Raw genomic sequence first — 56,571 nt, forward strand, 5'->3', positions numbered from 1 at the left:
GCGCCGAGGTGTTCCTGCTGGATCGCGCCGATCACGTAGGCGAGCAGGGCGCGCAGGGCGACGATCCGCTCCTCCGGGCCGAGTCCGGCCTCGCCCAGCACCCCCAGGACGGTCTCCCCCCAGCGCAGCACGCCCGGGGAGCGGTGCCGGTGGGTGAAGGTGAGCGGCAGTACGCCGGGGTGCGCGCCGACGGTCGTGCGCAGCCGGTCGACCAGCAGGGTGACCCGCGCCTGCCAGGTGCCGGCGTCCGGTGGCGGCGGGGTGCTGTCCACGGCGCTGAGGACCAGTTCGACGACGAGGGCTTCGAGCTCCCCGCGGTCCTGCACGTACCGGTACAGGGCCATGGTGCTGATGCCGAGTTCGACGGCTACGGCGCGCATCGACAGCCCGGGCAGTCCCTCACGGTCGATCACGGCGAGGGCGGCGGCGGACAGTTGGTCCTGGGTGAGCGAACGGGGGCGCGGCATGACGGTTGACAGCGTACGGCATACGCCTACGCTGTTAGGTGTACGGCATACGCCTACCGAGGAGGTCCCTGTGCGGCTCGATCCCGGCTCCACCGTCCGACCCCGCTCCCTGACCGCCGTCAGCGACGGCGCACCCGTCGCCGTCCCCGACCCCGAACGCCTGGTCCATCTGCAGTTCCGCCGGTTCGCCGGCTGCCCCGTCTGCCACCTGCACCTGCGGTCGGTCGTGCGCCGGCACGCCGAGATCGAGGCCGCCGGCATCCGGGAGGTCGTCGTCTTCCACTCCGCCGCCGGCGAACTGCGCCCGCACGTGGCCGACCTGCCCTTCGCGGTCGTCGCCGACCCGGGCAAGCGGCTGTACGCGGAGTTCGGCGTCGGGTCCTCCCCCCGCGCGCTGCTCAGCCCCCGCGCCTGGTGGCCCGTACTGCGCGCGGTCGCCGTCGGCACGGTCGAGCTGCTGCGCGGACGGCAGAAGGCACCTGCCCGGACCCAGGACAACGGCCGTCTCGGCCTGCCCGCCGACTTCCTGATCGCCCCCGACGGGACCGTCCTGGCCCGGTCGTACGGGGAGCACGTCGACGACCAGTGGCCGGTGGAGAAGCTGCTGACGCTCGCGGAGGGGGCGCGTACGGTCCGGGCATGACCGATGATCAGCAGAGCTTCGGCGCGCGAACGCCAGCAGTGAGCCGCGAGCATGGCAACAGGGCCTCCCGGGACAGTTCGGCGTGTCTCATCCCGAACCACCAGGAGGCCCTGTCTTTGTGCGCGTGCCGCCAGAAGATCGCTTTCACACAGTCTCACCGGTGTGAACCGAGGCGTGGCCCCCGGAGGCGTCGGCGAGCCGACGCCTCCGGGGGACCGTGAGGTCAAGAACTGGCAGCGTGATTGCGCCGTTGCAGGATCCACCGGTGGATCGGCGGTGTCAGGACGGCTCCCACGATGAACCCGACCACGACGCTGTGACTCGCGACCGCAATTATCCCGAGGACTGCGCACAGAACCATGCCGGTCACAATCAGGCCCGCTATCTTGACTCCCCGGGACAGCTGATTGAGCCATTTCACAGTCGATAACGCAACGAGATACACGGTAGAGCCGAAAGCGGCCGACGCCAGAGCGGTCAGAGTATCCATTCCGGAACCTTTCAGAATCGGAAGCCGAGATGTTTCTCTTCGGCCGCCAGAGTCAGCCGCGCTCCCCGTGAGGGGAGAGTGTGGCTGCCGGTCTTTTACCTGCAGTATCCGTCGCCAGCGCTTCCACCGTAAGTTCCGCTTCCGGCCACGGCCGCCGCCGGCGAAAGGGGAAGCAGCGAGGGGTTGACCTTGAACTTGATGCACTGGTCGGTCGCGACTGCGTACCCGGCGATCCCTGCGAGAGACCGGCCTCCGGCGACCGCGGCCGGGTGCGGCAGCCAGGACACAACGGTTCCGCCGAGAGCGATGACCTTGGTCTCGTTCTTGTTGAAGTACACGGTGCCGCTGATGATGCCCCAGGTGTAGTGGGGGTCGGCCACCACGGGGAAGGCGGTGTCGGAGCTGGTCTCGATCTTCTGGACCAGGGTGTTTCCGTCGAGGCTGTAGCTCGTGGGAACAGCCTTGCCGTTCGCGTCCTTCGCCCACGGAGCGTCGATGTGACCGCGGGCGACGACGCCGGCACCACCCGCGGAAGTGACGATGTCGTAGCCGCCGGCTCCATCGGCCACCAGAGAGGCACCCTCAGGAAGGCCGAGGTCGAAGCGCTGAGTGGTCGGCGCGTCGGCGTTCTTGAGGGTCACCAGCGCCCGGGCCCCGCCGGCGACGGTGGCCTGGGCGGCGAGGTCGGTGTTCGCGGCCGCGTTGGGGTAAACGGTTGTGCCGGCCGCCGAGGTGGCGCCCGCCGCATCGACCGCTGCGGGTAAGGTCATCGTGACTGCGGACCCGTCGGAGGCCGCCACACTCAGCTGCCCCTCAGCGCTGGCCGGAGTGGTCACGGTGACGAGACCACGGTCCGTCGCCATGACCGCACCCGCGTTGGCGCCGGTGGCGATGCCAGCGGTGCCAGTGGCCTTCTGGACCGCAGCCACGGCCTGTTCCGGAGTACTGACAGCGGAACCGCCATCAGCGAAGGCCGGGACGGCAGTTCCTGCTATCAGCGCTGTGGTCAGCAGCGCCGCGCGAACCGAATTCTTGAGCTTCATCTAATGTTCCCCGATTTGCAGATGGTCGTATTCGGTGGAGCGGGGTCAACACTAGTGATCTTCGCGGGATGATCAAGAGGCTTGAGGAACTGCTGATGTTTCCCTCGCGGCGACACTCTCCGAGAGAGCGCGAGAATGTAGGCGCTTCCAAGCCGTTTTGGCTGAACAGCTGCGGCGGGCTTTCCTGAATTCAGTGGATGCTGGCCTGATCGATATCGCCAGCGGCCCGACCGTCATCCACCCGCATTTCAGCCACCCCTGGTGCTGTTTCAGCCGCAAGGGCGTACCCGGACGGTGGTGGCTGAGCATCAATGCATCCGACTGCCCATCACCTGATCCAATCCGACCCCGCCCCGATGAGCTAACGGCCATGCCGGGTGCCGGATCATGGACCTGGAGCGTCACCGCGATCGGGGGGTGACATTCTGGTGGCAAGCCGCATACAGCTGAAGCGGCAGGCCCGCCCGGCCGAAGCCCCCCAAGCAGCCGAGGCGGCGTAGCCGCTATGCGGGAACCCCTTCTGCCCCTGCCGCCGGCACTGTCCTCATGGGTGCGGGCCGACCGCGCACACCTGGACGCCCCGCTGCGCGACGCCGTACTGACCTGGCTGCACGCCGTGTGGCCCTTCGACGGGACGCGGATCGACTACGCGCCCAGGTGAGCCGGGCACCGGCCGCCGGGCCCGGGGTGGCACCGGGGCCGAACGGGTCGAGGACGGGAGCCGACGACGTTGCGGCCGGGTGATCGCGGACCGGCGTCATAGGGTGGCCGTCGCTCACAGGCGACGCAGGGGGGACCGTACGCTCCTGACGAACGGACGCTCACGCTCATGACGCAATCACGCTTCGACCGCTCGCTCCTCCACGACTCCACCGCACCCGCAGGCACCACCGTCCACGACATCGGGCTGCTCGTGCTCCGGCTCGTCGTCGGCCTCTCGATGGCCGGGCACGGCACGATGAAGCTCTTCGGCTGGTTCGGCGGCCCGGGCCTCACCGCGACCGGCAAGGGCTTCTCCATGGCCGGCTACCCCGCCGGGGACGCCATGGCCGTCATCGCCGGCCTCTCCGAGACCCTCGGCGGCCTCGGCCTCGCCCTCGGCCTGCTCACCCCGCTCGCCGGTGCGGCACTGACCGGCGTCTTCATCAACATCCTCGCCGTCCGGGGCTTCGACGCCTACTTCCCGCCCAAGGGCATCGAGCTCGAAGTGGTGCTGTTCGCCTCGGTCATCGCCCTCACGCTCACCGGCCCCGGCCGCTACGCCGTCGACCACTACCTGCCGGTGCTGCGTGAATCACGGCCCCGCTACTGCGTGATCGCCCTGCTCGTGGGTGCCGTCGTCGGTTTCGTCGTGCTGCTCGTCCGGGACTGACGGGGCGGGGCGCACTCATGCGCCGAGGTGCTCCAGCGGCCCCGCCGGGTACGGGGTCTCCACCGGCAGCAGTGCGCGCGCCGCGTCCTCGGCGCCCGGCGCGCCCGACCGGAGCAGACCGTGGACCTCACGGGCCAGCGGGGTCACATCGCGGATGGAGACCGTCCACTCGTCGGCGTACGCGCGCGAGGCCGGCCCCGACAGGCCCAGCTGCAGCGAGCGGTACGGCAGCGGGTTCAGGTGCAGGTCACGCTCCGGATCCCACTGCACGCGGGCGGGCGCGCCGCGCAGCGACTCCTGCCAGGCGGCCCGGTCCGCGTGCACGCCCGCCTCGTAGTGCGACAGGCAGGCGTCGCGCAGCGCCCGGTCGAAGCCCTCGCGGGTGATCTCGACCGCCAGCACCGTCTCCTGGTCGGCCTTGGTGGCCCAGCCGCAGCGGTACATCATCCACAGGAACGACGGCTTGATCCACGTCATCCGCTCCCGCTTCCAGGCGGGCGGGAAACGGTTGTCGCGGGCCGCCGGGACCCCGAGGTGCGGGGCGTAGGCCTGGTAGACGGTGATCGTGGTGTCGGTGTGGGCGGCGCGGATCCGGCGGTACGGGGCGTTGTGCATGGGGTCAGGGTGTACGGCGGCGGGGGCGGGCCGCCAGCCGATTTCCCTGCGGGTGCCGCGCCGTTGCCGGGGGCGCCGCCCCCGGACCCCCGCGCCTCAAACGCCGGCGAGGCTGGAAGACCGGGGCTCCGCCCCCGGACCCCGCGCCTCAAACGCCGGCGAGGCTGGATGGTGCGGCGGGGCTGGAAGGTCGGGGCGCCGCCCCCGGACCCCGCGCCTCAAACGCCGGCGAGGCTGGAAGATCCACGCCGGCGAGGCTGAAATCGGGTCAGAGATGTTCGTCGGCGAGTTCGGCTACGCCCGTGACGCGGTGGAGGGCGTAGGTGCGGACCTCGTCCGCCGTGTGGTCGTAGCCCGTGACGAAGCCGCCCTCGACCCGGACCGGGGCGATGACCCGCTGGCTTGCCGCGCCGTCCGCGTTCACGTAGCCGATCCACACCGCCGACCCGGTCAGGGCCGCCGCCTGCACCGTCGCCAGCGTCTCCGCCGCGCTCGTGCGCGGGAGCTCGCCCGGTACGCCCGCCGTCGGCCCCGGCCCCGGCTCCTTGCGGACCGCCGTCGCCGCCAGGTCGCCCGCACGGATCGCCCGTACGGCCGCCCCCAGCAGCGTCGCGTCCGGCACCGGCGGGCCGTCCGGCACCGGTACGGGCGCCGAACGGGGCGGCGTGCGGTGGGCGTCGGCCCGGGCCACCAGCACGTCGCCGGTGCCCGACTCCGCGGCCGGCGCGTACCCCATCGCCCGCAGCCCCTCCAGCAGCGCGGTCGGTTCGGCCCGCGCGGCCAGCACCGTAGGCGCCAGCCTGCGCAGACCCAGCCCCGCCGACCGCTTGTCCGCGAGGATCTCGCCGAGCATCGCGTCGTCGTCGCAGCGCACGTACGAGGAGGCCGCGCCGACCCGCAGGTGCCCGTGCCGCCGCGCCACGTCGTCGATCAGGTACGCCAGCGGCTGCGGCACCGGCGTACGGCTGTGCTCCTTGAGGAAGGCGTGCAGATCGGCGGCCGCATGGCCCGCGTCCAGCGCCCGCCGCACCGAGCCCGGCGTGAACCGGTACACCGTCGCCCCGCCCTTGGACTCCACGTCCGCGAGCACCGCCAGGGTGTCCCCGAGCGGGCGGCGCAGCGGTCCCGGCGCCACCGCCGTCAGGTCGGCCTGGAGCAGCACGTGGTCCACCGGCTCCGGCAGCAGCGGCGCCAGCAGCGGCGCCGGGTCCCGGTGCTCCAGCAGGGCCCGGCCCGGCCCCGACAGGGCGCCCCGGCCGGTCACGCCGAGGACCTCCGCCTCGGTCAGCGCCCAGTGCGCCAGCCGGGCCCGCAGGTCGCTCGCCGTGCGCACGGGACGCTCCCACGCGAGCCGCGCCAGCACCGCGTCCGTGTCGGCCGAGGCGCCCTCCGGCAGGTCCGCCAGGAGTTCCAGGACCCGCCGGCGCACCTCGGGCGCGGCGGACCGGTCCAGTTCGGGGCCGAGCGCCGACAGCGTGCGCCCCTTCGCGTCCTGCTCGCCGACCAGACCGGCCGTACGGGTCGCCGGCAGCCACGCGGTCGCCAGCGCCGACCACCGCTCGGCGGGCGGCAGTTCGCGCCAGCCGTCGAAGGCCGGAGTGGGCGCGTACCGCTCGTCCGCCTCCCCGTCGCCGGCCAGCAGCCCGGCCGCGTAGGCCAGTTCGATCCAGAACGCGGCCGACGCCTCGGTGGTGTCCAGGCCGGACGCGACCCGCTTCAGGTCCCGTACGGACAGCCCGCCCGCCCGCAGCACCGGCGGACCGGTGTGCTCCCAGGACTTCACCAGTTCCTCGACGGTGGCCAGCGCGGCCAGCGCCTGTCCGGCGGCGTTCGCGTCCACAAGCTGTGGACGGTGCTCGCGGTGCGCCGTCACCGGCGGGGCCACCGGCGCCGTGTCCTTGTGCGCGAGCCCGCCGCGCAGGTGCAGCGCCACCTCCCGCGGCAGGACCACGGTCCGCGCCGTCGCGGGCAGCAGCAGCCCCCGGTCGCGCAGCCAGCGCACCGGCGGCGCCGGATTCGGGGTCACCTCCCCGTACGGCGGCCCCCACACCAGCCGCCCCAGCACCTGGTGCGCCTCGGCCGGGGCCTCGTCCAGCAGCGCCGACATCCGCTCCGGATCGGTGAACAGCGCGGTCAGCGCCGTAACCGCGGAGACCGGGTCGTGCGTGGCGGGCAGCCCGGCCGCCGCCACGATCTCCTGCACCCGGGTCGGCGACATCCCCGCCGTGGCCTCGGCGACGGTGGGCCCGAGCCCCGTCGGCGAGGGCCGCTGCGCGGACGGCGCGAGCACCTCGCGGGCGGTGCGCACCAGCCGCAGCCGGTCCTCGTCCCCCCACACCAGGGCCTGGTCGCGCAGCACGCCCAGGGCCCGGGGCAGCGCGGTACGGGCCCGCTCGTCCTCGCCGCCGGTCAGCAGCCCCTCCAGCACCGGGTACGGGCACGGGTCCGGGGCCACGGCCAGGGCCTCGGCGGTCTGCAGCGTGAACCGGTCCAGGCGCTCCAGCGCCCGCACCACCGAGGCCCGGGTCCCGGCGCGCGTGGCGAGCTGGGTGACATCGCCCGGTACCGGGTTCAGCAGGTCAGGACGGGAGTGCAGCAGCGCGGAGAGCGCCGCGTCGTCCCGGGCGCGCAGCGCCTCGGCGAGCGAGCGCGGGGAGTTCGCCCCGGTCCCGCTCTCCGGAGCTCCCGCAGCAGTGCTTGGCTCGGGCACAGTCGCCTCCCGGTCGCGTCGGCCGGTCGTATCGGCCGGTCCCCATCCGGCCAACGGTATCCGCTGTGCCCGGGGCGGCTCCACGGGCGCACGCGCTACCTTCGGGAGAGGCGGTACGGGAGGAGCCTGGGCGTGGGGATCGAAAGCGACCACCTGGTCTACGAATATCTGAGCGCCGTCGGGGACTTGGCGCAACGCCGGCACCTCTCCTCCGGCGACCGGATGCGGCTCGTGGCCGGCCTGCGGGACGAGATCGACCGTCGGCGCGCCAAGTACGACCCGGAGACCCCGGCGGCCGTACGCCGCATCCTGGAGCGCATCGGCACACCCGAGGAGGTCCTGGACACCGTCGGCTCGCGGCCGGGCGCGGCCCCCGCCGCCGGCCCCGCCGAGCCTGCCACGTCGGTGCCCGCGCAGCGGATCCCCCGGCCCGCGGGCCGCCTGCGGCTGCCCGGGGTGCCCACGCCGCGGCCGGCGCCGGAGCGGGAGCCCGAGCCGGAGAACGTACCGCCGCACCTGGCCGGGCTGGACGAGCTCGGCCCGTCCGGCGGCGCCGAGCCCGACTGGTGGCGGATGACCTCCGGCAGCCACGGGGGCGGCCCGCAGGTCGAGGGCTTCGCGGGCGGCATCGAGATCCCGGACCTGTTCAGAGGCGGGCCGGAGGAGGACGCCGAGGAGGAGAAGACGGCCCCGCCGACCGGGCCGCCGGACTCGGGTGCCCGCAGCCTCGTACGGTTCCTGCGCGAGCGGCGGCGCGCGAAGGCCGAGGCGAAGGCCGAGGCCGCGAAGGCGGCGGCCGGCGCGGAGCCGGAGGCGGCCGCCGCCCCGGCCCGTCCGCGGCCCAACGCCTTCCTGCTGCTGGCCGCGGCCGTCCTCGTCGTCGGTGTCGTCAGCGGCCACTGGCTGCTGCTCGTCATCGGCTGGCTCCTGCCGTACGCCTCACAGGTGCTGCGCCCGGCCGAACGCAAGTGGGCCGTCTTCGGGCCGCCCGGCGTGGTCCTCGCGGGCGCCGCGGTGTGGCTGTGGGGCCGCACCAACGGCACGTGGGGCGAGACCCTGGCCGACGACCAGGTCGGCGGCGCGGTCCAGGGGATGTGGCCCTGGCTGCTGCGCGGCGCCGCCCTGGCCTCCGTGCTGTACCTGGTGTGGCGGGCCCGCCGGCGCTGAGGCGCCCACGGGCCGCCACCGCTCAGCCGCCGGGGATGCTGCGCTGCTCCTTCTCCATCGGCTGCGCCTCGGCGGCCCTGACCAGGTCGAGGAAGGCGGGCGCCCTGGCCACGTCCAGCAGTTGGGCGGGGGTGACGGGAGCGGACGCGTTCGCCGCCTCGTCGGGGAAGACCGTCAGCCGGACGTTGCACGTCCCGTAGCGGAAGGAGACCTCCGTCTCGGTGACGGTGCCGGTCGGGATCGTCGAGGCGTGGGCCTCGATACCGCCGGGCAGCGTGGCCTTCGCGCAGACGCGGCCCCGGATCTCCTGGCAGGGCGAGGGCTTCTCGCCCGACGGCCGCACCGAGAAGATCAGCGGGAACGCCTTGCCGTCCTTGGTGGCCCGGTAGAAGTTCACCTTCAGGTCGGTGCGCTGCACGGTGCCGACCGTCGGCGGCAGCAGGCTCTGGAGCACGCCGACGGCCCGGTCCTGGAAGTTCTCCTGCCGGGCCCGCTCGGCGGGCGGCAGGCCGGCCATCGACGATTCGCCGGGCGTCGGTTCGATGTGGACCGGCTGCGGCGGAGCCGTCGGCGACGGCGACGGCGGTGCGGCGATCACGACCTCGACGGGGCCGCGCCCGGCGCTGTCGCCCGGCAGCAGCGAGGCGGTGGCCGCGCCGAGCGTGGCGACGGCCAGCACCCCGGCGCCGATCGCGACCCGGACGCGCGCCCTGCGGCGGCTGCCCTCGGCACGGGCCGGGCCCGACAGGTCCATCAGCGCGGGCAGTTCCTCGGTCGCCCGGTCCATCGCCTCGCGCACCAGCAGAGCGGTACGGGCGTCGGCAGTGTCCTCGTTGGTACCCATGACGTCTCCTCAGCTCTCGGTGGCGTGGTCGGTCGCGTAGTCGGTGGCGTAGACGTGGGCGTCGCCCAGCCGCACGCGCAGCTTCGCCAGCGCGCGCGAGCACTGGCTTTTGACCGTTCCCTCGCTGCAGCGCAGCAGTTCCGCGACCGTCTCGACGCTCAGGTCCTCCCAGTAGCGCAGCACGACCATGGCGCGGGCCCGCGGTGGCAGCTCGGCGAGCGCGGCGAGCAGGGTGACGCGCAGGTCGGCGTGGTGCGGGGCCGGCGGCGGGTCGGCCCGCCGGTGGGCCAGCAGGTCCCGCAGCCGCCGGCGCCGCTCGGCGAGGAAGGTGCGGGTCAGCACGGTCCTGGCGTACGCCTGCGGGTTGTCGGCGGCGGCCACGCGCCGCCAGTGCTGGAACAGCTTGGCGAGCGTCGTCTGGGTCAGGTCGCGTGCGCCCTCGGCGTTCCCGCACAGCAGGTACGCCGTCCGGTACAGCCCCCGCTGGGCGGCCCGGGCGAACGTCTCGAAGTCGAGGACGCCGGTCGCCGCGTCCCGCTCGGCCGCGTCCTGCCCGTACGCGTGGCCGCTCCCGGGCCCGTACGTGCTCCCGTACGTGTTCCCGTACGCGGGCCCGAGGTCCCGTACCGCGTGGTGTTCGGCGCCTGGTGGCATCCGCCCTCCCCTTCATCGTGTCCGTCATCCCTGTCCTGAGCGCCGCCGCGCCGAAAAGGTTGAACACGAGTTCCGGGGAGGTTCGTCACACCGTTCACCGCCGTCCGCCCGCCTCGGCACAATGGGCCCCATGAACCTCACCGTCGGCTTCGACCTCGACATGACGCTCATCGACTCCCGCCCGGGCATCCGGGCCGCCTACCGGGCGCTGTCGGCCGAGACGGGTACGTACATCGACGCCGACGCCGCGGTCACGCGTCTGGGGCCCCCGCTGGAGGAGGAGCTCGCGCGCTGGTTCCCGGAGGCCGAGATCACGGCCATGGCGGACCGCTACCGGGCGATCTACCCCGACCACGCCATCGGGCCGACGCCCGCGATGCCGGGCGCCCGCGAGGCCGTGGCCGCCGTGCAGGCGATGGGAGGCCGCGCGATCGTCGTCACCGCCAAGCACGAGCCCAACGCCCGCCTGCACCTGGCGCACCTCGGCATCGAGCCGGACGCCGTCATCGGCTGGCTGTGGGCGGAGGCCAAGGCGGGCGCGCTGCGCGAGCACGGGGCACAGGTGTACGTCGGCGACCACATCGGCGACGTACGCGGCGCCCGCACCGCGGGCGCGCTGTCCGTCGCGGTCCCTACCGGGCCCTGCCCCGAGCCGGAACTGCGCGAGGCGGGCGCGGACGTGGTCCTGCCGGACCTCACCGCGCTGCCCGAGTGGCTCGCGCAGTACGCCGCGGCACAGCCCGTCGCCGCGGAGGCCCGGGAAGTGTCCGCCTAAACCCCCTGGGAGGCGCGGGCCGCCCTGCGCTGGGCCGCCGCCGAGCGCAGCACGCCCGCGGCGGAGATCGCGAAGCCGACGCCCATCAGCATGCACACCGCCCACGCGTACGACGGGAACGGGTCGATGTCGAGGAACAGCGGGGCCATCGTGGCCAGTGTGGCCACGGCCCCGGCGATGAACACGATGCCGCCGGCCTTGACCAGTCCGTCGCCGGGCCGCGCTTCGTCGGAGTGAGGAGTAACAGTCACCTCACCAGGGTAGTTCCCTGGCCGAAGCAGCCGACCGTGAAGGACCGGGGAACGTCTTGTCACCCGGCCCCCGACCATTAGCCTTGAGGTGGCGGGTCACACATGGCCCGCTGCGCTGTTGTCCGGAGCCGTTCGCGGCCCTTCGGACCCCCGACGAGCACAAGGACAGAGGACGGACGTGCCTACCGGCAAGGTCAAGTGGTTCAACAGTGAGAAAGGCTTCGGCTTTCTCTCCCGCGACGACGGCGGCGACGTCTTCGTCCACTCGTCGGTACTCCCTGCCGGGGTCGATGCCCTCAAGCCCGGTCAGCGAGTCGAGTTCGGCGTCGTCGCCGGACAGCGCGGTGACCAGGCACTTTCGGTGACCGTCCTGGACCCGGCGCCGTCCGTCGCGGCCGCCCAGCGCCGCAAGCCCGACGAGCTCGCCTCGATCGTGCAGGACCTCACCACCCTGCTGGAGAACATCACCCCGATGCTGGAGCGCGGCCGCTACCCCGACAAGGTCCACGGCACGAAGATCGCCGGCCTGCTGCGTGCGGTGGCCGACCAGCTCGACGTCTGACCCGCGTACGCACAGCCGCGCCCCGTCCCTCCTGCGAGGGGCGGGGCGCGGCCGTGCACGGCCCGCGGCGCCGCGGGGCGGCGTTACGGGAAGGCGAGCGCGCCCGGCGCGATGGCCGGTACCAGCCCCTCGGCCGCGGCCCGCGTCAGCAGCCCGCGCACCGCCGCGTAGCCGGAGTCGCCCAGGTCCGCCGTGAACTCGTTGACGTACAGCCCGATGTGCTGGTCGGCGACGGCCGGGTCCAGCTCCTGCGCGTGCGCGCGGACGTACGGGCGGGAGGCCTGCGGGTCGTCCCAGGCCATCCGGACCGAGGTGCGCGCCGACTCGGCCAGCTCGCGCAGCCGCTCCGCACCCAGCGAGCGCTTCGCGATGATCGCGCCGAGGGGGATCGGCAGGCCCGTCGTGGACTCCCAGTGCTCGCCCATGTCGGCCAGGCAGTGCAGCCCGTAGTCCTGATAGGTGAACCGGGCCTCGTGGATGACCAGTCCGGCGTCCACCCGGCCGTCGCGGACCGCCGGCATGATCTCGTGGAACGGCAGCACGACCACCTTGCCGACGCCGTCCGGCAGCACGTCCGCCGCCCACAGCCGGAACAGCAGGTAGGCGGTGGACCGTTCGCCCGGCACCGCGACCGTCTTCCCCGCCAGGTCCAGGCCCGGCTCCGCCGTCAGCACCAGCGGGCCGCAGCCGCGCCCCAGGGCCCCGCCGCACGGCAGCAGCGCGTACTCCTCCAGCACCCACGGCAGCACCGCGTACGACACCTTCAGCACGTCCAGCTCGCCGCGCTCGGCCATGCCGTTGGTGATGTCGATGTCCGCGAAGGTGACGTCCAGGGCGGGCGCGCCGGGCACCCGGCCGTGCGCCCAGGCGTCGAAGACGAACGTGTCGTTCGGGCAGGGCGAGTAGGCGATCCTCAGCGGGTCACCGTTGCCCACGGTGTTGCTCATGGCGTTCTCCCCAGTTCGCGAGTACGGGCCCCAGCACCCGGAAGCCCTCGGCGAGCGCCGTCAGCGCGTCCCCGATCCGCCAGGCGGCACGGTCGCGCGGGCCCACGGCGTTGGACACGGCACGGATCTCCAGTACGGGCAGCCCGTGCGCGGCGGCGGCCTCCGCGACCCCGAAGCCCTCCATGGCCTCGGCCCCGGCCATCGGGTGCCGGGCCGCGAGCGCGGCCGCCCCGTCGGCGGTACCGGTCACGGTGGAGACGGTCAGTACGGGCGCCAGCAGCGCCCCGGTCGCCTCCGCGGCCCGGGCGGCCAGCTCGGCGGGCGGCAGGTGCACACTGCGCCCGAAGCCCAGTGAAGCCACGTCGACGAACCCGTCGGGGGTCTGCGCCCCCAGGTCGGCCGCGACGATCGCGTCCGCGACCACGAGCGAGCCGACCGGGGCGGCGGGCACGAACCCGCCGCCGATGCCTGCGCTGACGACCAGCCCGTAGGGGTTTTCGGCGAGGGCCAGCGCCGTGGCGGTGCCGGCGGCGGCCGCCGCCGGGCCGACGCCGCCGACGAGCACGTCGAAGGCGATGCCCGGAAGGTCCCGGCGGGTGATGAGGTATCCCTCCCCGGACTTCGTCCGGGGACGCCCCGGGGGGAGTGTGCGCGGCTCAGGACCGGGACTGTCCGGATGAGGGGTCAGACCGGTGAGGACGGAGTCCGACTCCGCCCCCACCGCCGTCACGACGAGCGCGCGCACCGGTGTCGTCCGGTTACTTGAGCTTGAGGTTGAAGGACCAGACGGCGAGCGGCTTGCCGTCCTCGCCGATCTGCAGGAAGGCCAGCTTCTTCGAGGTCGGCGCCTCGCCCTGGCCGCCGGTCGCGAAGACGTCGGCGTTGGGGAAGCTGCGGTACGTGCTCGACGAGGGCTCGGTGATCGGCTGGCCGTCGAGAACCGCCGACCAGCGCTTGCCGTCCTCGACGACCTCGGGCTCGACGCCGAGGCGCAGCGTCTCGCCGCGCCCGTACTCGATGGTCTTGGGGTTCTTGAGGTTCGTGAGGCACTCCTGGACCTCGTCCATGGAGAGCTCCTTGCCGTCGTTGTGGCAAGAGGCCTCGGCGGACACCGACGAGCTGCCGACCGTCACGGTCGCGAGCGGGGTCGGCTTGTCGCAGGCGGAGAGAAGGAGGAGGCCGGCGGACACGGCTCCGAGGGCCGCGACGCTGCGGCGGGCCCTACCCGAGAAAAGCGGTGCGGTCATGAGCCGAAGGCTATCGGGCCCCTGGGCTGCGCCGCTGCATGGGGTACCGCGGACCGGCGTGGCTCCCGCCGTGTGGCTCCCGCCGGGTGGCTCCCGCCGGGTGGCTCCCGCCGGGGGGCCGTACGGGGTGGGCGCGGCGCGGTTCGGCTCCGGCCGGTGGCTCCCGTGGGGGTGGCGGTGCGATGGCGGTGCGGTGTCGCGTGCGGCACCGTTGCGGGGGCGCTGCCCCCCGAGCCCCCGCGCCTCAAACGCCGGCGGGGCTGAAGGAGCGGGGCTCCGCCCCGGGCCCCGCNGGGGGGGGGGGGGGGGGGGGGGAGGGGGGGGGGGGGGGGGGGGGGGGGGGGGGGGGGGGGGGGGGGGGGGGGGGGGGGGGGGGGCCGACAGGGCGCCGCGGACGGCCATCACCGCGCCCAGCGCGACGATCGCCGCCGCCACCGCCATGCCCAGGACGCCGTTCAGCGGCAGCACGATCCCGATCGCCCCGCCCAGCACCCACGCCACCTGGAGCAGCGTCTCCGAACGGGCGAACGCGGACGTCCGTACCGCCTCCGGAACGTCCCGCTGGATCATCGCGTCCAGCGACAGCTTCGCCAGCGCCTGGCAGAACCCCGCCGTCGCGGCGAGCACGGCCACGAACACCCCGCTGTAGAAGACGGCCGCCAGCACCGCCACCCCCAGCGTCACGCACAGCACCGCCGCGACGATCGCCTCCGGCGCCCGCGCCCGCAGCCACGCCCCCACCGCCGTACCGCACGCGTTGCCCACGCCCGCCGACACGCCCACGATGCCCAGCGACACCGCCGCGCTCTGCCCCGCCAGCGGATGCTCCCGCAGCAGGAACGCCAGGAAGAAGATCAGGAACCCGGACAGGGCGCGCATCGACGCGTTCGCCAGCAGCCCGCACAGCACGCTGCGGCTCACCGTCCGCAGCCCCGGCCGCTTCGAGTGCGCCTCGTGCGTCGACAGCCGGGCCCGCCGCTCACCCTTCGCCTCGTCCACCTTGTGGGGCAGCGTGAACGCGGCGAAGGTCCCGCCCACGAAGACGACGCACGCCCCGTACAGCGGCCACTGCGGCCCGATCGAGTTCAGCCCGGCGGCCAGCGGCGCCGCCGCGCCCGTCGCCAGCAGACCGGCCAGCGTGACCCGGGAGTTCGCCTTGACGAGTGAGAATTTCGGCGGGAGGAGCCGGGGCACCACCGCACTGCGCACCACCCCGTACGACTTGGACGCCACCAGCACGCCCAGCGCCTCCGGATACAGCTGCAGACCCCCCGTGGCCACCACGGCCGACATCAGCAGCGCGAGGACCGCCCGCGCCAGCATCGCCGCCGCCATCGAGGCCCGCCGCCCGTGCGGCAGCCGGTCCAGCAGCGGACCGATCACCGGGGCCAGCACCGTGAACGGCGCCATCGTGATCGCCAGGTACAGGGCCACCCGGCCCCGAGCTTCGTCCGTCGGCACGGAGAAGAACACCGTCGACGCCAGCGCCACCGTGATCATCATGTCGCCCGCGCCGTTGATCGCGTGCAGCTCGATCAGCTTGCCGAGGCCCGACTCACCGGCCCCGTGCGCGTGCGTGGCCCGCCGGATCCCTTTGGCCGGACCGGTGATCGGACGGTGCAGCGCACGCCCGACGGCCCGGCCGGCCCGCCTGGCCGGTCCCGAGCCGTCGTCGGACGACCGTACGGGTGCCACACTCGACATAGTGCCCCACCCGGCCCCCGCGGGGCGCCTCCCGGCGCGTCGCGGAACCGGCGGCTTGTCCGCGAATCGGACCTTGCATGTGTGCCCAGGGCTTAAGAGGAGGTAGCGTGCGTAGCGCGCCACCGGCGGTTGCTCCTGGCCGCGCGCCTCTTCGTGATCCCGCAGAATGGATCGCAGTGAGGTGCGCCCGGAGTCCGATCGGGTGCGGACGTCGACGCGGCCCTCTGGTCCGCTCCGCCCGCTCCTCGTACGGACAGCACCACCGGGTCGTTGTGGACGACAGTACGGACGGCGCACACGTGAGACGGCGTAGGAGAGAACGAGACCAGTGAGTGCTGCGACGACGCGAAGCCGTACCCCGCGTACCCCCGACCGCCTGTGCGTCGAGGCGGTGGAACTCGCCCGCGCGGCCGCCGAGGAGGCAGCCTTCCCCGGCGTGGTGGGCGCCCACGTCTCCGCCGTGGCGGAGGGCGACCGCGTCGTCACCCACTTCTTCGAGTCCAAGGAACCGGGATACCGCGGCTGGCGCTGGGCCGTCACCGTCGCCCGCGCCTCCCGCGCCAAGAACGTCACCCTCGACGAAACGGTGCTGCTCCCCGGTGACGACGCCCTTCTGGCCCCCGAGTGGGTGCCGTGGAGCGAGCGGCTGCGCCCCGGCGACATGGGCCCGGGCGACCTGCTGCCCACCGAGGCCGACGACCTGCGGCTGGAGCCGGGCTGGTCGGGCGAGGACACGCCGCCGCCGAACTCCGTGGTCTCCACCGAGATGGCCGAACTGGTCGAGGCGGAGGACGCCGACGTCACCGACCGTGTGACGGTGCCCGCGCGCGGCTCCATCACGTCGGTCGCCGAGGAACTCGGCATGCGCCGGGCGCGTGTGCTCTCCCGGTACGGGCTGCACACCGCGGCCGACCGCTGGGACGAGTCCTTCGGCGCGAAGACCCCGATGGCGCAGGCCGCCCCCGCGTCGTGTGTGTCCTGCGGCTTCCTCGTCGCCGTCGGCGGCTCGCTGGGCCAGGCCTTCGGTGTCTGTGCGAACGAGTTCAGTCCGGCCGACGGCCGTCTGGTGTCGCTGTCCTACGGCTGCGGCGGCCACTCCGAGGCCGCGGTCATGCCGGCGCCGCTGCGGCCGGCCCCGCCGGTCCTGGACTCGATGGCCGCGGACGAGTTCGTCCTGCGCCCGGCCTCCGAATCGGGCTCCGCCCCGGCCCCGGACGTCCAGCCCGCAGACCTGGACCTCGGCCACTCGTAACCCCGGGCACCCGGCTGCGTCGGTATCCGGCCAGGTCGGCATCCGGCCCTGTCGGCACCCGGGCACTCGTAGGGGCTCTGCGTCAGGCGCTGTCAGTGCCGCGCGCAGCGCCCTGGCGCCCAGCGTCTCCGGCGCCCGGCTCCGTCGGCATCCGGCGCCCCTGGCGCCCCGCACCCCGGGCGGCCCCGGCACCCGTACGGGTTTCTCCGGGACGCGCGCCGTCAGCCCCGCACGTGGCGCCCCCGGCGCGCTCGGCACCCGGACGGGTCCGGGCCGCGCGCGGCGTCAGTCCCGTGCGCGGCGGCGGAAGAGGCGCTTCGCGCCGAAGGTCAGGGCCAGGGCGGCCGCCAGGACCAGGGCGCCCTTGGCGAAGCTGCCCGTCGGCTCCGGCGCGGTCGCCGCGTCCGGCGGGGATCCCGGCTGCGGCGAGGCCGAACCGGCGGGCGTGGCGGCCGCGGCCGCCACCGCGACGACCCGGCTGTTCGCGCCCTCCGAGCCGAACATGAGCGTCCCGCCGTCGGCCGTGTACGTCACCGACTCCGCCTGCCCCTGCCACGGCGCGTCGACCCGGTCGCCCTCGCCCTGCGGCCGGCCGTCCTTCCACGGGTACGTCCGGGCGGTGAAGTAGCCGCGCAGGGCCAGCCGGTTCCCGTCCGGGGAGAACGCCCCGTCCGTCACCCACGGGACGTCGGCGACCCGCCGGAACACGTTCGCCCCGCCCGCCGACAGCTCCGCGGGACCCTCGTACAGGCCGCCCCTGCTCTCGTGCTTGCTCGCGATGTAGACCCGTCCCGTCACCGGATGCACCATCAGGGACTCGGCGTCGCGCGGCCCGTCCTCGTACCGCACGGTGAACTGCGTTGCCTTGACGGTGACATCACCCAGTTGCTTCGGCTCCTGGAAGCGGTAGATCCACACGTGCTCCCAGGTGCCACCGCGGTTGTCGCCGATGTCCCCCACGTAGAGCTGCCCGTCCGGGCCCAGCGAGATCGCCTCGACGTCGCGCGGCCTGCCGATGCCCGTCAGCGTCACCCGGGCCACCGTGTTGCCGGTGGCCGAGTCCACCGCGTAGACGTACGGGCCGTCCTCGCTGTCGTTGTGCGTCCAGTAGACCCCCGGATGGATGCGGCTGGCCGCCAGCCCGCTCGACTCCTTGATCCTCGGGTCGGAGATGGTGAACGAGGACGCCCCGGGGGACTGCGCGGCGGACGCCGCACCCGGCAGCACGGCGACGACGACGGCGGCGGCGGTGAGGGCGGTGGCGGCGGCGCTCGCGAGGGCGGCGGCGGACGGCGGGGACAGGCGCATCCTCCCAGCCTGCCAGGAGCTGCCGCGTGTCCGGCGTCACAGGGGCTTCTGTCGCGTGATCCGCGATGATGACCGGATGCGTTTCATGTTCGTCGGCGACTCCATGACCATCGGACGCGCCGGCGACTACACCTGGCGCTACCGGATGTGGCAGCACCTCGACTCGACCTTCGGCGGCCCCTACCGGATCGTCGGCCCGCGCTGCGAGGTCTACGACACCACCGCCGACGCGCCCGTCAGCCACGACTACGCCGACCCGGGCTTCCCGGAGCACGCCCGCCGCCACCTGGCCGGCTGGGGCGAGGGCTGGCAGCACATGGCCCCAGTCATGGGCGAGACCGTGGCCGCGCACCGCCCCGACGTACTGCTGGTCTCCCTGGGCCTGATCGACCTCGGCTTCTACACCGACGCCGAGCAGACCGCCGACAACGTCCGCCGCTTCATAGCGGGGGCCCGCGCGGCCGGTCCCGGTGTCCGCATGGTGCTGCTGCCGGTCATCCCGAACAGCCGGGCCGAGGAGGACGCCCCCTTCGCGGCCGAGGTGACCCGCTTCAACGAGCTCCTCGCGAAGGCCGTGGCCGACCTCACCACGGACGCCTCGCCGATCCTGCTGGCCGCCCGCCCGGCCTCGTACGACATCCACCACGACACCTACGACGGCACCCACCCCAACGCCTCCGGCGAGCACCGGCTGGCGGGGGAGTTCGCGGCGGTCCTCCACCAGGCCTGGGGCATCGGCGCCCCCTACCGCCCGGCCCAGGACCCGTAACACGCCCCGTCGTTGCCCAGGGGGCGGCGGTCCGGGCCGGGCGGGCTGCCGGGGCCGGGCGGGCTGCCGGGGCCGGCGACGGGCCCCGGCAGCACGCGGCTCCACCCGATCACCAGGCGAAGGCCTCCGGGGACGGTCCCGGGCCGGGGAAGATCTCGTCCAGTCCGGCCAGCACCTCTTCGCTCAGCTCCAGTTCCAGCGCGCGCAGGGCGCTCTGCAGCTGCTCGGCGGTGCGCGGGCCGACGATGGGGCCCGTCACTCCCGGCCGGGTGAGCAGCCAGGCCAGGGCGGCCTCGCCCGGCTCCAGTCCGTGCTTGTCGAGCAGGTCCTCGTACGCCTGCACCTGTGCGCGCACCGTGCTGTTCGCGAGGGCGTCCGCCGACCGCCCGGAGGCCCGCCGGCCGCCGACGGCCTCCTTCTTGATGACGCCGCCCAGCAGCCCGCCGTGCAGCGGGGACCACGGGATGACGCCGAGGCCGTAGTCCTGGGCCGCCGGGACGACCTCCATCTCGGCGCGCCGCTCCGCGAGGTTGTAGAGGCACTGCTCACTGACCAGGCCCAGCATCCCGCGCCGGGCGGCCGTCTCGTTGGCCTGGGCGATCTTGTAGCCGGGGAAGTTGGAGGAGCCCGCGTAGAGGATCTTGCCCTGCTGGATGAGCACATCCACGGCCTGCCAGATCTCCTCGAAGGGGGTCCGGCGGTCCACGTGGTGGAACTGGTAGAGGTCGATGTGGTCGGTCTGGAGCCGCTTGAGGCTGGCGTCGACGGCCCGCCGGATGTTCAGAGCCGACAGCCGGTCCTCGTTGGGCCAGGTGTCTCCCTCGCGGGACATCGAGCCGTAGACCTTGGTGGCCAGCACCGTCTTCTCACGCCGGCCGCCGCCCTGCGCGAACCAGGTGCCGATGATCTCCTCGGTGCGGCCCTTGTTCTCCCCCCATCCGTACACATTGGCGGTATCCACGAAGTTCAGGCCTGCGTCGAGGGCCGAGTCCAGGATGCCGTGGCTGGTCGGTTCATCTGTCTGAGGACCGAAGTTCATCGTGCCGAGGACGAGTCGGCTGACCTTGAGTCCGGTGCGTCCGAGCTGCGTGTACTTCATGGACCCCAGCCAACTGCTTCGAGTCCACTCCAGGCAAGAGCGGCGCGTGGCACGCTCGCCCCCGCGAACGCACGGTGCGCGCGCAGGTGCGGGCGTACGGGCCCGCGCCGGAGGCTTTCGCCCGGCGGGCGCCGCCCGGCGGCCGCCGCAGGGGCTACTGGCCGGTGGCGGCCGCCACGGCGACGACGAGGAACATCAGCACGAGCACGCCGGCCATCACACGGTTTCTGGTCTTGGGATCCACCCGTCGAGCGTAACGCGGCAGCCCCCGCATCATGGACGCAGGGGCTGTGCCGTGGTGGGTGCGCTGCCGGCCGTGGCCGGGCGGTCACTGCCAGCTCATGTCACCGTTCTGGGCGGCGACCGGGGGCTTCGCGGCGGAGACCGGGGCCGCGGAGGCGACGGCCGGGGCGCCGAGGACGAGGGCGAGGGCGACGACCGCGGCGGCCTTGACGATGCGGGTGGTGTTCATGATGTCCGGTGTCCCTTCGGAGGTGCCGTGAGGTGGCGAGTCGGTGGCTTCCCGGTCGGTCCCGCACCCCGCGGTGGCGCTGTCCCGTTCCGGTGAGACATAGCTAAGCCGCAGCTCAGCGGGGGGTGAAGAGATATCGGCTGGCCCAAACCGTCCGTGGACGGATGAGGACACGGACGAGGACAGGGGCCTGGCCCGGACCGTCCCGGTCGCTGCCCGGCGGAGTCAGCCGCTCCGCTGCTCCAGCAGGGCCATCGGCATCAGCGGGACGCCGACGTCCAGCAGGCGCGCAGTCGGCAGCACCCGCGCGCCGAGCAGGCGGCGGCAGACGGACTCGGCATGCCGCTCCGCCTCCTCCAGGGATTCCGAGAGCAGGTAGAAGCCGAGGGTGAAGTGCTCCGCGGACTGCGGGTGCACGGCCAGGTGCTCCACCCGGTCCCGCGGGCGCAGCCCGGCACGGGCGGCCTCGCGCAGGTCATCGGGCACTTCCACCGGAGGGACCGTCCGCAGACGGGCATGGACGAGGTACATGCCTCCACGGTCGCCCCGCCGGCCCCGCCCCGGACACCGAACCGGCTGGCCGTTTGTGGCCCTGGACACATCGGGCCAGGCGGCGCTTCTTTGAGATGATCTTCTCGTTGAAGTGCCAACGGGGTGGGGGGAACCACATGTTGACCGAACTGGGCCTCGATGCGAGAGCCGAAGCCGTCTACCGCGCCATGCTCATGGAACCCGGGTCCGGCGTCGCCGCGCTCGCCGGCACCGTGGGGATCGGCGAGGACGACGTACGCGAGGCCCTGGACCTGCTGAGCGAGCTGGCCCTGGTCCAGCCGTCCGCAGAGGCCGGCGGGCGGCTGCGTGCCGTCTCCCCGGACATCGGGATGGAGATCCTGATGGCCCGGGGACAGGCGGAACTCGCCGCGCAGCAGCAGCGGCTGGAAGCGTCCCGGGCCGCCGCGGCCCGGCTGATCTCGGAGTACTCGGAGCTGCGGCCGGCCGCCCGGCATCCGGGCGTGGAGCAGCTCATCGGCCTCGACGCGGTCCGCGACCGGCTGGTCGCGCTGACCCGGGAGACGAAGGAGGAACTCCTGGCGTTCTCGCCGGACGCCACGCTGAGCGAGACGGCCCTGGCCGCGTCGCGCCCGCTGAACAGGACGCTGCTCGAACGCGGCGTCCGTATGCGCACCCTCTACCTGGACAGCGTGCGCAACAGCCGCCCCTCCGTCGAGCACGCCAACTGGCTCACGGAGCTCGGCGGCCAGGTCCGTACGGTGGCGTCGCTCCCGACGCGGATGCTCATCGTGGACCGCAGGACGGCGCTGATCCCGGTGAGCGACGACTCCGCGGCGGGCGCGGTCGTCCTGACCGGGCACGGCATGCTGGTCGCCCTCTGCGCGCTCTTCGAGTCGACGTGGGCGTCGGCGCAGCCGCTGGCGGAGGTGGCCGTCCTCGGGCCGGACGGCCTGACCGCGCAACAGACGGCAGCGGTACGGCTGCTGGCCGAGGGGCATACGGACGACGCGATAGCCAAGCGGCTGGGTGTCTCCTCGCGCACGGCCCGGCGCATCGCCAACGAGCTGATGGAGCGGCTCGGTGCCCGCAGCCGCTTCGAGGCCGGGGTCCGGGCCGTCCAGGAGGGCTGGCTGCCCACGCGCGCCTAGGTTCTGCCGGTACCGAAGCCGCCCGGCGGGATCACGAGAGTGGTCCCGCCGGGCGGTTTTCGTATGTGCGGGCGGGAGAGCGCACGGAGGGGCCGGATCAGGCCACTGTGGACAGGTCCGGCCATGGCCCGTTCGGGCCAGTCGATCTCTCTTCCGCCCGGCCCGGGCGGCGGCGAATCTATTGCTTGTCAGCGGGGCAGCCCCCCGGGGACGAGCACCGAAGGACCTGAAGACCCTTCAACGGACGCCACCGCGGGACGTCCTGGGGCGACGGGTTCAAGCCACCAGATCATTTCGTTTCGGAAGGACGAAGCTCCCCATGCGTACGGGAATCCTCAGGGCCACCGCGGTCGTCGCCCTCACCCTCGCCATCACCTCCGTAGCGCCGATGGCCTCCGCCCACGCCCCCGCCCACCCGGTCCCGGCGACCGGAACGGCCGGCCCGCCGGGCACCCCGCTCACCCCGCTCACCGCGGTGGCCGGCTCCCGCTAGGCGCACCGCACCGCACCCGCACCCTTCGCAGCACCCGCAGCACCCGCAGCACCCGCAGCACCCGCACCACCCGCAGGCCCCCAGGACCGCTGTACCTGCAGGACAGCTGTCCGTCCGCCACACCGCGCACACCGCGCACACCGCGCCTCGTAGGACCGCCGGTCGAGCCCTCGCTCCCGGCCCTCCAGACCTCCTGACCCGCCAGAACCGGAGCACAGCCATGTCCCGACACCTGCCCAGAACCCGCCACGCGGCCGTCGCCGCACTGATAGCCGCAGCCGTCGCCGCCGGCACCGTGGTCGCCGTCGACTCCGCGGCGGTCGCCGCACCGGCCGCCGTCACCGCCGAAACCCCCACGAACCCCGACTACGGCAGCCCCGGCCAGGGCGAGGAGGAAGCGGTCGACGGGGAGTTCCGGGCGACGAGCTTCGCCGCGGCGACCTCCACGCAGATCACCCGCAGTTCAGTCATCGCCCGGGCCAAGAGCTGGGTCGGTATCGGGCTGGGCTACAGCAGCGGCGGCCGTCACAACGGATACCGCACGGACTGTTCCGGCTTCGTCTCGATGGCCTGGGACCTGGACTTCCAGCCGGCCACCAACAGCTTCGCCTCCCGTGGCGTGACCGAGCCGATCACCAAGTCCGAACTGAAGCCGGGCGACGCCCTCCTGGACGACGACCCGGGCGCCTCCGGACACGTCGTCCTCTTCGAGAAGTGGGCCAACTCCGACCGCACGCAGTACTGGGGCTTCGACTTCACGCCCAGCGGAGTCCACCATCGCGTCTACGACTACCCGTACTACCCGGGCTACGGCCCCTATGCGCCCGTCCGCTACAAGAACATCGTCGACGACGTGACCACCCCGCCGGCGCCCAAGCCCGGCATGACCGACCTCGTCGCGGCCGACATCAACGGCGACTTTGTGGACGACGTGGTCGGCGTCGAGGCCTCGACCGGCAAGCTGTGGCTCTACAAGGGCGCCTCCAACGGCACCATCGCCTCCGGCGGCAACCGCGTGGAGATAGGCAGCGGCGGCTGGAACGGCATGGCCGACCTGGCCGCCGGCGACTACAACGGCGACCGCAAGGACGACATCGTCGCGGTCGAGGAGGCCAGCGGAAAGCTGTACCTCTACCCGGGCACCGGCAGCGGTCTCTCCTCCCGCAAGGAGATCGGCTCCGGCGGCTGGAACGGCATGACCCAGCTGATGGGCGGCGACTTCAACGGCGACGGCAAGGCCGATGTCGCCGCCGTCGAGGAGTCGACGGGCAAGCTGTGGCTCTACAAGGGCAACGGCACCGGGTCGATCGGCGGCGGAAGCAGCCGCGTACTGATCGGTTCCGGCGGCTGGAAGAGCCTGCACGACCTGGTCGGCATGGACGTCGACAACGACGGCAGGACCGACGTCGTCGGGGCGGAGACCTCGACGGGCAAGCTCTTCCTCTACAAGAGCAACGGCACCGGCCTGGGCGCCCGCACCGAGATCGGCTCGGGCGGCTGGAACGGCATGAACGACCTCATCGGCGGCGACTTCACCTCGAACGCGAACGACGACCTCGTCGGCGTCGAGAAGGCCACCGGAAAGCTCTACCTCTACCCGGGCACCGGCACGGGTCTGGGGGCGCGCAAGGAGATCGGCTCCGGCGGCTGGTAGCCACGGCGCATCTCTCCCCGCTCTCCTTTCGCAACTCCCCTTCCCTGACGCTCTGTTTGGCACCCTCGTGCCGGTTTGGAAGCATTCCCATGTCTGTTGAGACCACCACCTCCGCCACCGCCTCCGCCGCCTCCACCCCCGCCTCCGCCCCCTCCTTCTCCCGTCTGATGTCGCGCCGGGTCCGCATCGCCACCGGCCTCGTCTGCGCCACCGTCGCCGCGGTCGCCCTCTCCGCCGGCGGTGCGAACGCCGACGGCGGTCCGGCGGACCCGCACGGCGACATGACCGAGCTGACCGCGGCCGACCTCGGCCTGCCCGAAAGCACGCAGATGATGGCCATGGCGGCCAGCGCCGGCGACGACCGCCCGGACTTCCAGATGCCGTTCAAGTGCGGCGAGACCTGGCAGGGTGCCTCCCGCACCTACCACAGCCCCACCGCCAACGCGATCGACTGGACGCAGGGCGGCTCGACCGTCAACTCCCCGGTCGTGGCGAGCGCCGACGGTGTCGTGTCCAAGGTGCGGGACCTGGGCGGCTCCAGCTACGGCAAGTACGTGGTCATCAACCACGGCGGCGGCTGGTCCACCGTCTACGCCCACCTCAACGGCTTCAACACCTCCACCGGCGCCACGGTCAAGGCCGGACAGCAGATCGGCATCGTCGGCAGCACCGGCAACTCCTCCGGCGCCCACCTGCACTACGAGCAGCGCCACGACCTGGTCGACCAGCGCACGGTCTTCAACGGCACCGCCTTCGGCGGCTCCGGCTCCTGGTCCAAGTCGCTGACCAGCAAGAACTGCGAGACCAAGGCTCCGGAGCCGAAGCCCGAGGGTCCCGGTGACGGAGGTACCGCCTCCTCCGGCATGGTCGACCTGGCCTCGGCCGACCTCAACGGCGACAACGTGGTCGACGTCGCCGCGGTGGAGGCGTCCACCGGCAAGCTGTGGCTCTACAAGGGTGCCTCCAACGGCACCATCGCCTCCGGCAGCAACCGCGTCCTGATCGGCTCGGGCGGCTGGAACGGCATGTCCAACCTGACCGGCGGCGACTTCACCGGCGACGGCAAGGACGACATCGTCGCGGTCGAGGAGTCCACCGGCAAGCTGTGGCTCTACAAGGGCGCCGACAACTCGACGATCGCCTCCGGCAGCAACCGCGTCCTGATCGGTTCGGGCGGCTGGAACGGCATGTCCAACCTGACCGCCCTCAACCTCAACGGGGACAAGATCGCCGACCTGGCGGCCGTCGACAAGTCCACCGGCAAGCTGTACCTCTACCCGGGCAACGGCACCGGCCTGAACGCCCGCAAGGAGATCGGCTCCGGCGGCTGGAACGGCATGTCGAACCTGACCGGCATGGACCTCAACAACAGCGGACGCCAGGACCTGGTCGCGGTGGAGAAGTCCACGGGCAAGCTGTTCATGTACCCCGGTGACAAGGGCTACCTGAGCCCGCGCATCCTGATCGGCTCGGGCGGCTGGAACGGCATGTCCGACCTGATCGGCGGCGACCTGCTGAACTCGCAGCTGTCGGACGACCTGATCGCGGTCCAGAACTCCACCGGCAAGCTCTACCTCTACCCGGGCACCGGCTCGGGCGGCCTGGGCGCCCGCAAGGAGATCGGTGTCGGCGGCTGGTAAGCAGCAGCTGAGCGGCGACCGAGCGGCGGCTGAGCAGCCTCCGGTGAACACCTGAAACGAAGACACGTGAGGCGGCCCGTCCCTGCAGGACGGGCCGCCTCACGGCGTTCGCAGCGGCCAGGCGCGCACAGTCTCGTAGCGGGGCTGTTCGCCCGGCACCCCGCTCACGGGCAGGTGGCTGCGGACCAGGCTGAGCGTGTCCACCTGCCAGGCCGTGCCCTCGAATCCGGCGAGGGCGTCCAGGTACGGGCGCAGGGGCGTGGCGGCATGCCCGTGGCCGTGCCCCTGCCGGTGGCCGTGTCCCTGCGCGTGGTTGCGGGCCAGGGTGAGGTGCGGGGTGTACCGGTGGTGCTGCTCCATCGGGATCCCGGCCCGCCGCGCGGCGGCGTCGGCCCGGTCGGCGAGCAGCCGCATGGCGTCGAGGTCCCCGGCGGCGCCGGTCCACAGGGCGCGGTCGCCGAAGTGCCCGCAGCCGTGCAGGCGCAGCCCGAACGGCTCCGTACGGTGGGCGGCCCGCTCCAGCCGGGTGTGCAGCTCGGGGAGCGCGTCGTCACGGACCTCGCCCATGAAGGCGAGCGTGAAGTGCCAGCCGGCTTCTGCGGTCCAGGTGAGCCGGTCGTCGAGGAGCGGCCGTACGGCTTCCCGCAGCTCGGCGACGGCCTCCTCGGGCGGCAGAACGGCGGCGAACAGTCTCATGCGGTGAGCGTATGCCCTGCACCCCGCCGGCCGAAGGGGCTCCGCCGGGCGGGGCCGGAATGCGCGGAGGGCAGTCCCGGCCCCGCCGGCGTCTGCCGGAGGCGGGTTCTAGGCGACCGTCACCAGCTCGCGGCGGTGCGGCACGGCCGGGACGAAGGCCACCCCGTGGCGGCCGACCCGCAGCCGGAGGTTGCCGACCCGGGCCAGGACGACGCCGATGGCCACGGACGCGGCCAGCGAGATCAGGGCGCCCGAGGCCATGCCGACGCGCGCGCCGTAGGTGTCCGTGATCCAGCCGAGCAGCGGGGCGCCCAGCGGGGTGCCGCCGGTGAAGACCATCATGAACAGGGCCATGACCCGGCCGCGCATCTCGGGGTCGGTGGCCATCTGCACGCTGGAGTTGGCGGTGACGTTGACCGTCAGGCCGAAGACGCCGATGGGCACGAGCAGCGCGGCGAACAGCCAGAATCCGGGGGCGAAGGCCGTCACGAGCAGCAGTACGGAGAACAGTACGGCCGCGGCCACCAGCAGCCGCAGGCGGGAATGTCCGCGCCGGGCCGCGAGCAGGGCACCCGCGAGGGAGCCGGCCGCGATCAGGGTGTTGAAGAGTCCGTAGGTGCCCGCGTCGCCGTGGAAGACGTCGTTCACGAAGGCCGACAGCCAGATCGGGAAGTTGAACCCGAAGGTGCCGACGAAGCCGACGAGGACGATCGGCCAGACCAGCTCGGGCCGGCCGGCGACGTAGCGCAGTCCTTCGCGCAGCTGCCCCTTGGCGCGCGGCCGGGGCGGGGCGGGGTGCAGTTCCTTCGTGCGCATCATCAGCAGGCCGGCGATGGGCGCGGCGAAGGACAGTCCGTTGAGCAGGAAGGCCCAGCCGGAGCCGACGGCGGTGATCAGCACGCCTGCGATCGCCGGACCGACCAGCCGTGCGGACTGGAAGTTGGCCGAGTTGAGGCTGACGGCGTTGGCGACCTGGTCCTTGCCGACCATCTCGGGGACGAACGTCTGCCGGGCCGGGTTGTCCACGACGGTGATCAGGCCGAGGAGGAGGGCCGCGAGGTAGACGTGCCAGACCTGGACGTGTCCGGCCAGGGTGAGGGCGGCGAGCGCGATGCCGGTCAGGCCCATCGCGCTCTGGGTGGCGAGGAGCAGGGGCCGCTTGGGCAGCCGGTCGGCGAGTACGCCTCCGTAGAGGCCGAACACCAGCATCGGCAGGAACTGCAGGGCGATGGTGATACCGACGGCGGAGGCGGAGCCGGTCAGTGAGAGGACCAGCCAGTCCTGGGCGATGCGCTGCATCCAGGTGCCGGTGTTCGAGACGACCTGCCCGGTCGCGAAGAGCCGGTAGTTGCGGATCCGCAGCGAGCTGAACATCCCGCGGTTCCTGCTCGCGGGTGCGGCGGGTGCCGCGTGTGCCGCGGGTGCCGCGGGTCGCGCGGCGGTAGTGGGGGTGGATATGTGGCCGGGTGCGGAGTCTGCTCCGTTTCCCGTACTCAAAAGCGTTCGCCTCCTGGCGTCGTTCCTACAGGTGCGCGAGCTTCTCCAGGACGGGTGCGGCCGCGCGCAGCTTGGCCCATTCGTCCTCGGTCAGCTCTGCCGCGAGCCCGGCCAGGAAGGCGTTGCGCTTGCGGCGGCTCTCTTCGAGCATCGCTTCGGCCTCCTCCGTCTGGCGGACCACCTTCTGGCGGCGGTCGTCGGGGTGCGGTTCCAGCGTGACCAGTCCCTTGGCTTCCAGCAACGCGACGATGCGCGTCATGGACGGCGGCTGGACGTGCTCCCGCCGTGCCAGCTCACCCGGGGTGGCCTGGCCGCAGCGGGCGAGGGTGCCGAGGACCGACATCTCGGTCGGGCTCAGCGACTCGTCGACGCGCTGGTGCTTCAGGCGCCGCCCCAGCCGCATGACGGCGGAGCGGAGGTCGTTCACGGCGGCAGCGTCGTCGCCATGGGAGAGGTCAGGCATGTATTTAGAATAACTCATTACTCTCGCTAAAGAACACCGGATTTCTCCGGCCATGCGGGGGGTCACTCGTACGGGTGAGTCGGCGGCCGAAAGTGACCCGCGTGCGCCCCCTCTGCCCCGACTCTTTCGGCATGGGGACACATGTGCTGAGCATGCGCATAGACGGGGAGCTCCTCGACAGGCTCCGGATCCATGCCGCCAAACGCGGAATGAGCGTCCAGGACTATGTGGTCCGGACGCTCATTCGCGACGACTTCGACGAGCGCTTCAAGGCGGCCGTTGACGAGACGGAGAAGTTCTACGGGCTGACGTGAGCCCGCCCCGCTGAGCCGGCTAGCCGAGGCCGAGCGCGGGCATCGCGTAGTAGAAGACGAACACCGCCGACACCACGTACATGGCGGTCGGGACCTCGCGGCCCCGGCCGGTCGCCAGGCGCAGCACGCTGAAGGCGATGAAGCCGATGCCGATGCCGTTGGTGATCGAGTAGGTGAAGGGCATCATCACCATGGCCAGGAAGGCCGGGACGGCGATGGTGAAGTCGCTCCAGTCGATGTCCCTGACCGATCCCGCCAGGATCAGGAAGCCCACCGCGACCAGCGCGGGCGTGGCGGCCTGCGACGGGACCATGGTCGCCAGCGGGGTGAGGAACAGCGCCACGGCGAAGAGGCCGCCCGTCACGACGTTCGCCAGACCCGTACGGGCCCCCTCGCCGACACCGGCAGTGGACTCCACGAAGCAGGTGGTCGCCGAGGAGGAGGTCGCGCCGCCCGAGGCGACGGCGAGGCCGTCGACGAACAGGACCCGGTTGATGCCGGGGAACTCGCCGGTCTTCCTGTCGACCAGCTTGGCCTCGTCGCCGACGCCCAGGATCGTGCCCATGGCGTCGAAGAAGCAGGACAGCAGCACGGTGAAGACGAACAGGATGCCGGTCAGCAGCCCGACCTTGCCGAAGCCGCCGAACAGGCTGACCTGGCCGACGAGCCCGAAGTCCGGCGAGGCGACGGGGTTGCCGGGCCAGGCCGGGACGGTCAGGCCCCAGCCGGAGTCGGGCAGGTCGGCGACGAGCTGGACGACGACCGCGACCAGGGTCATGGCCACGATGGAGATCAGGATCGCGCCCGGGACCTTGCGGATCAGCAGGGCGAGGGTGAGCAGCGTACCGATCGCGAAGATCAGTACGGGCCAGCCGTGCAGGTGGCCGTCGCTGCCGAGCTGGAGCGGGACCGTGGTGTGCGCGGCGTCCGGGATGCGGGAGACGAAGCCGGAGTCGACCAGGCCGATCAGCATGATGAACAGGCCGATACCGATGGCGATGCCCTTGCGCAGTCCCAGCGGGACGGCGTTCATGACGCGCTCGCGCAGCCCGGTGGCGACCAGCAGCATCACCACGAAGCCGGCCAGGACCACCATGCCCATCGCATCGGGCCAGCTCATGCGCGGGGCGAGCTGAAGGGCCACGACGGTGTTCACGCCGAGGCCGGCGGCGAGCGCGATGGGGACGTTGCCGATGACGCCCATGAGGAGCGTGGTGAAGGCGGCCGTCAGGACGGTGGCCGTCACGAGCTGGCCGCTGTCGAGCTGGTTCCCGTACATGTCCTTCGCGCTGCCCAGGATGATCGGGTTCAGCACGATGATGTACGCCATGGCGAAGAAGGTCGCGAAACCGCCGCGGACCTCGCGGGCGACGGTCGAGCCGCGCTCGGAGAGCTTGAAGAAGCGGTCCAGCCTGCCGGAGGGTTCCCGGGGGGCGGGCTCCGGAGCGGCGGGTGCGGGGGCGGGGGCCGGGGTGCTCATACGGTCCTCATTGGTGGTTCATACGAAGAAAATGGGCCGCGCCCAAACCGTTTCAGTATGAACACATCAGGGAATGGCCGTCCATCTCCGCGCGTAGACCGTGCGAGGGGTCTTTCCGGCGCCCGCTTAAACTTGCGACATGGCGAAATGGATTGCGAAGCACGAGGCGCCCGAGCCCCTGGAGGGCCCCGTCGTCGCGACGGTCACGGGCGGCACGATCCTGTGGTTCGCCCTCTTCGTGGTCCAGCTGCCCTTCTACGGGTGGTTCGCCGACCGCGGCCAGCTGTGGTGGGTCTGGACCTGCGCGGCCGGGGGCTTCCTCGGCCTGATCGGCATCTGGTACGTCCGCGGCCGCGAAGCCGCCCTGAAACGCCACGCCGCCGCCACCGCTGCGCAGGCTCAGCAGGACACCCCCTAGCGCTGTTGCCCGCCCCGGAGCGCCCGTCCGGGCCGAGGTCGCTCGGCTGTGCCGGCGCCCGAGGGGTGGGACGCTCCGGGATGTCCCCGCAGGCCGAGCGAACCCACCGCTGTCCGGCGGGCCGGTCCGGCGAAGGGTTCGCGAGCCGAGGAGACGTCCCGGAGGGGCACCGCCCCGCCCCGAAGCCCGCTCCCCGCACCGCGGCCGGACCACCCGAAGCCGCGCCTCCGCGCCGGGCCCAGCCGGGCCGAAGCCCCGCCTACGCGCCGGGCCCAGCCGGGCCGAAACCGCCCCCCGCCCCGGCCCCGGCCGACGCACGCGCCCGGGGAATCGCCTCCCCGTGGGACGACACCGGCTCCCCGCGGGGCGACACCGCCTCCTACCAGCGGACGATTCACGTCATCCCCAAGTCGTTTCTTCGGGCTTCTCGGCGGGTGAAGCCCTCCGCCCCCGCTTACCGTCGAAGGCATGACGGAGCGGGCGAGGATCGACCATGACGGGCGGGAGCCGAGCGGCGGACCCGGCACGGCCATTGACGCCGGGGCGGAGCTGGACCCCGTACACCCCGTGCGGCCACCGGCGCCCCGCTTCAAGCCGGGCGGCCTGACCACCGCCGAGGTCGCCGAGCGCGTGGCCCGCGGAGACGTCAACGACGTCCCGGTGCGCTCCTCCCGGTCCACCACCGACATCGTCCGCGGCAACGTCTTCACCCGCTTCAACGCGATCATCGGCGTCCTCTGGGTGATCATGCTCGTCGTCGCGCCGATCCAGGACAGCCTCTTCGGCTTCGTGATCATCGCGAACACCGGCATCGGCATCATCCAGGAACTGCGCGCGAAGAAGACCCTCGACGGCCTCGCCGTCATCGGCGAGGCCAAACCCAGCGTCCGCCGCGACGGCCGGACCGCGGAGATCTCCACCTCCGAGATCGTCCTCGGCGACGTCATCGAACTCGGTCCGGGCGACAAGGTCGTCGTCGACGGGTCCGTCGGCGAGGCCGACGGCCTGGAGATCGACGAGTCCCTGCTCACCGGCGAGGCCGACCCCGTCCTGAAGAAGCCCGGCGACCAGGTCATGTCCGGTTCCTTCGTGGTCGCCGGCGGCGGCGCGTTCACCGCCACCAAGGTCGGCCGCGAGGCCTACGCCGCCCAGCTGGCCGAAGAGGCCTCCCGCTTCACTCTCGTCCACTCCGAGCTGCGCTCCGGCATCTCCACCATCCTCAAGTACGTCACGTGGATGATGATCCCGACCTCCATCGGCCTGATCATCAGCCAGCTCGTCGTCAAGGAGAACAACCTCAACGACGCCATCGCGCGCACCGTCGGCGGAATCGTGCCGATGATCCCCGAGGGGCTCGTCCTCCTCACCTCCGTGGCCTTCGCGATCGGCGTCATCCGCCTCGGCCGCAAGCAGTGCCTCGTGCAGGAGCTGCCCGCCATCGAGGGCCTCGCCCGCGTCGACGTGGTCTGCCTCGACAAGACGGGCACCCTCACCGAGGGCGGCATGGACGTCACCGAGCTCCGCCCGCTCGGCGGCGCGGACCCCGCGTACGTCAAGAAGGTGCTCGGCGCCCTCGGCGAGTCCGACCCGCGCCCCAACGCCAGCCTCCAGGCGATCATCGACGCCTACCCCGACAGCGCCGAGTGGCGGTGCACCGAGTCCCTGCCCTTCTCCTCCGCCCGCAAGTACAGCGGCGCCAGCTTCAGCGAGGGCGACGGCGAGAACAACACCTGGCTGCTCGGCGCCCCCGACGTCCTGCTGCCCGCCGGGGACCCCGCCCTCGACGAGATCAACGACCTCAACGAACAGGGCCTGCGCGTCCTGCTGCTCGCCCGGTCCGCCCGCGAACTGGACGACGAGGCCGTCGCCACCGGCGTCCGGCCCACCGCCCTGGTCGTCCTGGAGCAGCGGCTGCGCCCCGACGCCGCCGACACGCTGCGCTACTTCGAGGACCAGAACGTCAGGGCGAAGGTCATCTCCGGCGACAACGCGATCTCCGTCGGCGCGGTCGCCGGCAAACTGGGCCTGCCCGGCGCGCAGAACACCGTCGACGCCCGGGGGCTCCCCACCGAGCAGGCCGAGATGGCCGAGGTCCTCGACGGCAATTCCGTCTTCGGACGCGTGACCCCGCAGCAGAAGCGGGACATGGTCGGCGCCCTGCAGTCCAAGGGCCACACCGTCGCCATGACCGGCGACGGCGTCAACGACGTCCTCGCCCTCAAGGACGCCGACATCGGCGTCTCGATGGGCTCGGGCTCGGAGGCCACCCGCGCGGTCGCGCAGATCGTCCTCCTCAACAACAGCTTCTCCACCCTCCCGTCGGTGGTCGCCGAGGGCCGCCGGGTCATCGGCAACATCACGCGCGTGGCGACCCTCTTCCTCACCAAGACGGTCTACTCCGTCCTGCTGGCCATCCTGGTGGTCTGCTCGCAGGTCGAGTACCCCTTCCTGCCGCGCCACCTGACCCTGCTGTCCACCCTCACCATCGGCATCCCGGCGTTCTTCCTGGCCCTGGCCCCGAACAAGGAACGCGCGAGGGCGCACTTCGTGAGGCGGGTGATGCGGTACGCGATCCCCGGCGGCGTGATCGCGGCGACGGCCACCTTCGCCACCTACCTGATCGCCCGGCACCACTACACGGGCGCGGACGCCCTGCCCGCGGAGACCAGCGCGGCGACGCTGACGCTGTTCCTGACCTCGATGTGGGTCCTCGCGATCATCGCCCGCCCGTACACGTGGTGGCGCGTGGCCCTGGTGGGCGCGATGGGCGGCGCCTTCCTGATCGTCCTGGTCGTGCCGTGGCTCCAGGACTTCTTCCAGCTCAAGCTGGTCGGAACCACCATGCCGTGGACCGCGGTGGCGGTCGCGGCGGCCGCCGCGACCCTCATCGAGTTCACCTTCCGCTGGGTGGACCGCAAGTTCCCGGCCTGATTGGCTCGTTGTTCGCTTGTCAGTGCGAACAGGTCTTCCTTCTGAGAGATTCGGTTGATCCACAGCCGTGATTCCCAGGGGGGAAACAGCACATGACACCTACGCCTGTTCGCGTCGCATTACCGGCAGCGGCTCTGGCCGTGGCACTCGGTCTGGCCGCCGCGCAGCCCGCGGCCGCCGCCACGGACCCGGCGGCACCCACGGTCACGGCGCCCCGGACCAGCCCGGCCCCCGGCTTCGCCGGCGAGGGCCTGTCCTCCGACTGCTACACCGACCCGTACTCCGGCTCCGGCGCCGGCTGGGTCGGGCTGACCGACGTCACCACCCGCGTCACCGCCACCTCCCCGTCCGGTGCGCAGCTCCGGACGGCATTCCAGCTCTGGGACACCTCGTACGGGGGCGGCCGGACGGAGCAGTCGACCTCCTGGTCCACGTATCCGGAGGTGAGCACGGTCCTCTCCCGCGACCTGCTGAAGGACGGCGGCCAGTACGCGTGGCGCGCCCGTGCCACCGACGGGAAACTGACCGGCCCGTACACGGCCTGGTGCCACTTCCGTGTCGACCACACCCCGCCGACGGCCGAGGTGACCACGGACACCATGCCCAAGAAGGTCGGCGTGGAGGCGACGTTCACGCTGAAGGGCACGGACACCGGCTCGGAGATCGCCTGCGCCCGCTGGCAGGACACGCCCGTCTTCGGCGTCGGCTGGAGCTGCTCGGACGGGGCGACCGACTCCCGTGTCGTGCGCCTGGTGGACGGCTCCGCCGACATCAGGGTGAAGCCCACGGACTGGGGCACCCAGTCCGTCCACCTCCAGACGATGGACAACGCGGGCAACGTCTCCCAGCCGGTCCGGCTGGACTACTACGCGCAGCCGAGTACGGCCCCCGCCGCCTTCGGCGACATCGACGCCGACGGCAGGCCGGACGTGCTCGTCCCGGACGCCGCGGGCAACCTGCGCAAGCCCGGTTCGAACCCGTCGGCCACCCCGAACGCGCGTGCCGGGGCCGCTCCCGGCGAGAGCGGGAGCTGGGCGGACGTCCAGTACACCCACCGCGGCACCCTGGGATACCAGCGGGTGGACGACCTGCTGGCGCACGCTCCCGGCAGCCCGTACCTCTCTCTGTACGACAACGACGGGGCCGGCCACTTCACCGGTCAGGCGCCGATGACCGTCAGCAAGCCGACCGTCTGCCGCAACGCGCAGCGCCTGACCGTCGACTGCGGCAATCACGGCCTCGGACCCGACTGGTCGAAAGTCACGCAGATCGCGGCCTACGGCTCCCCCCGCGGCGACAGCGCGGTCAACGGGTTCCTGCCGGACACGTCGCTGCTGTTCGTGGAGAACGGCCGCCTGTGGCTGGTGGAGCGGGGCTTCTCCAACGACCTCGACGACGAGGCCGTCCTCCTCTCGGGCAACGACACCCGCTGGGCCGGCTACGAGCTGCTCACCCCGGGCCGTGCCCAGGGGACCGACTTCCCCACCCTGTGGGCCCGCTCCCCGCAGGACGGCGCCGTCCGCGCCTTCTCCGTCACCGGCACCCCGGCCGCCCCGGTGTTCTCCGCCTTCGCCGACCCGGCCGCCGGGCCGGTCCTGACCACCCTGGCCCCCGCCGCGCACCCGCGCGTCGGTTCCGACGGCGACCTCACGGGTGACGGCCTGCCGGACCTCTGGTCCGCGGACGCCGCCGGCAAGGTCACCGTCTTCCCGGGTACGGGGACGACCACCGAGTACCCGACGGTGACGGGGTTCGCCCCGGCCGCCTGACCGGCAGGAACGCCCCGCATGGACTCGTCTAGGCCAGGCCGTCCGCCTGGAGGCCGGTGAGGACGGCCTGGCCCAGGGTGTGGACCGCGGACTGGGGGCGGACCATCACCGTGAACTCCTTGATCCGGCCCGCCCCGTCGAAGTGCAGCATGTCGATGCCGTGGATCTCCTTGCCGTCCACCATGGCCCGGAAGGGCAGGACCGACGCCTGCGCCTCGGTGCCGTCCGCGCTCGTCTCGGTCGCGCCGTCGAAGTGGCCGACGTAGCGCAGGTCCTCGAAGACGCGCAGCAGGACCCCGAAGAGCCCCAGCACCATCGGCCTGCCCTCGAACGGGCGGAACTTCACCGGGCTGTACAGCCTGATGTCCTCGGTGAACAGGTCCTCCAGTGCGGACAGGTCGCGCTTCTCCACGGCGGCACGGAAGCGTTCTGCGGTCTCCGTCACGGACTCCACGGCTCCTCCTGATGCTGATGCGTACGGATACTCAAGAAATTGACTAGTCAGTTTCGTGAGTATCATGCGGGGGAGCACGAGGAAAAGGGAAGGGGGCAGCCGCGATGGCCCTGCGACATGCCGTACTGGCGGCGCTGCTGGACGGCGAGTTCAGCGGCTACGAGCTGGCGAAGTCCTTCGACATCGGCGTCGCGAACTTCTGGCACGCCTCCCCCCAGCAGCTCTACACCGAGCTCACCAAGCTGGAGAAGGAAGGCCTGGTCGAGGGGCGGCAGGTGGTCCAGGAGACCCGGCCCAACAAACGCCTCTTCCGGGTCACCGACGCCGGCCGGACCGAGCTGGAGGACTTCGCGGCCGCCGCGTCCAGGCCCTCGGTCATCCGCGACGACCTCCTCGTCAAGGTCCAGAACGCCGACCGGATCGGCACCGGACCCGTGATCGCACAGCTCGAGGAACGGGCGTCCGCGGCCGACGCCAAGCTCGAACTCCTCGGCAAGGTCCTGCGCAAGATGCGCGGCGAGCTCACCGAGGAGGAGTTCCTGCTCCACGGCGAACGCATCGGCGGGTACCTGACCTGCCTGCGCGGCATCGCCTTCGAGCAGGGCCACCGCGACTGGTGCCGCCGCAGCGCGGCGATCCTGCGAGAGAGGCGGACCACCCGTGCCGAGCACTGAGTACCGACGCTACGTCGCCCTCGGCGACAGCCAGACCGAAGGCCTCGGCGACGGCGACGACACCGTGGGCCTGCGCGGCTTCGCCGACCGGTTCGCCGGACACCTGGAGGCCGCCCGCCCCGGCCTGCAGTACGCCAACCTCGCCGTCCGGGGACGGCTCGCCGGCCAGGTCCGCGCCGGACAGCTGGAGGCCGCCCTCGCCCTGCGCCCCGACATCGCCACCGTCGTCGCCGGGGTCAACGACGTGCTGCGGCCCCGGTTCGACGCGGCGGAGGTCGCGGGCCACGTCGAGGCGATGTTCGCCGCGCTCACGGCCGCCGGGACGCATGTGGCCACCGTGACCTTCCCCGACCTCGGCCGGGTCGTGCCCCTCGCCCGGCCCCTCGCCCCACGCCTGGCCGACCTCAACGACCGCATCCGCGACGCCGCCGCCCGGCACGGCGTCACCGTCGCCGAAACCGCCCTGCCGGAAGCCGTCGCCGACCCGCGGATGTGGACCACGGACCGGCTGCACGCCAGCCCCGTCGGCCACGAACGCATCGCCGCCGCCCTCGCCCACGCCGTCGGCCTCCCCGGCAGCGACGACACCTGGACGCACCCCCTGCCGCCGCGGACCGCCCCCACCCCGGCGGCGGCCGTCGCGGCCGAACTGCGCTGGGCAGCCGCCTTCCTCGGCCCCTGGCTCGGCCGCCGCCTGCGCGGCCGCTCCTCCGGCGACGGCCGCACCGCCAAGCGCCCCGCCCTGCTCCCCGTGGCCGCCGGGCACACCGGCCCGGAGACGACCGCCACCGCGTCCTGGCCGAACCCCTAGGGGGTGTCCGGCGGATCAGGGCCGGACACTCCCTAGTCGAACCAGCGGTCCCGGGCCAGTTCCGTTGTGCGGGACGGGTCCTCCAGGAGGGCCGCCACCTCGAAGCGGCGCGGCCACTGGCCCGCCGACCAGGCGAGGCCCGCCGCCACGCCCTCCAGGGTGGAGGCGTGCAGGGTGCCGTCGGGCGTGCGCCGCCAGTCCAGTTCCGTGCCGCCCGCGACCAGTTCCTCGTGTTCCAGATACGTCGCCGGCGTCGCCGGGCCCAGCAGGATCCGTACCGACTCCGGCACCTCGTGCTCCTCGCCCGGCGTCGTCACCTCCGCCGGCACCGTCTCCGACAGCCGACGCACCTGGAGCAGCTCCGCGAGGTCCGCCGCACGCACCGGGGACACCGGCAGCAGGGGCAGCCCCGCCGCAAGGGGCAGCAGGTCCGGGGCGTCCGCGATCACCGCGTCCGCCGCGTCCACGACGACCACCTCGCCGTCCACCACCGCCCGCAGCTCGTCCGGCAGGGTCACCTGCTCGGGGTCGAGATCGGCCAGCGCGTTGTACAGGCCGTGCAGCTGCCGGTCCGTCACCTCCCGCTCCGGATCGGCGAGCCGGCCCAGCAGCTCGGCCGCGCCCCCCGGCTCGTCCAGCAGGGCCGGCACGGACGTCCGTACGCCCAGCGCCCGCAGCACCTGCTCGTCCTCGAAACCGGTGGCGTCCGCCGAGGTGTAGAGGCCCTCCAGCAGCGGGTCGCCGCCCGCCGCACGCAGGCCCGCCGGACGGCGGCCGTCCAGCACCGGATGGTCGCGCAGCCACCACGCCGTGTACGGGCGCACCGACTGCGTGGTGCCGTCCGGCAGCAGGATCCGCACCGGCTGGGTCAGCGCGTCCCGCAGCGGCGGCTGCGCCAGCATGGCCAGGGCCTGCGGCCAGCAGTCGTCGTCGACGAGGTCCAGGTCGCGCACGGCGACCAGTTCGGTCGCCACCGGCGGGACGGGCAGCTCCGGCAGCTGGTCGAGCAGGTCCTCGCACCACACGTCCACCGCATCCAGCAGCCCCGCGTCGTCCGGCTCGGCGAAGTCGCCCTCGCGCGGCTCCAGTTCGTCCGGGTCCAGGACCACGTCGGTGGCGCGCACCAGCTGGAAGGCGGCCAGCACCCCGCAGGCCGTCAGCGGGGCCTCGCCCCACCGCTCCGCCAGCTCGGCGTCCACGTACGGGACCTCGTCCTCGCGGATCACCGCCGCCAACGGCGAGCCCGGCAGCAGCAGTTCGCCCGCCGGGGTCAGTTCCCCGTCCTCGTCCGGCAGGGCCAGCGCACCCAGCCACGGCTCGTCGCCGGGCGCCAGCTCCGCGTCGCGGACCAGCCCGAGGACCACCTCGGCCAGCTCGTCGGCGTCCAGGGTGTCGGCGTCCTCGTCCCAGATCTCCCCGGCGTCCAGGGAGGCGGCCACGGCGGCCCGCACCTGCGGGGTGGTCAGGACGGCGCGGGCCGTCGCCGGGAGCGAGCCGAGCTTCTCCAGCAGCGGGTGCGCCGCCTCCGGGTGGGCCACCTTCAGCCCCAGCCGGGCCAGGTCCGCCGGAGTGTCCGCGTACGGGAGCAGGACGTGGCGCGGCCCGATCGTCGTGCGGCCGTCGGCGAGCGGCACGGGCAGACCCGACAGCCGGTCGGGGTCCACCCCGGCGAGGCTGTCGTAGAGCCGGTACCACCATTCGGGGGTCCGCTCGATGCCCGCGATCCGCTCGATGGCGTCGCCCAGCGGCAGCCGGCCCACGCCCAGGGTGCGCAGCTCGGTACGGCGTTCCAGGCCCGCCGGCAGCAGGGTCGGCAGGACCTCGGCCAGGACGCGTACGGTGTCCGCGCCCGCGCCCTCCACCACCTCGGCCTCGAAGGGGCGCAGGGCGACCCGCTCCTCCGCGTGCTCGGACGGCGCGGCCGGTGCGAGGAAGGCCGTACGGGGCAGCCGCCGCAGCACGGCGGCGCGCAGGGCGCCGTCCAGCTCGCCCTTGCCGAGCGGGCCGGGGACCAGGTCCACGAGCCCGGTGCCCACCGGGTCCCAGGAGCCGAGGAGTTCGGCGTACGCGTCGGCCGCGCGCTCCACGAGGAAGTCGGTCAGCGGCCCCGGCGCGGGGTGGCGGCGGCTGGTGTCCAGCGGCAGGGTCGCGATGAGCAGCGCCGGGATGCCGAGCGGTTCGTCGGTCGGGGTCGGGGCGTGCACCACGGGCGCCGTGGTCGGCCGCAGCGGGGCGCCGTCGGTGTCGACGGGCACGGCCCACGACACGGCCCAGGCGGGCCGCAGGCGTTCCTCGACGGGCCGGTCGGCGAGCAGCGCCTTCTCGATGGCGCCGCCGTGGCGGACGGTGCGCCAGCGGTTGGTGTGCGTACCGGAGCCGGTGGTGTCCTCGACGACGGTGTACGCGCCCTCGTCGCGGCGGTCGAGGGTACGGGTCCCGGCGGGGGTCTCCACGACGACCTGGCACAGCCCGGGCAGGGTCAGCAGCAGGGCGTCGTCGATGCCCGCGAGCAGCCGCTCGACGAGGTCCTCGGCGGCGGCGTCGCGCAGCGGGAGGACCACGACGGTGTCGTAGCCCTCGGGGGCGGTGCCCTCCGCGGGCAGCGGGAGCCGCAGCAGCGGTACGTGGCCGTCGCGGCGGCGCAGTTCGTCGCCGAGGCCGGGGCTGCCGACGGCGGCCTCGCGGGCCAGTTCGCGGGCCTCGGCGAGGGACCAGCGGACGCCGCCGTGGCGGCCGAGGACCGCCGGTTCGTCGCAGACGGCGAGGACGGCCGCGAAGCCGACGCCGAAGCGGCCGACGCTCTCCGCGGCGGGCTCCCGCTTGGCGGAGGCGCGCAGGGTGCTCAGGGACTCCACGCCCGTCGCGTCCAGCGGGGCGCCGGTGTTGGCGACGGCCAGCAGTGCCGGGCCGCCCTCGCCCGGGTGGAGGGTCAGCCGCAGCCGGCCGGGCACCTTGGCGCGGGCCGCGGCGTCCGCCGCGTTCTGGGCCAGCTCGACGACGAGCCGGTCCCGGTAGCCGCCGAGGGCGAGGTCCTCCTCGGCGTTGGCGTCCTCGCGGAACCGCGCCGGGCCCGCCCCCCAGGCGTCGAGCACGCCGCGCCGCAGCCGGGCCGTGCCGAAGGGGTCCACGCCGCTCTGGGCCGCCGTCACTCGCACGCTCACGCCGCTGCCTCCAAGATTCGCCCAACGAACTCCTGAAGGTATCGCGTGCCCGCCTCGCCGGGGGTGGGGCCCTGGTCGTACCAGGCCGCGTCGTCGGGCCCGGCGAAGCCGGGTTCCCGTACGACGCCCGGGGTGGGGGCCGCGCCCCCGATGCCCGGGACCGAAGTCCCCGTACCGCCCCCGTACCCGGGTGAGAAGGGCGAAGCCCCCGGTGACGACGAGTCACCGGGGGCTTCGGCAGTACCGGACGGACGACGGTCAGAGCTTCTCGATCACGTAGTCGACGCAGGCCGTCAGCGCCTGCACGTCCGCCGGGTCGATCGCCGGGAACATCGCGATGCGCAGCTGGTTGCGGCCCAGCTTGCGGTACGGCTCGGTGTCCACGATCCCGTTGGCGCGCAGCACCTTCGCGACCGCCGCCGCGTCGATGTCGTCCGAGAAGTCGATCGTGCCGATGACCGCGGAGCGCTTGTCGGCGTCGGTGACGAACGGCGTCGCGTACTTCGACGCCTCCGCCCAGTCGTACAGGTTGCGCGCACTGGCCGCCGTACGGCCCGTGGTGAACTCCAGGCCGCCCTGGCTGTTCATCCACTCCAGCTGCTGGTCCAGCAGGAAGAGCGTGGCCAGCGCGGGGGTGTTGTACGTCTGGTTCTTCATCGAGTTGTCGATCGCCGTCGGCAGCGAGAAGAACTCCGGGATGTGCCGGCCGGACGCGTGGACACGCGCCGCGCGCTCCAGGGCCGCCGGGGAGAACGCCGCCAGCCACAGGCCGCCGTCGGAGGCGAAGGACTTCTGCGGCGCGAAGTAGTAGACGTCCGTCTCGGTGATGTCCACCGGCAGACCGCCGGCACCCGAGGTCGCGTCCACCAGAACGAGCGAACCGGCGTCCGCGCCCGCGACGCGCTTGATGGGCGCCGCGACACCCGTCGAGGTCTCGTTGTGCGTGTACGCGTACACGTCCACGCCCGCCTCGGCCACCGGCTCGGGGTGCGTGCCCGGCTCGGAGGAGATCACGGACGGCTCGTCCAGCCACGGCGCGAGCTTCGCGGCCTTGGCGAACTTCGAGGAGAACTCGCCGAAGGTCAGGTGCTGGGACTTCCGCTCGATCAGACCGGCGGTCGCGACGTCCCAGAAGGCGGTGGAGCCGCCGTTGCCCAGGATCACCTCGTAACCCTCGGGGAGTGAGAAGAGGTCCCGGAGGCCCTGGCGCACCGATCCGACCAGGTTCTTGACCGGGGCCTGGCGGTGTGAGGTTCCGAGCAGGGAGGTACCGGTGGCGGCGAGGGCGTCCAGCGCCTCGGTCCGCACCTTGGAGGGGCCCGCGCCGAAGCGTCCGTCGGCGGGCTTGATGTCAGCGGGAATCTGGATCTCAGCCACGAGCGGAGCGTATCGGGTCCCGGTCCGGGCTCCGGACGCGCGTCCACCCGATGAGACGCGGCGGGGCGGTGGCAGGCTGGGCGGCGTGACGTCATCCGGGGAATCGATGCGTGATCTTGAGCGGACATTGCGGGCGGAGCTGCGCGGGGAGGTGGATTTCGGCGCCGCGGCACGCGCCCTCGTGACCATGGACGCCTCCAACTACCGCCGCGTCCCCGTCGGTGTCGTCGCCCCGCGCGACGCCGACGACGTCGCGGCCGCCCTGCACGTGTGCGCCGAGGCCGGTGTCCCCGTCGTCCCGCGCGGCGGCGGCACCTCCATCGCCGGGCAGGCCACGGGCACCGGCGTGGTCCTCGACCTCACCCGGCACATGAACGGCCTGCTGTCCGTGGACCCCGCCGCCCGCACCGCCGTCGTCCAGCCCGGCCTGGTCCTCGACCGGCTCCGGGACGCGGTACGCCCGTACGGACTGACCTTCGGACCCGACCCCTCCACCCACGCACGCTGCACCCTCGGCGGCATGATCGGCAACAACGCGTGCGGCGCCCACTCCGTGGCCTGGGGAACCACCGCCGACAACGTCACCGAGCTCGCCGTGACCACGTACGCGGGCCGCGCCCACCGCATCGGCACGGGCTGGGCGGGCGCCCCCGACGGCCTGCGGGAACTGGTCGGCGCACATCTCGGCCTGCTGCGCACCGGCCTGCCGCCCCGCTTCTCGCGGCGGATCTCCGGCTACGGCGGGCTGGACGCACTGCTCCCCGAACGCGGGGTGCGGCTCGCGCAGGCCTTCTGCGGCAGCGAAGGCACCCTCGGGGTGGTCACCGAGGCCGTGGTGCGCCTCGTGGAACTGCCGCCCGCGCCCGCCCTGGCCGTCCTCGGGTACGCCGACGAGAGCGCGGCGGCGGACGCGGCCGCCGGGCTGCTCCCGTACCGGCCGCTGACGGTCGAGGGCATGGCCGAGGACCTGCTCGGCACGGCCGGGGGCGGGCTGGGCAGGGCGCGCGGCGTGGACGGAGCGGGCGGGGCGGGCAGGGCCTCGGCACCTGCGGCGCTGCCCCGGGGCAGGGCCTGGCTGTTCGTCGAGATGCCGGACGAGGGCGCGGCACGGGCCGTCGTACGCGGCGCCGACGCGCTGGACGCGCTGGTCGTCACGGACCCGGCGGGACAGCGCGCGCTGTGGCGCATCCGCGAGGACGCCGCGGGCACCGCGACCAGGACGCCCGACGGGCGGATGGCCTGGCCGGGCTGGGAGGACTGCGCGGTCCCGCCGGCCCGGCTGGGCGCGTATCTGAGGGAGTTCCGGGCCTTGCTGGCCGCCCACGGCCTGCGCGGCACCCCGTACGGGCACTTCGGCGAGGGCTGCGTGCACGTACGCATCGACTTCGACCTGGCCTCGGCCGCCGGCGTGGCCCGCTTCCGCACCTTCTCGGAGGAACTGGCCGACCTGGTCGTCGCCCACGGCGGATCCCTGTCGGGCGAACACGGCGACGGGCAGGCACGGGCCGAACTGCTGCCGAAGATGTACGGCGCGGACGTCGTCCGGCTCTTCGGGGCGTACAAGGACGTGTGGGACCCGGCCGGCGGTATGAACCCGGGCATGCTGGTCCGGCCCGCCCGACTGGACGAGAACCTCCGCTTCGCGGTCCTCCCGGCCACCCCGTTCGCGGGCGAGGTGGCACGATGCGTGGGCGTCGCGAAATGCCGTACGGCTGCGCCGCCGGGCGGGACGGGTGCGTCGGGTGCTCCGGGTGGCTCGGGCGTGATGTGCCCCTCCTACCGGGTCACCGGCGAGGAGCAGCACTCCACGCGCGGCCGGGCCCGGCTGCTGCACGAGATGCTCGCGGGGGAGGTCGTCACCGGCGGCTGGCGCTCCGAGGAGGTCGCCGAGGCCCTCGACCTGTGCCTGGGGTGCAAGGGCTGCCTCAGCGACTGCCCGGTCGGCGTGGACATGGCCTCGTACAAGTCGGAGTTCCTGCACCACCACTGGGCCGGCCGGATCCGGCCGCTCGCCCACTACACCCTGGGCGGCCTGCCGGCGTGGCTGCGCCTGATCGCCCGCCTGCGGGCGGCGGGCGCCGTCAACGCGGCCGCGCGCCTGCTGCCGGTGCCGGGCCTGGCCCGGGAACGGGCCCTGCCGGAACTCGCGAAACGGCCGTTCACGCGGGACGCGTCGGCGGTGACGGGCCGGGCGGGTGCGGCCGCGCCCAGCGGGCCGGCGGATACGGCCGGTGGCGGCCCGGCGGGCGCCGCCGGTGGCCCGCCTGGTGCCGCCCGCGAGGGTGCGGCCGCCGTGACCCTCTGGCCCGACACGTTCACGGAGTACCTCGCCCCCGAGGTCGGTCACGCCGCACTCCGCGTGCTCCGGGCGGCCGGCCTGGACGTGTCCGTCCCCCGCGGCGGCGGCCGGGTCTGCTGCGGCCTGACCTACCTCTCCACCGGCCGCCTCGACCGTGCCCGCAAGGTCCTGCGCCGGACCCTGGACACCCTCGGCGAGGTCCCCGGCCCCGTCACCGTCCTCGAACCGAGCTGCGCCGCCGCCCTGCGCGCCGACCTGCCCGCCCTGCTCCCCGGCGACCCGCGCGCGGCCCGTCTGGCGGCAGGCGTACGTACCGTCGCGGAGACCCTGGAGGAGTACGCCCCGGACTGGCTGCCGCCCCGCCTCGACCGCCCGGTGGCCGGCCAGACCCACTGCCATCAGCACGCCGTCCTCGGGGACGCGGCGGACCGCCGGCTGCGCGAGCGCGCCGGACTCGTGGGGGAGCCCGTCGGAGGCTGCTGCGGTCTCGCCGGGAACTTCGGCTTCGAGCCCGGCCACCACGAGGTGTCGGTGGCCTGCGCCGAGGAACAACTGCTGCCGTCCCTGCGCGCGGCCCCTGCGGGCGCGCTGGTCCAGGCTGACGGGTTCTCCTGCCGGACCCAGATCGCCCAGCTGGGCGGAGTCCGGGCCCGTCACCTCGTGGAACTGCTGGCGGACGGACTGGCGGGCGGACCGGCGGCCCGTGCCGCCGAGGGCGCTCCCGACACGCAGCCGTAGCGAAGATGTAAGGCAACATAGGCGGCAACACTCCTTACGTCGGCTTAGGCTGGACGCATGCCCGCACCTTCCGCGTCCCCGACGACCGCTCCCGCCGCCGCACTCCCCGCCGACCCCTCCGCCGAGGGAGCCCGGTCCCGCTTCGGCCCGGTCGCACTGGTGATCTCGGCGGGCGTCTCGGTCCAGTTCGGGGCCGCCCTCGCGGTCATGATCATGCCGAGGGCGGGTGCGGCGGGCGTCGTCACCCTGCGCCTCGCGGCCGCCGCGATCGTGCTGCTGCTCCTGTGCCGGCCGAAGGTGCGCGGGTACACGCGCTCCGACTGGGGCACGGTCGCCGCGTTCGGCGTGGCGATGGCCGGCATGAACGGCCTGTTCTACCAGGCCATCGACCGGATCCCGCTCGGTCCGGCGGTCACCCTGGAGGTCCTCGGGCCGCTCGCGCTCTCCGTCGTCGTCTCACGGCGGCTGGTGAACTTCCTCTGGGCCGGCCTCGCGCTCGCCGGCGTGGTCCTGCTGTCCGGGCACGGCGGGGGCGGCCTCGGCTTCGGCTCCCTCGACCCGCTGGGCGCGGCCTACGCACTCGGCGCGGGCGCGATGTGGGCGGCGTACATCGTGTTCAGCGCGCGCACCGGCCGTCGCTTCCCGCAGGCGGACGGCCTGGCCCTGGCGATGGCGGCCGCCGCCGTCCTCTCCCTGCCGCTGGGTGTCTTCGAAGCGGGCTCGGACCTGCTGGTCCCGAGCACCCTGGCCCTGGGCGTCGGCGTGGCCGTGCTGTCGTCCGTACTGCCCTACACCCTCGAACTCCTCGCCCTGCGGCGGATGCCGGCCCCGACCTTCGCGATCCTGATGAGCCTGGAGCCGGCCATCGCGGCCACCGCGGGCTTCCTCGTCCTGAGCCAGGCGCTGTCGCCGCTCGACGCCGTCGCGATCGCCCTCGTCATCGCGGCCAGCATGGGCGCGGTGCGCTCCCAGATCGGAAAGAAGCCCGCCTGATGGACGTCGCCTCCTACCTCGCCGCCGCCCCCGACGCCCGCAGGCCGGCCCTGGCCCGCCTGCGCGAGCTGTGTGTGACGGAACTGCAGGGCTTCGAGGAGTCCATCGCGTACGGGATGCCGGTGTACGTACGGCCGGGCGGGACCGAGGCGGAGATCGCCTGGGCGAACCAGAAGCAGTACATCTCCTTCTACCTGATGCGCACGGACGTCCGGGACGCCTTCGCGGACCGCCTGGCGCCCCACGACATGGGCAAAGCCTGCCTCCGCTTCCGCAATCCCGCCAAGGTCGACTTCACCCTCCTCCGCGACCTCCTACGCGCAACCTCCCAGGCGGGCCCGGGCGACCCCTGCTGAGGGGGCTTCGGGCGGGGCGGTGGTGTGGGGGCGAGGTCTGCGAGGGGCGGGAGCGGAAAGACACAGGCGGGGCGGTGCCCTGCCCGGCCGGAGCACGGTGCTCCCTCGCCACGCGCTCCTGTCGGAAGGCGTCTGCAAGCCTCGTGGGCTGGTCATAAGCCGCCCACATGCGCGACGCGTTACTCGACGACGGCGTCTGCACCGCCCTCTGAGAGGAGGTCACAGGGCCGGGAGCGGGGGCCGGGGGGCCGGAGTCGGGGTCGGTGGCGGGGTCGCACCCTTGTCGGTGGCGCCGGCCTTCTCCAGAAGCTCCGGGTAGGGCGTCTGCGCCATGGCGCCACGGACCTGCGTGAGACCGTAGCGTTCGGTGGCCCTCTGATCCAGCGGCGGCCTCCGGGGATCGAACCGTATCCGTTCGTCCGGTGGGGACACGTCCACGATGACGAGAGGAGATTGACCGCCCAGCCTCCACACCGTTAGGTACTGCGGACCGCGGGTCGCGTTCAGGATTTCGCTGCTGTTCGAGATCCCGGTCCGGAATCTGTACTGCGGATCGGGCGGATCCCCCTCCTTCAAGGAGTCCTTGAGGGTCTTCCCCGACACCCTGGCCTTCTCGTAGTCGCCGGTCAATCTCATTCTGTCTTTCCTGATCACATACACCTCGCTCTGGGCGGTGATCGCCTCGAACTTGCCAGGAGCGGGATCCTTCACCTCGATGACCGCGTCCTGAGCGACCTCTTCTCCTGGATTCAGCACGTGACCGTCAGGCCTGACGAACTCCCCGTCGTAGATCAATTCTGATCTGGACTTGTCATCGGCGGGCTTGCTCTTCGCGGGCTCGCCACGGATCCAGTAGGTGCTGCCCAGGACATAGACGGGCACCTGACCGGCGTTCCTCGCGTACATATGGACCGTCATGTACAGCCTCCCCGTCCTCTTGTCGATGGTCGACTCCTTGAACGCGGTCCCGGTCTGGATCAGCGGCGTCGTCACATAGGGAACATAGATCTGCGAGTACGCCAGATTGGCGGCGGCCAGAACGGTGGAAAGGATCACCCCGATCGCAATGTTCTTGGGGACACTGAGCCCCTTCCCCGCCCGGGATTTGACCAGTTCGAACAGGGCGATCGAAGCCCAGACGACGAAGGCTGCCCCGATGACGGTGGAGGCGGTGAAATTCTCGCCGATCTGCAGCAGAAGGATGGAGATGCCGCAGAAGAGCGTGATCGCCACTCCCAGCAGAACTACCGCCCCCGAGTAACGCCATCTCCGCGTTTCCCAGAAGTCGACCGCAGTCGCGGCGGCGATCAACACCACCACGGCCACGAAAACAATGGTGAACCCCGCGATGCGTCCGCCGTAGGTCAGGGCACTGCCACTGTCCGCGACTCCGACACGGAAGAGCAGCCATGAGGTCGTGAGGAGGCCTACGCCCACGAAGAAGCCGGTGGTTCGTCGCATCCACGCCCGGTCCGGCCACACGGTGGCGTCCCCGCCGAGCCATTCCCATCGGACGGGGTCTCCGCCCGCCACACCTTCACGTCCCAGGAGTCTCCGGAGTTCCTTGGCGGACCAGACCCCGCCCACCGACCTGCCGTCGATCAGAACTTCACGCAAGCCGAGGTCGTCCGGCGCTCTCACGGTCACCTCACGTGTGTTCGCCATAACACCAGCCTGCGCCGTGACCGCAGCGGGCGCTCCTCGTGCGCCCCCTGATGCGCCCCTTCGTGCGCCCCAGTCGTCGGCGTGCAAGCACCGTGCCACGGAGGGAGGGTGGTGGTGACGGACCAGTGTCACTCGATCCGAAGGAGATCTCATGCGTACCCGATTCCTGGCGTTCGCCGCCGCCCTCGTACTGGCCGCTCTCGGTGCCGCGGTCCCCGTCGCACAGGCCGCCGCGCCGGCCATCCCCGGGCCGACGTGCACGGACGCCGACGGGGCGGTGGAGTACGACTCCGGCACCGGCCAGTGGACGTGCAAGGGCGGCGACCACGACGGCGAACTCATCACCGAGAGCTGAGTGTTGCCGAGCACGGTGGAGCACGGTGCACCGAGGTGTCCTCGGTTCGTCGGGAACCGCTGCAACCGGAGGGGCGGGCGGTGCGTCATCTGTGGAGCGTGCGCCCGCCCGGACGGCCGCGGGGGACCGGCTGGGCGGGCGTACGGCATCAGCCGAGGGGGAGCTCCAGGTACGACGGGGTGGCCTCCGGGGAGGTGAAGGCCAGCGTCGCGCGGGGCAGGTTGGCGTCGGCGTAGAAGGGGTCGCGGGCGTCGATCACCAGCATCAGGCGGTGGCCGCGCTGCACGTCGTACGCCGTGGCCTGGAGCTCGATGTCCGCGCTGATCAGGCTGTCCGGAGGCGAGGACAGGTCGCTGTACGGGGCGTGCGTGACGAGGTGGGCCGTACCGTCCGGGGCCGTGTCCAGGAGGTACGCGACGAAGGTCGAGCCGGGGTTCGCCGCCCGGTAGGTCACGCGGAGCCGGGGCGTGCCGCGCAGCCGGACGGTCTCCGCGGCCGCTTCGGCCGTCCAGACGGCGGCGACGGTGCGGTCGATGTCCTCCGTCAGGTAGGTCTTCGGGCGGCCCGCCATCTCCGCGTACCCGGACTCGACGACCTTGTCGGCTACGGTCGCCGGGGTGTCCATCCCGCACAGGACGGTCGCCGTCCAGCCGGCCTCGCCGGGCTCCGCCTCCGGGACGAGTTCGCCGTCGTCGGCGAGGTGGAGGCGATGTAGCTGTTCGGTGGCGGAGGGCCAGGTGGGGCGGGGTTCGAGGGTCTTGCTCCACATGACCTCGCCGATGAACTGCCCCTCGTCGCCGATGCCGTTGTCGATGTCCTTGAGGTGGTGGTCGAACCAGCGGTGGGCGTCCGTCCAGATCCGGTTCGGCAGCCCGAGGACGCCCGGCATCTCGGGGCCCGAGTGGTCGCCGATGGAGACGGCGAGGCGTTTGGGGCCGGTCAGCTCGTTGAACATCCTGAGGGTCTGGTTGGGCGGGAAAAGCGTCTCGTGCCAGGCGTGCGAGTAGAAGACCGGCACCTGGCGGCGGTTGAGTTCCTTGATGTGGGTGAAGGGCGAGCGGACCTCGGCCCAGCGCAGGGTGCCCCGGACATCGCTGCCGGTCAGGACGTTGTCGAAGACACTCTGCGTCTGCGGGCTCAGCCGGGCCTTCGAGGCCGCCCGGAGCAGGGCCCGCACGGCGGCGACGTGGCGGGTGGAGTTCTCGTAGAAGGCCTCCCCGAGGTCGCCCCAGGTGCTGAGCGCGACCACGGCATCGACGCGGGTGTCGTGGGCGGCGACCAGCTGGCTGATGCCCGAGCCGTACGAGTACCCGAGGAAGCCGACCTTCGTCACCGGACCGGTGGTGCGCTCGATCAGGTGGTCCAGGGCGCGGCTGCCGTCGGCGACGTCGAGCGGCCCGGCCATGTCGACCTGGCCCTCGGAGCCGGCGAAGCCGCGGACGGAGTAGGCGAGGACGTTGTAGCCGCGGGCCGCGAACAGGGTGGCCTGCACGGCGTACGCGAGCCAGCCCAGGCTGGTCCAGGGCGAGGGCATGACGATCATCGGGCGTGGCTGGGCCCCGGTGTGCCGCCACAGCGCCGCGTCGAGGAGGTCGCCGTCGGCCCCGGTCACCTTGCCGCGGGTGAAGACGGCGAGGGCGCGCGCCTCGGCGGCCTCGGCGGCGCGGGCGGGCGGCAGGCCGGTGACGTCGCCGCTCTCCAGCGCGGTGACGAAGGCGGCGAGGGCGGTCGCGTCGAGTTCGGGATAGAGGGAGAAGGGAGGTTGGGCGGCTGGAGTCACGTCAGTTCATCCTCTTCGTCGAGTGACACGAACGTGGACGGCCGCCCGGGCCCGGAGCGGAGCGTTCAGTATCGACGGGACATCCGGTGACGTATCGCGGGTTTCCGGCGTACGGCCTGAATCGCCCTCCGCGGTTCCCGCCGCGGGCGGACCGCAAGACCTGCGGCCGGTACGGATGTGGATCAACTGCCTGTGGATTCACGGGCTTTGGCGCGGTGGCGAGAAGGCGTCACCCCGGTCGGCGCCGGTCGAGAAAATCATGCAAGCGTGCTTGATTGTTTTCTCGGGTGCTGCCAGTCTTCCCCTCACGCCGAGAAGGGGAGCGCACCGTGCCCGATCCGTCCGCCGTCGACGACGCCGTCGCCGTCTTCACCGATCTGCGCGAGGAGGGGCGTGAACTCGACTCCCTCGTCGAGGGTTTGTCCGACCCCGACTGGGCCCGGCCCACTCCCGCACCCGGCTGGACCGTCGCCCACCAGATCGCCCACCTGCACTGGACCGACCGGGCCTCACTGGTCTCCCTCACCGACCCCACGGGCTTCGGCCGCATGGTCGAGGAGGCGCTGAAAGCCCCCGACTCCTTCGTCGACGACGGCGCGCGCGAGGGCGCACAGCTTCCGCCCGCCGCCCTGCTCACCCGCTGGCGGGACACGCGCGACGCACTCGGGCAGGCCCTCGCCGCGGCCCCGCCCGACACCCGTTTCCCCTGGTACGGGCCGCCGATGAAGGCCGCCTCGATGGCCAGCGCCCGCCTGATGGAGACGTGGGCGCACGGCCAGGACATCGCCGACGCGCTCGGCGTGCGCCGCACCCCGACCGCACGGCTGCGGCACGTGGCCCGGATCGGCGTACGGGCCCGCGACTACGCCTACGCCGTACGCGGACTGCCTGCGCCCGAGGGGGAGTTCCGGGTGGAGCTGACCGCCCCCGACGGCGCCGGGGTGTGGGCGTACGGGCCCCCGCAGGCCCCGCAGCGGATCACCGGACCGGCCCTGGACTTCTGTCTGCTGGCCACCCAGCGGGCCCACCGCGCCGACCTGGCCCTGACCGCGACCGGCCCCGACGCGGACCGCTGGCTGGACATCGCCCAGGCCTTCGCCGGCCCGGCGGGCGCGGGGCGGGAGCCGGGCGCGGGGCGCGAGCCGGGTATGGACCGGGCGCCGGGGGCGGGGCACGAGCCGGGGGCGGGCCGGATGCCGGGCGCCGGGGCGGAGCCGGGGGCCCGGCGATGAGCCGGCGGCCGCTGCGCATCGGCAACGCGTCCGGCTTCTACGGCGACCGCTTCAGCGCCCTGCACGAGATGCTGACCGGCGGCCCGCTGGACGTACTGACCGGGGACTACCTGGCCGAGCTGACCATGCTGATCCTGGGCCGGGACCGCCTGAAGAACCCGGACCTCGGCTACGCCAAGACCTTCCTGCGTCAGCTGGAGGAGGGGCTCGGGCTCGCGCACGACCGGGGCGTACGGATCGTCACGAACGCGGGCGGACTCCACCCGGCCGGACTCGCCGACGCGATCCGCGCGTTGTCGGCCAAGGTGGGCGTCCCCGTCTCCGTGGCCCACGTCGAGGGCGACGACCTCACCTCCCGCGAGGACGGCGCCCTGACCGCCAACGCCTACCTCGGCGGCGCCGGCATCACCGCCTGCCTGCGGGCCGGCGCGGACGTCGTCGTCACCGGCCGGGTCACCGACGCGGCCCTGGTCAGCGGCCCGGCGGCCTGGTGGTTCGACTGGGCGCCGGAGGACCACGACCGGCTGGCGGGCGCGGTGGTCGCGGGCCACGTCCTCGAATGCGGCACCCAGGCCACCGGCGGCAACTACTCCTTCTTCACCGCCCATGACGTGCGTCGCCCCGGCTTCCCGCTCGCCGAGATCTCCGCGGACGGCTCGGCGGTCATCACCAAACACCCCGGCACCGGCGGCGCCGTCACCACCGGCACGGTCACCGCCCAGCTGCTCTACGAGACGCAGGGCGTCCGCTACCTCGGCCCCGACGTGACCGCCCGCCTGGACACGGTCCGGCTGACCGACGACGGCGCCGACCGCGTACGCATCACGGGAGTCCGCGGCGAGCACCCGCCCGCCACCCTCAAGGTCGGCGTGACCCGCATCGGCGGCTGGCGCAACGAGGTGGTCTTCGTCCTGACCGGCCTGGACATCGAGGCGAAGGCAGGGCTGGTCCGGTCCCAGCTCGCCGAGACCCTGGACGACGTCGCCGACGCCGTCTGGACCCTGGCCCGTACCGACCACGCGGACGCCGACACGGAGGAGACGGCGAGCGCCCTGCTGCGCCTGGTGGTCCGCGACCCGTCCCCGGACCGGGTCGGCCGCGCCCTGACCTCCACGGCGATCGAACTGGCCCTCGGCAGCTACCCGGGCTTCCACGTCGCCGCCCCACCCGGCCCGGCGCAGCCCTACGGCGTCTTCGCCTCCTCCTACGTCCCGGCGGCCGAAGTCCCGCACACCGCGGTCCTCCCGGACGCCACCCGCCTCGCGATCCCCGCTCCGGCTCCTCCGGCCGAACTCTCAGCGGGGCCGGCGGTCCATGCCCCGCTCCCGGCGGGGGAGCCTGCCGCACTTTCGGCCGGGCCGGCGGAGCCCGCATTTTCAGCCCCGCCGGGGGAGCCCGCGCCACCTCCAGCCCCGCCGGGGGAGCCCGCGCCACCTCCAGTCCTGCCGGGGGAGTCTGCCGCACTTTCAGCCGGGCCGGCGGAGCCCGCATTTTCAGCCCCGCCGGCGTTTGAGGCGCGGGGGTCCGGGGGCGGAGCCCCCGAGGGGGTCGGGGGCGCAGCCCCCACCGGGTCCGGGGCGGAGCCCCGGGAGACCGTCCGCGCCCCCCTCGGGGCGCTGGCCGGGGCCCGCAGCGGCGACAAGGGCGGCGACGCCAACGTCGGCGTCTGGACCCGGCCCGGCCCCGCCTGGGACTGGCTGTGCGCCACCCTGACCGTCGACCGGTTCCAGGCCCTGCTCCCCGAGACCCGCGGCCTCACCGTCCACCGGCACGAACTGCCGAACCTGCACGCCCTCAACTTCACCGTCACCGGCATCCTCGGCGACGGCGTGGCCTCCGGCCACCGCTTCGACCCCCAGGCCAAAGCCCTCGGCGAATGGCTCCGCGCCCGCCACCTCGACATCCCCGTCCACCTGCTCCCGCCCCCGGAGGGGACCGGCCCATGACCCGTCTGCGCACCACCGTCGACCCTCACGCCCCCGAGCACACGAGGGCCCGTAAGGCCGCACTGGAGCGCCTCGACGCCCTCGCCGCCGAACACGCCAAGGCCCTGCAGGGCGGCGGGGAGAAGTACACGGCCCGGCACAAGAAGCGCGGCAAGCTCCTGGCGCGCGAGCGGGTCGAGCTGCTCCTCGACCCCGACACCCCGTTTCTGGAGCTGTCCCCGCTCGCCGGCTGGGGCAGCGACTACCCCGTCGGCGCCTCCATGGTCACCGGCATCGGCACGGTCGAGGGCGTCGAGTGCCTGGTCACCGCGAACGACCCCACCGTCCGCGGCGGCGCCAGCAACCCCTGGACGCTGAAGAAGGCGCTGCGGGCCAACGAGATCGCCCGGCAGAACCGCCTGCCCGTCATCAGCCTCGTGGAGTCCGGCGGCGCCGACCTGCCCTCCCAGAAGGAGATCTTCATCCCGGGCGGCGCGATCTTCCGCGACCTCACCCGGCTCTCCGCCGAGGGCATCCCGACCGTCGCGGTCGTCTTCGGGAACTCCACCGCCGGAGGCGCGTACATCCCCGGCATGTCCGACCACACCGTCATGATCAAGGACCGTTCCAAGGTGTTCCTCGGCGGCCCGCCCCTGGTCAGGATGGCCACCGGCGAGGAGAGCGACGACGAGTCCCTCGGCGGGGCCGACATGCACGCCCGCACCTCCGGACTCGCCGACCACTACGCCCTCGACGAGTACGACGCCGTCCGCCAGGCCCGCCGGATCGTGGCCCGCCTCAACCACCGCAAGCCCCACCAGGATCCGCCGCGGGCCCAGGAGCCGCTCCACGACCCGGAGGAACTCCTCGGGATCGTCCCGCCCGACCTGAAGACCCCCTTCGACCCGCGCGAGGTCATCGCCCGCATCGTCGACGCCTCCGACTTCGACGAGTTCAAGCCGCTCTACGGCACCAGCCTCGTCACCGGCTGGGCCACCCTCCACGGCTACCCGGTCGGCATCCTCGCCAACGCCCAGGGCGTGCTGTTCAGCGCCGAGTCCCAGAAGGCCGCGCAGTTCATCCAGCTCGCCAACCAGCGCGACATCCCGCTTCTCTTCCTCCACAACACCACCGGCTACATGGTCGGCAAGGAGTACGAGCAGGGCGGCATCGTCAAACACGGCTCGATGATGATCAACGCGGTCTCCAACTCGCGCGTCCCCCACCTGTCCGTCCTGATCGGCGCGAGCTACGGCGCCGGCCACTACGGCATGTGCGGCCGCGCCTACGAACCCCGCTTCCTCTTCGCCTGGCCCAGCGCCAAATCCGCCGTCATGGGACCCCAGCAGCTCGCGGGAGTCCTCTCCATCGTGTCCCGGCAGTCCGCCGCCGCCAAGGGACTCCCGTACGACGAGGAACAGGACGCCGGGATGCGCGCCTTCGTCGAGGCGCAGATCGAGTCCGAGTCCCTCCCCATGTTCCTGTCGGGGCGGCTGTACGACGACGGGGTCATCGACCCGCGCGACACCCGTACCGTCCTCGGCCTGTGCCTGTCGGCCGTCCACAACGCCCCCGTCGAGGGCGCCCGTGGCGGCTTCGGCGTCTTCCGGATGTGAGCCCGCACATGATGACCTCTCCCATCAGCTCCCTGCTCGTCGCCAACCGGGGCGAGATCGCCGTACGGATCTTCCGCACGGCCCGCGACCTGGGCCTGGCCACCGTCGCCGTCCACTCCGACCCGGACGCCGACGCCCTGCACGTCCGGGCCGCCGACGCCGCCGTACGGCTGCCCGGCGCGGCCCCCGCCGACACCTACCTGCGCGGCGACCTGATCATCAAGGCCGCCCTCGCCGCCGGTGCCGACGCCGTCCACCCCGGCTACGGCTTCCTCTCCGAGAACGCCGACTTCGCCCGCCAGGTCCAGGACTCCGGCCTGACCTGGATCGGCCCGCCCCCCGAGGCCATCGAGGCCATGGCCTCCAAGACCCGGGCCAAGGACCTGATGCGCGCCGCCGGAGTCCCCCTCCTCGACCCCGTCGACCCGGCCGCCGCCACCCCCGCCGACCTGCCCCTCCTGCTGAAGGCGGCCGCCGGGGGTGGCGGCCGCGGCATGCGCGTGGTCCGCGACCTGGACGCCCTGGAGGAGGCCCTCCACGCCGCCTCCGCCGAAGCGGCGTCCGCGTTCGGCGACGGCGAGGTCTTCGCCGAGCCCTATGTGGAGCGCGGCCGCCACGTCGAAGTGCAGATCCTCGCCGACGCCCACGGCACCGTCTGGGCCCTCGGCACCCGCGACTGCTCCCTCCAGCGCCGCCACCAGAAGGTCATCGAGGAGGCCCCGGCACCCGGCCTGCCCGACACCCTGCGCGAGCGCCTCCACACCGCGGCCGTCGCCGCCGCCCGAGCCGTCTGCTACCGGGGCGCGGGCACCGTCGAGTTCCTCGTCACCGCCGACGGACGCCCCTACTTCCTGGAGATGAACACCCGCCTCCAGGTCGAACACCCCGTCACCGAAGCCGTCTTCGGCCTCGACCTCGTCGCCCTCCAACTGCGCGTCGCCGAAGGCGCGGCCCTGCCCCCCTCGCCCCCGCAACCCACCGGCCACGCCGTAGAGGCCCGCCTCTACGCCGAGGACCCCGCCCAGGACTGGCGACCCCAGACCGGTGTCCTGCACACCCTCGACATCCCCGGCCGGGTCCGCGTCGACACCGGCTTCACCGGCGGCGACACCGTCGGCGTCCACTACGACCCCATGCTCGCCAAGGTCGTCGCCCACGCCCCCACCCGCGCCGAAGCCGTACGCGCCCTTGCCCACGCCCTCGCCGGCGCCCGTATCCACGGGCTCACCACCAACCGTGAACTCCTCGTGGGCTCCCTGCGCCACCCCGACTTCACCGCCGGACAGCTCGACACCGGCTTCTACGACCGCCACCTCACCACCCTCACCAAGGCCGCCCCGGACGCCGGCACGGCCGCCCTCGCCGCCGCCCTCGCCGAGGCCGCCCCCACCCCGGACGCCCCCCTCGCTGCCCGGCTCGGCGGCTGGCGCAACCTCCGCTCCCAACCGCAGACCCGCCGCTACACCACCGCCGGCACCGAGTACGAGGTCCAGTACCACCCCGTAGACCACCCCGGCGTTCGTGTCCTGGCGGCCGAGCGGCATCTCGTCACCCTCGAAGTCGACGGGATCCGCCGGATGTTCCACGTGAAACGAAATTCGAACAACACCGAGATCTACGTGGACTCCCCGCTCGGATCCCACACCTTCACCCCCGTCCCCCGGTTCCCGGACCCCCAGGACCGCACCGAACCGGGCTCCCTGCTCGCCCCCATGCCCGGCACCGTCG

General features: G+C 73.1%; 49 protein-coding genes and 1 pseudogene (2 of these 50 running past the window's edge). 26 read left to right on the forward strand and 24 right to left on the reverse strand.

Going from position 1 to position 56,571, the window contains the following annotated elements; genetic code table 11:
• Positions 1–467 carry the 5' portion of a TetR/AcrR family transcriptional regulator C-terminal domain-containing protein gene (locus AAT21_RS22110; protein WP_046778703.1) on the reverse strand. 151 nt of this gene lie to the left of the window's left edge, so the window shows 467 of its 618 coding nt (coding positions 1–467); the start codon lies at positions 465–467; its stop codon lies off the left edge, out of view.
• Positions 468–537: 70 nt separating this feature from the next.
• Here AAT21_RS22110 and AAT21_RS22115 point away from each other — a divergent pair, with 70 nt between their 5' ends.
• Positions 538–1,110 carry a peroxiredoxin-like family protein gene (locus tag AAT21_RS22115; RefSeq protein ID WP_046778704.1) on the forward strand — a complete coding sequence of 191 codons (573 nt, stop codon included), beginning with the start codon at positions 538–540 and terminating at the stop codon, positions 1,108–1,110.
• 585 nt (positions 1,111–1,695) lie between these two features.
• Here the strand turns inward: AAT21_RS22115 and AAT21_RS37710 are convergent.
• Positions 1,696–2,643 (reverse strand): hypothetical protein, encoded by a 948-nt coding sequence (locus tag AAT21_RS37710; protein WP_157879767.1) that lies wholly within the window; start codon positions 2,641–2,643, stop codon positions 1,696–1,698.
• Between the two features lie 505 nt (positions 2,644–3,148).
• On the opposite strand from AAT21_RS37710, the gene AAT21_RS37715 reads away from it, so the two are divergent.
• Both AAT21_RS37715 and AAT21_RS22125 read left to right on the forward strand, forming a co-directional pair.
• Positions 3,149–3,304 (forward strand): hypothetical protein, encoded by a 156-nt coding sequence (locus tag AAT21_RS37715; protein WP_157879768.1) that lies wholly within the window; start codon positions 3,149–3,151, stop codon positions 3,302–3,304.
• A 168-nt stretch (positions 3,305–3,472) separates the two neighbouring features.
• Positions 3,473–4,015 carry a DoxX family protein gene (locus tag AAT21_RS22125; protein ID WP_046778705.1) on the forward strand — a complete coding sequence of 181 codons (543 nt, stop codon included), beginning with the start codon at positions 3,473–3,475 and terminating at the stop codon, positions 4,013–4,015.
• A gap of 15 nt (positions 4,016–4,030) precedes the next feature.
• Here AAT21_RS22125 and AAT21_RS22130 read toward each other — a convergent pair whose 3' ends face one another.
• A complete protein-coding gene (locus AAT21_RS22130; protein WP_046778706.1) occupies positions 4,031–4,630 on the reverse strand; it encodes a DUF4291 domain-containing protein in 600 nt (199 codons plus the stop codon).
• 268 nt (positions 4,631–4,898) lie between these two features.
• Positions 4,899–7,340, reverse strand: a complete 2,442-nt coding sequence (locus AAT21_RS22135; protein ID WP_046778707.1) for a helicase C-terminal domain-containing protein — start codon at positions 7,338–7,340, stop codon at positions 4,899–4,901.
• 132 nt (positions 7,341–7,472) lie between these two features.
• Between AAT21_RS22135 and AAT21_RS22140 the strand changes: the two genes are divergently transcribed.
• The gene (locus AAT21_RS22140) at positions 7,473–8,507 is read left to right on the forward strand and encodes a hypothetical protein (protein WP_046778708.1); all 1,035 of its coding nucleotides are present in this window, start codon (positions 7,473–7,475) and stop codon (positions 8,505–8,507) included.
• Positions 8,508–8,529: 22 nt separating this feature from the next.
• On the opposite strand, the gene AAT21_RS22145 is transcribed toward AAT21_RS22140, so the two are convergent.
• Complete coding sequence (locus AAT21_RS22145; protein ID WP_046778709.1) at positions 8,530–9,351, reverse strand: hypothetical protein; 822 nt, start codon at positions 9,349–9,351, stop codon at positions 8,530–8,532.
• A gap of 9 nt (positions 9,352–9,360) precedes the next feature.
• Positions 9,361–10,005, reverse strand: coding sequence for a SigE family RNA polymerase sigma factor (locus AAT21_RS22150; protein WP_079025881.1), 645 nt, complete (start codon positions 10,003–10,005; stop codon positions 9,361–9,363).
• Between the two features lie 130 nt (positions 10,006–10,135).
• Between AAT21_RS22150 and AAT21_RS22155 the strand changes: the two genes are divergently transcribed.
• Complete coding sequence (locus AAT21_RS22155; RefSeq protein ID WP_235439096.1) at positions 10,136–10,780, forward strand: HAD family hydrolase; 645 nt, start codon at positions 10,136–10,138, stop codon at positions 10,778–10,780.
• Here the strand turns inward: AAT21_RS22155 and AAT21_RS22160 are convergent.
• Positions 10,777–11,031, reverse strand: coding sequence for a hypothetical protein (locus tag AAT21_RS22160; protein WP_046778711.1), 255 nt, complete (start codon positions 11,029–11,031; stop codon positions 10,777–10,779). The genes AAT21_RS22155 and AAT21_RS22160 overlap by 4 nt on opposite strands.
• Positions 11,032–11,209: 178 nt before the next feature.
• On the opposite strand from AAT21_RS22160, the gene AAT21_RS39895 reads away from it, so the two are divergent.
• On the forward strand, positions 11,210–11,593 hold the full coding sequence (locus AAT21_RS39895; RefSeq protein WP_030012939.1) for a cold-shock protein: 384 nt from the start codon (positions 11,210–11,212) through the stop codon (positions 11,591–11,593).
• An 83-nt stretch (positions 11,594–11,676) separates the two neighbouring features.
• On the opposite strand, the gene AAT21_RS22170 is transcribed toward AAT21_RS39895, so the two are convergent.
• From AAT21_RS22170 to AAT21_RS22180, 4 genes and pseudogenes are all read right to left on the reverse strand, one after another.
• Positions 11,677–12,540 (reverse strand): 1,4-dihydroxy-6-naphthoate synthase, encoded by an 864-nt coding sequence (locus AAT21_RS22170; RefSeq protein ID WP_046778712.1) that lies wholly within the window; start codon positions 12,538–12,540, stop codon positions 11,677–11,679.
• On the reverse strand, positions 12,515–13,285 hold the full coding sequence (locus AAT21_RS22175) for a futalosine hydrolase (protein ID WP_046778713.1): 771 nt from the start codon (positions 13,283–13,285) through the stop codon (positions 12,515–12,517). Before AAT21_RS22175 ends, AAT21_RS22170 begins: the two co-directional genes overlap by 26 nt.
• 13 nt (positions 13,286–13,298) lie before the next feature.
• On the reverse strand, positions 13,299–13,787 hold the full coding sequence (locus AAT21_RS39255; protein ID WP_030030515.1) for a hypothetical protein: 489 nt from the start codon (positions 13,785–13,787) through the stop codon (positions 13,299–13,301).
• A 293-nt stretch (positions 13,788–14,080) separates the two neighbouring features.
• A pseudogene (locus AAT21_RS22180) lies at positions 14,081–15,491 on the reverse strand (MFS transporter); the annotation flags it as partial.
• A gap of 328 nt (positions 15,492–15,819) precedes the next feature.
• Here AAT21_RS22180 and AAT21_RS22185 point away from each other — a divergent pair.
• Positions 15,820–16,743, forward strand: coding sequence for a DUF3027 domain-containing protein (locus tag AAT21_RS22185; protein ID WP_046778714.1), 924 nt, complete (start codon positions 15,820–15,822; stop codon positions 16,741–16,743).
• Between the two features lie 285 nt (positions 16,744–17,028).
• Here the strand turns inward: AAT21_RS22185 and AAT21_RS22190 are convergent, their stop codons facing one another.
• On the reverse strand, positions 17,029–18,051 hold the full coding sequence (locus AAT21_RS22190; RefSeq protein WP_046778715.1) for a hypothetical protein: 1,023 nt from the start codon (positions 18,049–18,051) through the stop codon (positions 17,029–17,031).
• A 76-nt stretch (positions 18,052–18,127) separates the two neighbouring features.
• Here AAT21_RS22190 and AAT21_RS22195 point away from each other — a divergent pair, with 76 nt between their 5' ends.
• The gene (locus AAT21_RS22195; RefSeq protein WP_046778716.1) at positions 18,128–18,820 is read left to right on the forward strand and encodes a GDSL-type esterase/lipase family protein; all 693 of its coding nucleotides are present in this window, start codon (positions 18,128–18,130) and stop codon (positions 18,818–18,820) included.
• Positions 18,821–18,929: 109 nt separating this feature from the next.
• Here the strand turns inward: AAT21_RS22195 and AAT21_RS22200 are convergent, their stop codons facing one another.
• The 3 genes from AAT21_RS22200 to AAT21_RS22205 all read right to left on the reverse strand — a co-directional run bounded on the left by AAT21_RS22200 (position 18,930) and on the right by AAT21_RS22205 (position 20,883).
• The gene (locus AAT21_RS22200; RefSeq protein WP_046778717.1) at positions 18,930–19,919 is read right to left on the reverse strand and encodes an aldo/keto reductase; all 990 of its coding nucleotides are present in this window, start codon (positions 19,917–19,919) and stop codon (positions 18,930–18,932) included.
• Positions 19,920–20,247: 328 nt separating this feature from the next.
• Entirely contained in the window at positions 20,248–20,391 is a 144-nt protein-coding gene (locus AAT21_RS37720) for a hypothetical protein (RefSeq protein ID WP_157879769.1), read from the reverse strand.
• A 225-nt stretch (positions 20,392–20,616) separates the two neighbouring features.
• The gene (locus AAT21_RS22205) at positions 20,617–20,883 is read right to left on the reverse strand and encodes a hypothetical protein (RefSeq protein ID WP_235439098.1); all 267 of its coding nucleotides are present in this window, start codon (positions 20,881–20,883) and stop codon (positions 20,617–20,619) included.
• Positions 20,884–21,059: 176 nt separating this feature from the next.
• Between AAT21_RS22205 and AAT21_RS22210 the strand changes: the two genes are divergently transcribed.
• The 4 genes from AAT21_RS22210 (at position 21,060) to AAT21_RS22220 (ending at position 25,839) form a co-directional block, all read left to right on the forward strand.
• Positions 21,060–22,052, forward strand: a complete 993-nt coding sequence (locus AAT21_RS22210; protein ID WP_046778719.1) for a helix-turn-helix transcriptional regulator — start codon at positions 21,060–21,062, stop codon at positions 22,050–22,052.
• A gap of 319 nt (positions 22,053–22,371) precedes the next feature.
• Complete coding sequence (locus AAT21_RS37725) at positions 22,372–22,545, forward strand: hypothetical protein (protein WP_157879770.1); 174 nt, start codon at positions 22,372–22,374, stop codon at positions 22,543–22,545.
• A gap of 220 nt (positions 22,546–22,765) precedes the next feature.
• Positions 22,766–24,199, forward strand: a complete 1,434-nt coding sequence (locus tag AAT21_RS34615; protein WP_052757940.1) for a C40 family peptidase — start codon at positions 22,766–22,768, stop codon at positions 24,197–24,199.
• An 89-nt stretch (positions 24,200–24,288) separates the two neighbouring features.
• Positions 24,289–25,839, forward strand: coding sequence for a peptidoglycan DD-metalloendopeptidase family protein (locus AAT21_RS22220; protein WP_052757941.1), 1,551 nt, complete (start codon positions 24,289–24,291; stop codon positions 25,837–25,839).
• Between the two features lie 99 nt (positions 25,840–25,938).
• On the opposite strand, the gene thpR is transcribed toward AAT21_RS22220, so the two are convergent.
• The 3 genes from thpR to AAT21_RS22235 form a co-directional block, all read right to left on the reverse strand.
• Positions 25,939–26,535 (reverse strand): RNA 2',3'-cyclic phosphodiesterase, encoded by a 597-nt coding sequence (thpR, locus tag AAT21_RS22225; protein ID WP_046778720.1) that lies wholly within the window; start codon positions 26,533–26,535, stop codon positions 25,939–25,941.
• Positions 26,536–26,643: 108 nt separating this feature from the next.
• On the reverse strand, positions 26,644–28,032 hold the full coding sequence (locus AAT21_RS22230; RefSeq protein ID WP_412180332.1) for an MFS transporter: 1,389 nt from the start codon (positions 28,030–28,032) through the stop codon (positions 26,644–26,646).
• Positions 28,033–28,057: 25 nt separating this feature from the next.
• Positions 28,058–28,495 carry a MarR family winged helix-turn-helix transcriptional regulator gene (locus AAT21_RS22235; RefSeq protein ID WP_030662370.1) on the reverse strand — a complete coding sequence of 146 codons (438 nt, stop codon included), beginning with the start codon at positions 28,493–28,495 and terminating at the stop codon, positions 28,058–28,060.
• Positions 28,496–28,626: 131 nt separating this feature from the next.
• On the opposite strand from AAT21_RS22235, the gene AAT21_RS22240 reads away from it, so the two are divergent.
• Positions 28,627–28,809: a hypothetical protein gene (locus AAT21_RS22240; RefSeq protein ID WP_030010567.1), complete on the forward strand. Its 183-nt coding sequence runs from the start codon at positions 28,627–28,629 to the stop codon at positions 28,807–28,809.
• Positions 28,810–28,828: 19 nt separating this feature from the next.
• Here the strand turns inward: AAT21_RS22240 and AAT21_RS22245 are convergent, their stop codons facing one another.
• Positions 28,829–30,289: an NCS2 family permease gene (locus AAT21_RS22245; RefSeq protein ID WP_046778722.1), complete on the reverse strand. Its 1,461-nt coding sequence runs from the start codon at positions 30,287–30,289 to the stop codon at positions 28,829–28,831.
• Between the two features lie 139 nt (positions 30,290–30,428).
• Here AAT21_RS22245 and AAT21_RS22250 point away from each other — a divergent pair, with 139 nt between their 5' ends.
• The 3 genes from AAT21_RS22250 (at position 30,429) to AAT21_RS37730 (ending at position 35,407) form a co-directional block, all read left to right on the forward strand.
• Positions 30,429–30,707, forward strand: coding sequence for a DUF2530 domain-containing protein (locus AAT21_RS22250; protein ID WP_046778723.1), 279 nt, complete (start codon positions 30,429–30,431; stop codon positions 30,705–30,707).
• 468 nt (positions 30,708–31,175) lie between these two features.
• Complete coding sequence (locus AAT21_RS22255) at positions 31,176–33,638, forward strand: cation-translocating P-type ATPase (RefSeq protein WP_046778724.1); 2,463 nt, start codon at positions 31,176–31,178, stop codon at positions 33,636–33,638.
• Between the two features lie 140 nt (positions 33,639–33,778).
• Positions 33,779–35,407: a hypothetical protein gene (locus tag AAT21_RS37730; protein ID WP_046778725.1), complete on the forward strand. Its 1,629-nt coding sequence runs from the start codon at positions 33,779–33,781 to the stop codon at positions 35,405–35,407.
• Positions 35,408–35,435: 28 nt separating this feature from the next.
• Here the strand turns inward: AAT21_RS37730 and AAT21_RS22265 are convergent, their stop codons facing one another.
• On the reverse strand, positions 35,436–35,852 hold the full coding sequence (locus AAT21_RS22265; protein WP_046779003.1) for a nuclear transport factor 2 family protein: 417 nt from the start codon (positions 35,850–35,852) through the stop codon (positions 35,436–35,438).
• Between the two features lie 113 nt (positions 35,853–35,965).
• Here AAT21_RS22265 and AAT21_RS22270 point away from each other — a divergent pair, with 113 nt between their 5' ends.
• Together AAT21_RS22270 and AAT21_RS22275 are read left to right on the forward strand one after the other, a co-directional pair.
• Entirely contained in the window at positions 35,966–36,535 is a 570-nt protein-coding gene (locus AAT21_RS22270; RefSeq protein ID WP_046778726.1) for a PadR family transcriptional regulator, read from the forward strand.
• The gene (locus AAT21_RS22275) at positions 36,522–37,346 is read left to right on the forward strand and encodes an SGNH/GDSL hydrolase family protein (protein WP_046778727.1); all 825 of its coding nucleotides are present in this window, start codon (positions 36,522–36,524) and stop codon (positions 37,344–37,346) included. The genes AAT21_RS22270 and AAT21_RS22275 overlap by 14 nt, the downstream gene beginning before the upstream one ends.
• Before the next feature lie 32 nt (positions 37,347–37,378).
• Here the strand turns inward: AAT21_RS22275 and AAT21_RS22280 are convergent, their stop codons facing one another.
• On the reverse strand, positions 37,379–40,507 hold the full coding sequence (locus AAT21_RS22280) for a sacsin N-terminal ATP-binding-like domain-containing protein (RefSeq protein WP_046778728.1): 3,129 nt from the start codon (positions 40,505–40,507) through the stop codon (positions 37,379–37,381).
• A 258-nt stretch (positions 40,508–40,765) separates the two neighbouring features.
• A complete protein-coding gene (gene serC, locus AAT21_RS22285) occupies positions 40,766–41,884 on the reverse strand; it encodes a phosphoserine transaminase (protein WP_046778729.1) in 1,119 nt (372 codons plus the stop codon).
• 106 nt (positions 41,885–41,990) lie between these two features.
• Here serC and AAT21_RS22290 point away from each other — a divergent pair, with 106 nt between their 5' ends.
• From AAT21_RS22290 to AAT21_RS22300, 3 genes are read left to right on the forward strand one after another with little or no spacing between them, the layout of a single operon-like run.
• Positions 41,991–44,921, forward strand: a complete 2,931-nt coding sequence (locus AAT21_RS22290; protein ID WP_046778730.1) for an FAD-binding and (Fe-S)-binding domain-containing protein — start codon at positions 41,991–41,993, stop codon at positions 44,919–44,921.
• 57 nt (positions 44,922–44,978) lie between these two features.
• On the forward strand, positions 44,979–45,914 hold the full coding sequence (locus tag AAT21_RS22295; protein WP_046778731.1) for an EamA family transporter: 936 nt from the start codon (positions 44,979–44,981) through the stop codon (positions 45,912–45,914).
• The gene (locus AAT21_RS22300; protein WP_046778732.1) at positions 45,914–46,270 is read left to right on the forward strand and encodes a DUF1801 domain-containing protein; all 357 of its coding nucleotides are present in this window, start codon (positions 45,914–45,916) and stop codon (positions 46,268–46,270) included. Before AAT21_RS22295 ends, AAT21_RS22300 begins: the two co-directional genes overlap by 1 nt.
• A 219-nt stretch (positions 46,271–46,489) precedes the next feature.
• Here AAT21_RS22300 and AAT21_RS22305 read toward each other — a convergent pair whose 3' ends face one another.
• Positions 46,490–47,935 carry a hypothetical protein gene (locus AAT21_RS22305; protein ID WP_046778733.1) on the reverse strand — a complete coding sequence of 482 codons (1,446 nt, stop codon included), beginning with the start codon at positions 47,933–47,935 and terminating at the stop codon, positions 46,490–46,492.
• Positions 47,936–48,086: 151 nt separating this feature from the next.
• Between AAT21_RS22305 and AAT21_RS22310 the strand changes: the two genes are divergently transcribed.
• A complete protein-coding gene (locus AAT21_RS22310) occupies positions 48,087–48,290 on the forward strand; it encodes a hypothetical protein (protein ID WP_046778734.1) in 204 nt (67 codons plus the stop codon).
• A gap of 148 nt (positions 48,291–48,438) precedes the next feature.
• On the opposite strand, the gene AAT21_RS22315 is transcribed toward AAT21_RS22310, so the two are convergent.
• Positions 48,439–50,070, reverse strand: coding sequence for a CocE/NonD family hydrolase (locus tag AAT21_RS22315; protein ID WP_046778735.1), 1,632 nt, complete (start codon positions 50,068–50,070; stop codon positions 48,439–48,441).
• 329 nt (positions 50,071–50,399) lie between these two features.
• On the opposite strand from AAT21_RS22315, the gene AAT21_RS22320 reads away from it, so the two are divergent.
• The 4 genes in view from AAT21_RS22320 to AAT21_RS22335 are tightly spaced (at most 8 nt apart) and all read left to right on the forward strand, a layout consistent with a single transcriptional unit that may run on beyond the window.
• Complete coding sequence (locus tag AAT21_RS22320; RefSeq protein ID WP_079025884.1) at positions 50,400–51,302, forward strand: TIGR03084 family metal-binding protein; 903 nt, start codon at positions 50,400–50,402, stop codon at positions 51,300–51,302.
• The gene (locus tag AAT21_RS22325) at positions 51,299–53,248 is read left to right on the forward strand and encodes an acyclic terpene utilization AtuA family protein (RefSeq protein WP_046778736.1); all 1,950 of its coding nucleotides are present in this window, start codon (positions 51,299–51,301) and stop codon (positions 53,246–53,248) included. Before AAT21_RS22320 ends, AAT21_RS22325 begins: the two co-directional genes overlap by 4 nt.
• Positions 53,245–54,843 (forward strand): acyl-CoA carboxylase subunit beta, encoded by a 1,599-nt coding sequence (locus AAT21_RS22330; RefSeq protein ID WP_046778737.1) that lies wholly within the window; start codon positions 53,245–53,247, stop codon positions 54,841–54,843. Before AAT21_RS22325 ends, AAT21_RS22330 begins: the two co-directional genes overlap by 4 nt.
• A gap of 8 nt (positions 54,844–54,851) precedes the next feature.
• Positions 54,852–56,571 carry the 5' portion of an ATP-binding protein gene (locus AAT21_RS22335; protein WP_046778738.1) on the forward strand. 197 nt of this gene lie beyond the right edge of the window, so the window shows 1,720 of its 1,917 coding nt (coding positions 1–1,720); the start codon lies at positions 54,852–54,854; its stop codon lies off the right edge, out of view.

Source organism: Streptomyces yangpuensis (assembly GCF_001005295.1).
In the GTDB taxonomy this organism is placed as follows: Bacteria; Actinomycetota; Actinomycetes; order Streptomycetales; family Streptomycetaceae; genus Streptomyces; species Streptomyces yangpuensis.

Excerpts from the sequence above, each read along its gene's own strand:
- AAT21_RS37710 (WP_157879767.1), bottom strand. The coding sequence starts at position 2,643 with ATGAAGCTCAAGAATTCGGTTCGCGCGGCGCTGCTGACCACAGCGCTG.
- AAT21_RS37715 (WP_157879768.1), top strand. The coding sequence starts at position 3,149 with ATGCGGGAACCCCTTCTGCCCCTGCCGCCGGCACTGTCCTCATGGGTG.
- AAT21_RS22125 (WP_046778705.1), top strand. The coding sequence starts at position 3,473 with ATGACGCAATCACGCTTCGACCGCTCGCTCCTCCACGACTCCACCGCA.
- AAT21_RS22130 (WP_046778706.1), bottom strand. The coding sequence starts at position 4,630 with ATGCACAACGCCCCGTACCGCCGGATCCGCGCCGCCCACACCGACACC.
- AAT21_RS22145 (WP_046778709.1), bottom strand. The coding sequence starts at position 9,351 with ATGGGTACCAACGAGGACACTGCCGACGCCCGTACCGCTCTGCTGGTG.
- AAT21_RS22150 (WP_079025881.1), bottom strand. The coding sequence starts at position 10,005 with ATGCCACCAGGCGCCGAACACCACGCGGTACGGGACCTCGGGCCCGCG.
- AAT21_RS22155 (WP_235439096.1), top strand. The coding sequence starts at position 10,136 with ATGAACCTCACCGTCGGCTTCGACCTCGACATGACGCTCATCGACTCC.
- AAT21_RS22170 (WP_046778712.1), bottom strand. The coding sequence starts at position 12,540 with ATGAGCAACACCGTGGGCAACGGTGACCCGCTGAGGATCGCCTACTCG.
- AAT21_RS39255 (WP_030030515.1), bottom strand. The coding sequence starts at position 13,787 with ATGACCGCACCGCTTTTCTCGGGTAGGGCCCGCCGCAGCGTCGCGGCC.
- AAT21_RS22190 (WP_046778715.1), bottom strand. The coding sequence starts at position 18,051 with ATGCGCCTGTCCCCGCCGTCCGCCGCCGCCCTCGCGAGCGCCGCCGCC.
- AAT21_RS22195 (WP_046778716.1), top strand. The coding sequence starts at position 18,128 with ATGCGTTTCATGTTCGTCGGCGACTCCATGACCATCGGACGCGCCGGC.
- AAT21_RS22200 (WP_046778717.1), bottom strand. The coding sequence starts at position 19,919 with ATGAAGTACACGCAGCTCGGACGCACCGGACTCAAGGTCAGCCGACTC.
- AAT21_RS37720 (WP_157879769.1), bottom strand. The coding sequence starts at position 20,391 with ATGAACACCACCCGCATCGTCAAGGCCGCCGCGGTCGTCGCCCTCGCC.
- AAT21_RS22210 (WP_046778719.1), top strand. The coding sequence starts at position 21,060 with ATGTTGACCGAACTGGGCCTCGATGCGAGAGCCGAAGCCGTCTACCGC.
- AAT21_RS37725 (WP_157879770.1), top strand. The coding sequence starts at position 22,372 with ATGCGTACGGGAATCCTCAGGGCCACCGCGGTCGTCGCCCTCACCCTC.
- AAT21_RS34615 (WP_052757940.1), top strand. The coding sequence starts at position 22,766 with ATGTCCCGACACCTGCCCAGAACCCGCCACGCGGCCGTCGCCGCACTG.
- AAT21_RS22220 (WP_052757941.1), top strand. The coding sequence starts at position 24,289 with ATGTCTGTTGAGACCACCACCTCCGCCACCGCCTCCGCCGCCTCCACC.
- thpR (WP_046778720.1), bottom strand. The coding sequence starts at position 26,535 with ATGAGACTGTTCGCCGCCGTTCTGCCGCCCGAGGAGGCCGTCGCCGAG.
- AAT21_RS22235 (WP_030662370.1), bottom strand. The coding sequence starts at position 28,495 with ATGCCTGACCTCTCCCATGGCGACGACGCTGCCGCCGTGAACGACCTC.
- AAT21_RS22240 (WP_030010567.1), top strand. The coding sequence starts at position 28,627 with ATGGGGACACATGTGCTGAGCATGCGCATAGACGGGGAGCTCCTCGAC.
- AAT21_RS22245 (WP_046778722.1), bottom strand. The coding sequence starts at position 30,289 with ATGAGCACCCCGGCCCCCGCCCCCGCACCCGCCGCTCCGGAGCCCGCC.
- AAT21_RS22250 (WP_046778723.1), top strand. The coding sequence starts at position 30,429 with ATGGCGAAATGGATTGCGAAGCACGAGGCGCCCGAGCCCCTGGAGGGC.
- AAT21_RS22255 (WP_046778724.1), top strand. The coding sequence starts at position 31,176 with ATGACGGAGCGGGCGAGGATCGACCATGACGGGCGGGAGCCGAGCGGC.
- AAT21_RS22270 (WP_046778726.1), top strand. The coding sequence starts at position 35,966 with ATGGCCCTGCGACATGCCGTACTGGCGGCGCTGCTGGACGGCGAGTTC.
- AAT21_RS22290 (WP_046778730.1), top strand. The coding sequence starts at position 41,991 with ATGCGTGATCTTGAGCGGACATTGCGGGCGGAGCTGCGCGGGGAGGTG.
- AAT21_RS22295 (WP_046778731.1), top strand. The coding sequence starts at position 44,979 with ATGCCCGCACCTTCCGCGTCCCCGACGACCGCTCCCGCCGCCGCACTC.
- AAT21_RS22300 (WP_046778732.1), top strand. The coding sequence starts at position 45,914 with ATGGACGTCGCCTCCTACCTCGCCGCCGCCCCCGACGCCCGCAGGCCG.
- AAT21_RS22305 (WP_046778733.1), bottom strand. The coding sequence starts at position 47,935 with ATGGCGAACACACGTGAGGTGACCGTGAGAGCGCCGGACGACCTCGGC.
- AAT21_RS22310 (WP_046778734.1), top strand. The coding sequence starts at position 48,087 with ATGCGTACCCGATTCCTGGCGTTCGCCGCCGCCCTCGTACTGGCCGCT.
- AAT21_RS22325 (WP_046778736.1), top strand. The coding sequence starts at position 51,299 with ATGAGCCGGCGGCCGCTGCGCATCGGCAACGCGTCCGGCTTCTACGGC.
- AAT21_RS22330 (WP_046778737.1), top strand. The coding sequence starts at position 53,245 with ATGACCCGTCTGCGCACCACCGTCGACCCTCACGCCCCCGAGCACACG.